Source organism: Streptomyces sp. NPDC104761 (genome assembly GCF_055583445.1).
Map to the genome: position 1 here is coordinate 84374 of NZ_JBVJNZ010000016.1, position 57258 is coordinate 141631.

Consider the following 57258-nt stretch of genomic DNA (forward strand, 5'->3'; position numbering starts at 1 on the left):
ACGTCCAGCAGCAGCCAGCGCGGCCGCACGCCGTGCGGCAGGCGGTTGCGGCGGGCCAGGTCGACGGTGAGCATGCGCATCTGGGCGGCGACCTCGGTCCCGGTGTACCCGGCACCGACCACGACGAAGGTGCACCGCGCGGCGGCGAGAGCGGCGTCCGGGGCGACGGCGGCCAGCTCGATCTGCCGGATCACGTGGTCCCGGAGATAGAGCGCCTCCGGCAGCCCCCTGAAGCCGTGCGCGTGCTCGGCCACGCCGGGGATGGGCAACAGCTTGTTGACGCTGCCCACGGTCAGCAGCAGCCGCTCGTAGCCGAGGCTGCCGACGGCGCCCTCGGGGTCGGTGTAGTGCACGGTCTGCCCGTCGAGGTCGATCCGGCCGGCCTCCCCCAGCACGGTCCGCACCCCGTGGAGGGCACCGGACAGCGGGACAGCGATCCGCCGGGGATCGAGGATCCCGGCAGCGACCTGGGGCAGCAGGGGCAGGTACAGGAAGTAGTCGGTGGGGTTCAGCAGGGTGATCTCGGCGCGCCCCCTGGCCGAGCGTGCGAGCGTGCGGGCCGCGCGATACCCGGCGAACCCGGCGCCGACGATCACGATCCGGGGTCGACGACTCACGGTGCGCCTCCGGGGATACGACGGGGTCCAGGGCCACCCACGTAACCGTAGGCAAGACTCTGAAACGCCGCCTGCTGAAAGCGCCCCGTCAGGGGCGCGGGGAACTGCGCGAGCAGCCCCCGCCGGGCCGCACCGGACCACTACCGAGACGCATGCGGCGCTCCTCGTCAGCCCCGGTGATGCGGCGACTCCGGATCCGCACCCGGCATGCCCGGGACATTCGGCGGCTCCGCCGGAATCGGCGGGTACGGCATCCCCATCCCACTGGGCGGTGCCCCGGGCGCCGTCCCTCCGATCACCCGGTGCGGTGCGTGCGGCCTCTTCGGCCGTCCCGCCTCGCGCAGCGCGTAGGCCACCCCGCCCAGGATCACCGCGGTGACCAGCGCCGCGGCCCACGCCGGCAGCAGGATCGCCCACGCCAGCCCCACGGCCAGCGCCACGGCGGCCCCGGCGTACAGGGCGACCGCGCCGGACGCGCCGTACAGCATGGCGGCCCGCCGCCGCTTGCGGCCCTGCTCGCGCAGTTCGTCCCGTACGGTCTCGCGCGCGACCTGTGCCAGCTCGTCGACGAGATCCTTGTCCAGATGTTCGAGATGATCCAGGTGTTCCATGGAGTGCGGGTACCCGGAGGGGAATTGCCGTAACAGGAGATCACCGGGGGTGACACCATCCCGGCCCGCGGCAACTAGGCTCGTGCCCATGGAGATTCTGGGCGCCTCTCTGCGCATCTGCGTCGACGACCTCGATACCGCGATCCCGTTCTACGAACGCCTCTCCGGCGGCAGAGCGCAGCGATTCGAACGCGGCGGCGTCCAGGTCGCCGCGGTGGGCTCGTTCCTCCTGATGAGCGGGCCGGAGGCGGAGCTGGAGGTGCTGCGCAAGGTGGCCGCGACGATCGCGGTGCAGGACGTCGACGCGGCCCACCGGCTGCTGGACGACCTCGGCGCCCGCATCCTCGCGGGCCCGGTGGCCACGCCCGCCGGCCGCAACCTGCTCGCGATGCACCCGGACGGCTCGCTGTTCGAGTACGTGGACCAGCACCGGGGCTGAACCGGGACCGCAGCGGGGCCGGTCACAGGCCCTGCGGCCGCATCCGGAAGTCGTACCGGGCGGGCAGCGGCTCGTCCCCGAGCCGCGCCCACAGCCGGCCGAGCGCGTCCGACCCCTCCCGCAGGTCGGCCACCTCGAACCCGGCGTCGAAGACGGCCCGGGCCGCGGCCGGCCGTCCCTCCGCGAGCAGCAGCTCCGCCTCCAGGAGCCGGAACCGGCCGCGCTCCCGGATCGCGGGCAGCAGCGCCTCCCACACGGCACGGGCGTCCGCGGTCCGCCGTACCCGCAGCAGCGCCTCGACGGCCTCGCGGCCGAGTGCCGCGCAGGCCGCCGTCCAGGTCTCGCCGTCGTCGCGGCGCTCCCGGCACAGGTCGTCGAAGGCGTCGGCGTAGCGTTCCGCGGCCCGCTCGTGCTGACCGTGCTCCTGGTCTGCGACGGCGAGGCAGCGCAGCAGCGGCCAGAGCGACGGGGCGAGCGGAAGGGCCCGCTCCCAGCTGCGGACGGCCTGGGCGCGGTCGCCGGCGTGCCACTGGGCGACGCCCAGGTGGTACTCGGTGTGCGGGGTGGCGGGGGCGGTCTCCAGCATGTCCCGCCAGTGCGGGGCGACCAGGGTCGGTCCTGGCGGCCGCACCCGGCGGGGCTCGGGCAGCGTGCCGGTGCGCAGCAGTTCCCGCCAGGGCGCCTGTTCCTCGGTGAGCGTGGGCTCGGGGAACGGCGTGCCGGGCAGCTTCCAGCCGGCGCGCAGCACTTCGAGGGCGCCCCAGCCGGAGCCGGTGGCGAGGGGTTCACCGGGTTCGGTGTCGGCGTACGGCCTCCATGCGGCGTGGGCGGCGTCCAGCTCGCCTCGCGGCAGGGCGAGTTCGAGCCGCTCCTCGACGTTCTCCGGCGATGCCGCCGACAGGGGGCCGTACGCCTCCAGCCAGGACACCTCGCTCTCCGCGTCGAGGCGGACGTGCTCCAGCTGGGTGCGGGTCAGTCCGGCCTGGATCTCGCGGTAGCCGCCGGTGCCGGGTCCGCAGAGCCACTCCTGCCAGCGCCGGCCTCCGGGCCCCGACCCCCACACGAACTGCTTCCGGCCGAGCAGTTCGTCGGTGGAGGTCTGCACCAGGCCGTGGCCGTCGGCGTCCAGCGCGGCGATCCAGCGGCGCCGGCCGTCCGGGATGTCGTAGAACCAGTCGGCCGGGTACGGGGGTTGGGCGCCGTGATCCGGAACGGGCACCCGGTGCAGTCGGCGCTCGGGCCCGAACTCCAAGGCGTGCTCGGCCGGGGCGACGATCCTGCGGTCCTCCGGTACGGCCGTGTTGGACCACCAGTAGCCGGGCACCGGGTGTTCGTGCGGGTTGCGGACGCGGACACCGGCGTACAGGAAGTCGGAGCCGTCCGGCAGCCACAGGTCGACCTGGAAAGGCAGGTCGCGCAGGCGTTCCCACTCCCACAGCCGGAGCATCTCGCCGCCGTCGGGGGCGGGGACGCGGGCCGCGTGGAGCGGGGCGCAGGAGAGGGTGGTGTGGCCGGTGGCGCCGATGTTCCACTCGATGCCACCGGCGTACCAGGCGCCGTTGAGGGCGAGGTTCGCGGGCTGGAACACCGGGTTGCGGTACAGGAGTTCGCGGCCGGCTGCCAGGTGGACGAGGGAGACGACGCGGCCGCCGAGGCCGGGCAGGACGGTGGCGCGGAGGCGGTCGTTCTCGATCACCAGGGCGTCGAACTCGCGAGGTGTGCGGGTTCTGCCGTAGCCGTCGCGGAGCCGTACCGGCAGGAGGCTGCGCAGCGGTTCATGACCGAGCCGGCGGGCCATGTCCCGCGGCAGGTCCTCCCGGTCACGCTCGTCGACGCGGTGGATCTCGTCCTGGAGGCGGAGCGGCGGCAGCGGGTTGTCCGGGCCCAACTCCGCCGCGGGCAGGGTCAGTACCTCACGTCGGATCCTCGTCACGATCACCATGGAACCGGGCGCCGGGTGAGCTGGCCAGGGGAGCTGCCGGTCAGGATTGCGCAAAGGTCAGCGCGCGGTCCGCATCTCCGCCGTGATCGCCCAGCGTTCGTGGTCCCGCCAGGCCCCGTCGATGTAGATCATGTTCGGCGAGAAGCCCTCCAGCCGGAACCCGGCACCGCGGGCGAGCGCGATGGACGCGGCGTTGCCGGGCTGCGCGTTGATCTCCAGCCGGTGCAGCCGCATCGGCCCGAAGGCGTAGTCCACGACCAGGCCCATCGCCTCCCTCATCAGGCCGCGCCCGGCCGCGTGCGCGAACACGCCGTAGCCGAGCGCACCGCACTGGAAGCCGCCCTCGACGATGTTGTTGATGTTGATGAACCCGGCGATGGCGCCGTCGGCGTCCTTCTCGCAGACCAGGAACCCTGCCTTGCTGCGGTCCTCGATCAGCCGCCCCGCGTAGCCGGCGTAGGCCGCGTCGGTGGTGGGCGGGAACAGCCAGGGCTGATGGAGGTCCTTGCTCTCCCGGGCCCGGGCGATGAACTCGGCGCCGTCCTCGTAGGTGAAGTGGCGGATGCCCACGCGGGGGCCCTCGGCGAGATAGCGGGAAGCGGTGTGCGGCATCCCGACACCCTACGCGGAGCCGCCGGGGGCGCGGGTGGGCTCTCAGCGCAGCGCCGGCTCCAGCAGGGTCAGCGTGCCCGCGTCGGCGTCCAGCTCGGCGGCGACTCCGAGCGGCATGGTCAGGGCCGACTCGCAGTGCCCGAACCCGAACTCCTCCAGCACCGGCACGCCCAGGCCGCCGAGCCGGTCGAGGAGCATCGGCCGTAGCCGCTCGTAGGGTCCGCACCGGTCCCAGGAGCCGAGCAGGATCCCGGCGACGCCGCCGAGCAGGCCGGACCGCAGCAGCTGTGTGATGCTGCGGTCGAGGCTGTACGGCGCCTCGCCGACGTCCTCCAGCAGGAGCAGGCCGCCGCGCAGACCGGTGTGGGTGTGCGGGGTGCCGACGCCCGTGGCGAGCAGCCGCAGGCAGCCGCCGACGGTGACGCCCGTGGCCCGGCCGCCCACCAGCGCGGCGCCCCGGGAGGGGATGGTGCGGACGGTCTCCGGCGCGAAGAGCGTGGCCCGCAGGTGTTCCTGTGCCTCGGTGCTCTTGACGAAGTCGGCGCCTGCGGCCACCGGCCCGTACAGGGTGGCGAGGCCGAGCCGGGTCGCGAACGCCTCGTGCAGCACGGTCGCGTCGCTGAAGCCGACGAAGACCTTCGGGCCGGCCGCGCGCATCGCCTCCCAGTCGAGCAGGTCGACGAGCCGCTGGGCGCCGAAGCCGCCGCGCGCGCAGAGGACGGCGGAGACGGACGGGTCGCACCAGGCCTGCTGGAGGTCGGCCGCGCGCTCGGCGTCGGAGCCCGCGAGGTATCCCAGCTGGCCGTCCGTGGCGAGCACGTGGGGTGCCGCCACCGGGTCGAGGTCCCAGCCGCGCAGGATGTCGAGACCGGCCTGGAGCCGGTCCTCCAGCACCGGCCCGCTCGGCGCCACGACGGCGACGCGGGCCCCGGCGGAGAGCCTGGCGGGCCTCCTCAACTCGGCCACTCCGGCCACTTCGGTCACTTCGGTCACTCTCCGGTCACTCCGGTCACTTCGCCAGCTCCAGCTCGGGGATGCCGGGCACGTCCAGCCCGAACACCTGAGCGTAGAGGGCGAGCTCCGCCTCCAGTGCACGGACCAGGGTCTCCGCCCGCCGGAAGCCGTGGCCCTCGCCCGCGAAGGTGAGGTACGCGTGCGGCACCGGGCGGCCGTCGAGCCGGGCGAGGAAGCGTTCGCACTGCGCGGGCGGGCAGATCACGTCGTCCAGCCCCTGGAGCAGCAGGAAGGGCGCGGTGAGCCGGTCGGCGTGCTCGCTGGGCGACCGTTCGACGTACCGCCCGGGCACCTCGGCGAGCGGGCCGATCAGGGATTCCAGGTACTGGGACTCGAAGTCGTGGGTCTCCCCCGCGCCCCAGCTGGTGAGGTCGAGGACGGGGTAGGAGATGGTGCCGCAGGCGTAGACGTCGGTGCCGGTCAGGGAGGCGGCGGCGGTCCAGCCGCCGGCGCTGCCGCCGCGGATCGCGAGCCGGGAGCGGTCGGCGCTGCCCTCCTCGGCGAGGGCGAGCGCGACGGCCGCGCAGTCCTCGACGTCGACGACGCCCCACTGCTCGCGCAGCCGCTCCCGGTAGGCCCTCCCGTACCCGGTGGACCCGCCGTAGTTGACCTCGGCGACCCCGATGCCCCGGGAGGTGAAGTAGGCGATCGCGAGGTCGAGGACGAGCGGTGTCCTGCTGGTGGGGCCGCCGTGCGCCCAGACGACGAAGGGCGGCAGCTCGCCCTCGGGGGCGGTGTGGCCGGGGTGGTGGGGCGGGTGGATGTGGGCGTGCACCTCGCGGCCGCCGGGGCCGGTGAAGGTGCGGACCTGCGGGTCGGGGTAGTAGGCGGGGTCGACGGCGTCCCGGTGCGGGGTGCCGACGACCCGGGCGCGCCCGGAGGCGGTGTCGAGTCCGACGACCTCGTGGGCGGTGCGCGGGCCGGCGCCGACCGCGAGCACGCGGGTGCCGTGCACGGCGAGGGTGGCGGAGAACTCGGTCCACGGCCCGGCCGCGTCGGCGATCTCACCGGTCTCCGGATCGAGTATCCCGAGGGTCATCGCCCCGCGGCCGTGCAGGACGGCGATCATCCCGTTGTCCAGCGGCGCGAACCAGTTCTGGCCGAGCCGCCACAGCGGCCCCGCGAACTCCTCCTCGCGCGGGCACAGCGGCTGGTCGTCACGGTACAGGTTCCACCAGCCGCTGCGGTCGCTCGTGTACAGCAGCCGGTCGTCCACGGACCACTCCACCTGGGCGACGGCCTCGGTGGGACCGCCGGCCGCGGTGCGGACCGAGTGCAGGGTTCCGTCGGCGCCGACCTCGCCGACCAGCAGTTCCGTGCCGTCCCACGGCATCCGCGGATGGTCCCAGGCGAGCCAGGCGGCCCGGCGTCGGTCGTGCGAGAGGCGCGGCCCGGTGACGAACCGGTGCCGTTCGTCGGTCAGTTCACGGACCGCGGCCCGGTCGCCGGCTGCCGAGCCGTCCAGCGGTACGGCGGCGAGCACCCGGCGCACGTCGGTGGGGGCGGCTCCGGTGAACTCCTCCAGAACGCACCAGACCTCGCCCCGGTCGAGCAGCAACTGCGGGTCGGCCCAGCGGGGTCCGGGCGGGGTCAGCGGCCGGGGTGTCCCGCCGGGCCGGTACAGGTACAGCCGCTGGTCGTCGAAGTGGACGAAGACCAGCAGCGGTTCACCGTCGTCCTCGGGTACGGCACCGGCCCAGGGCCGTCCGCCGTACTCGATGACCCGGCTGCGCACGTTCCACGGCGCGGGCAGCACGGACTCGCCGGTGGCGCCGCGGACCAGGGTCCGGCGGCCGCCCTCGGCCGGCCGGGGCTCGGTCCACCAGGGCTCGTCGCCGACGAAGCCCACCCACTCGGCGAAGCCGTCGTGCGCCGCCGCCAGGGCCGCATCGATGGGCGAGGGCCACGAGCCGTACGCCTTCGTCTCCACGTTCACTCCTCCTCGACTGAGCCGTGCTATGCCGTGCGCAGGAAGCGGTCCAGGACCCGGACGCCGAAGTGCAGGGCCTCGACGGGGACGCGTTCGTCGACGCCGTGGAACAGGGCCTGGTAGTCCAGGTCCTCGGGGAGCTCGAGCGGGGCGAAACCGTAGCCGGTGATGCCCAGCCGGGAGAACTGCTTCGCGTCGGTGCCGCCCGACATGCAGTACGGCACCACGTGCCCGTCGGGGGCGAACTCCTCCACGGCGGCCCGCATCCGGGCGTACGTCGGCGAGTCCAGCGGTGCCTGGAGGGCGACCTCGCGGTGGTGGAACTCCCAGTCGACGTCGGGGCCGGTGAGGCGGTCGAGGGTGGCGCGGAACTCGTCCTCGGTGCCGTACAGGTAACGTCCGTCGACGAAGGCGACGGCCTCGCCGGGGATGACGTTGACCTTGTAACCGGCGTTCAGCATGGTCGGGTTGGCGCTGTTGCGGACGGTGGATTCGACCAGCAGGGCGGCCGGGCCGAGCTTGTCGAGGAGCAGGTCGACCTGCGTGAGGTCGGGTTCGACGCCGTAGAGGACGGCGAGTTCGGTGAGGGCGGCGGAGACCGTCGGGGTGAGCCGCAGCGGCCAGCGGTGCTCGCCGATGCGGGTGACGGCGGCGGCGAGGCGGGTGACCGCGTTCTCCGTGTTGACCTTGGAGCCGTGTCCGGCCCGCCCGCGCGCGGTGAGCTTGAGCCAGGCCGTGCCGCGTTCCCCGGCGGCGATGGGGTAGAGCCGGCGGCCGGTGCCGTCGTGGAAGGTGAAGGCGCCCGACTCGCTGACACCCTCGGTGCAGCCCTCGAACAGTTCGGGGTGGTGGTCGGCGAGGAACCCGGAGCCGTCCTCGGCGCTGGCCTCCTCGTCGGCGGTGAACGCGACGACGATGTCCCGCCGCGGCCGCACCCCTTCCCGCGCCCAGGCCCGGACCACGGCCAGGATCATCGCGTCCATGTTCTTCATGTCGACGGCGCCCCGCCCCCACACGACCCCGTCGCGGATCTCCCCGGAGAAGGGGTCGACGCGCCAGTCGGCGGCCTGCGCGGGTACGACGTCGAGGTGGCCGTGGACAAGCAGCGCGTCGGCGGCCGGGTCGGTGCCCTCGATGCGGGTGACGACGTTGGTGCGCCCCGCGGTCCGCTCGAGGAGGATCGGCTCCAGGCCGGCTTCCGCGAGCCGCTCGGCCGCGTACTCGGCGGCGGGCCGCTCGCGGCAGTCGCCGCCGCCGAAGTTGCTGGTGTCGATCCGGATCAGTTCGGAGGTGAACCGGACGACCTCGTCGAGTGCCTGCTGGTCAGCCATACTGCTCCTCCACCGCGGCCGAGACGATCGTGGTGACCGCCTTGAAGGTGCGGATGCCGTCGTACATGGTTCCCTCGGTGTACGCCACCTTCCGCTCGCCGACCTGGTCCACGCCGGGGACGACGGTGGCGGCGAGGGCGAGGTGCTCGGCGTCGAACTCCAGGGCGATGGTGAAGGGTCCACCGGTCACGGGTTCGTGGCGCACCGCGAGCGCGGCCGCTTCCTTGGCGGCGGCCCGGATGTCGGCGGCGGTCCGGGCGGGCGTGCGGCACACGGCCGCGTACCTCGACACGTGGTCCTTGACGGCGACCTTGCGGGCCTCGGGCGCGTAGCCGAGGGCGTCCTCGCAGGCCAGGTCGTCGCCGGTGACCAGGATGACCGGGACGCCGTACTCGGCGACGACGTGCGCGTTGAGCAGGCCCTCGCTGGCGCGGACGTCGTTCAGCCAGACCCCGGTGACGGAGTTGGGCAGGTAGGTGTGGGCGAGGACGCCCTCCATGCCGGCGCCCGCGTGGTAGCCGATGAAGGCGATGCCGTCGACGTCACCGTGCTGGACGCCCTCGACCATGGACAGCGTCTTGTGGCGGCCGGTGATCATCTGGGCGCGTTCGTCGAGCTGCTCCAGGAGCAGGTTGCGCATGCTCCAGTGGGCCTCGTTGATGAGGACCTCGTCGGCGCCGCCGTCGAAGAACCCGAGGACGGCGGCGTTGACGTCGGAGGTGAACATCGGCCGGCACCGCTCCCACTGCGGCGCGCCGGGCAGCACGTCGCCGGGCCAGGTCACCCCGGTGGCGCCCTCCATGTCGGCGCTGATGAGGATCTTCATGGTGCCTCACGTTACGCGCCGGCGGGGGAACTTCCCACGAGGCTGGAAGAAGGAAACCCGCGGCACCGGTGTCCGGCGGTCTCGCCGAAAGGGCCGCCAGGCGCGCACGTGACCGGCGTCAGGGCCGGCGCACCTGTGACAAGGACCGATCAGCTCTGATGCGGGTCCGGTCGATCCATGGCCCGGGTTCTTCCGGCCGGAGAAGATCGGCTGACCGGGCGGGCGGCAGCGCGTCCTCGTCTTCGTCGAATGACGCTACCCGGTGTTATTACCGGCCTGCGGGCGGTGCGGAGAGAGGTGCCTGAAGTGATCACTGTCGTGGGACACCCCGACCTCACCACGCCCATGCTCGCCGTGGTGGAGGAGGAACTGCGGCGACGCCTGGCCGAGTTCGCGCGGGCGGGCAAGGCGGGGCTGGTGCGTGCCGGGCAGGGACTGCCGGTCGCCTTCGGCAGGGCGGCGCGCGCCGCGGGACTGGCGCTGGTGACGGTCCTGCCCTCCCGGAACGGCGTCCCCGACGTACTGGAGCCGGGTGATCGCACCGCGGCCGGCGAACTGCTCCTGCTCTCGCAACAGGTGCGGCTGCTGGAGTACGACCCGGCCGACCGCGGGGCCTGCGTGGGAGCGGACGAGACCCTGCTGCGCTCTTGTGCCCAGCTGCTGGCCGTCTGGGACGGCTCCCCGTCCAACTCCCGGGACGCTACGGCCCATCTCGTGGCCTACGCCCGCAGCAGCGGCATCGAAGTCGAGGTCGTGTGGCCCGAGGGAGCCGGCCATGTCGCGGCGGAGGGGCAGAGGGCATGACCACCCCGCCCGGTGGTGCGGGTCGGCGACCGCGGTCCGCCGACGGTCGCTACGACGGCGGCTTCGCCTCCGACCGGGCCGCCTGCAGGTCGGCGAGCAGCTCCGCCTGCCCGGCCAGCACGCCCGACAGGATCGAGCGCGCCACCCGCAGCAGTTCCGCCAGCTCCGGGCTGGCGAGCGAGTAGTACACGCTCGACCCCTCCTTGCGGGTCCGCACCAGGTTCGCCCGCCGCAGCACGGCCAGCTGCTGCGAAAGGTGTGCTGCCTCGATGCCCACCTCGGGCAGCATCTCCGCCACCGCGTGCTCGCGCTCGCTCAGCAGTTCCAGGACGCGGATGCGGGCCGGATGCCCGAGGGTTTTGAAGAACTCGGCCTTCAGCTGGTACAGCGGCGTGCTCACCTGACCCTCCTTTCCCCTGTGCAACGGCACAGCCCCACCGGGCGGATCCCGGCGCATCGCATCCACCCACTCGTCAAGAACATGTGGCCCATCCTCGCGCGCGGCACCGACCAGACCGAAACCGCGCCGAGAAGGCCACCGGGTCCCGTGCTCCGCCGAGAGACCCGCCGGCGCGAGTCACGGCCGGTTCCAGGCGGGGGCGACCGGGCAGCGGTACGCCCGCACATGCCGGAAGGGACGGACCACGGTCGGGCCCGGCTGCGCGTACGCCGACCGGCCCGGCATGCCGCCTACCAGCGGCCAGAGGGCCTCCGCACCGGAGGACTCGACCGTGCGAAGGGGGGCGGGGGTGCTCATGGCCGGGCTGCCTCACCGGAGTTCCGGGGCTTCTGGGCGGGAAGGGCCGACAGGACTCCGGCCGTCTCCAGGTGATCGCGGGCGGCCCGGATGGCCTCGGGGGTGGTGGCGTACTCACGGCCCTCGTGGCACAGCAGGTCCAGCGCGCCGACGGAGTCCAGGACCTGACGCTGGCCGGGGCGTATCCCCGAGGCGAGGACGGCGATGCCACGGCGCCGCAGCCTCTCCACCGCGTCCTTGAGGACGAGGGCGCCGGTCGCGTCCATGGTCGACACCCGGGACAGCCGAAGGATCACCATGCGTACGTCGGCGACCTCGGTGAGCTCCAGCAGGAAGCGGTGGGCAGCGGCGAAGAACAGCGGGCCGTCGATGCGGTACGCGACGATGTGCTCGGCCAGCAGAGCGTGTTCCTCCGCGCTGTGATCGCCCATGTCGAGCGGTACCTGGTCGAAACGGGCCTGCTTGGCGACGGCGCGCAGCGCGAGGGCGCCCGCGACGGCGAGCCCGATGATCACCGCGTACACGAGGTCGAGAGCCAGGGTCGCCGCCGCGGTCAGGACGAGGATGAGGGCGTCGGAGCGGGTGGCCCGCACCATGGCCTTCAGTGAACCGACCTCGACCATACGGATCGCGGTGGCCAGCAGGACGCCGGCGAGAGCGGCCAGCGGGATCTTCGAGACGAGGGGCGCCGCCGCGAAGACGATCGCGGCGAGCACGGCGGCGTGGGTGAGGGCGGCGAGGCGGGAGCCGGCCCCCGTACGGACATTGACGGCGGTGCGCGCGATCGCGCCGGTCGCCGGTACCCCGCCGAACAACGGGGCGGCGATGTTCGCGAGCCCTTGGCCGAACAGCTCCCGGTCCGGGTCGTGTCTCTGGCCCACGGTCATACCGTCGGCGACCGAGGCCGACAGCAGGGACTCCAGCGCGGCGAGCGCCGCGACCGCCACGGCAGGAGCGAGCAGGGTTCCCAGCGAGCCGAGGTCGACGAAGGACAGAGACGGCGCGGGCAGCCCGGCCGGCAGGGTGCCGATCGGCTTCGCCGCGTCCAGGTCGGCCAGCTGTGCCACGACCGTCGCCGCGATCACGGCGACGATCGAGAAGGGTACGGCCGGCCACCGCCTGGCGCCGATCATCATGCACCCGGCCACCACGGCCGCGAGGCCGAACGACGTCCAGTTCGGGCTGCCGGCGAACTCCTCGACCGCCCGCCAGGTCACCACCAGCACCCGGTCGCCTTCCGGCTTCGGGACACCGAGCGCGTTCGGGATCTGCTGCAGGCCGATCACGCAGGCGATGCCGAGAGTGAAGCCCTCGACGACCGGCGCGGGCACGTACTGCATGTACTTGCCGGCCCGCACTACCGCCAGGCCGACGAGCATGACGCCCGCCATCAGCCCGACGGTGAGCACCCCGCCGGGCCCGTACCGGCCCACGATCGGCACCAGGACGACCGTCATCGCACCGGTCGGACCGGAGACCTGGAGGTTGGACCCGCCGAACACCGCGGCGAGCGCGCCTGCGACGACGGCGGTCGCCAGGCCCGCCTTGGCACCGAGCCCGGAGGAGACGCCGAAGCCGAGCGCGAGCGGCAGCGCGACGATCGCCACGGTGAGGCCGGCCAGCAGGTCCCGGCGCGGGCTTCGCCTGACCTCGGCGAGGTCTGCTCGACCGGGCAGCAGCCGCGCGAACCGGGCGCGCACCTGACTGAAAAGGGTCACGACTCCTCGGCTTCTCCCACAGGGCCCGGCTCCGGGGCGGACGCGAAGGCCCGCTCCCACGAAGGCTTGCGAGCACAGCGAACATAGTGAACATAGCATCTGGTCAATTGCGAAAATTAGCAACTCCGCAACAGGATCATGCCGGATTCTCCGCTGTGGTGCCGCACCGGAAGGGGCCGGGCCACGGTGTGCCCGGCGGGTTGGCCGCCGACCGGTGGCCCGGCGCGGCGGCCGCGTCCCGTCCCTCAGTTCTCCCGCCCCGCCAGCACCCACTTCGACGGCAGCACGATCCGCTCGCCGTCCGGCGTGGTCTCGGTGGTGGTCAGTGGGAGTTCGCCGCTCGCGAGGACGGTGAGGCCGGCGTTGCGCAGGTACTCCGGGACCGCGGCGTCGGCGACCTCGCCGGGGGCGATGCCGTGCCGGAAGACCGGGGCGAGCTTGGGCGGCGGTCCCGACGGGCTCTGGGCGAGGCCGCGGAGGACGGGACCGGCGGCCTCGGCGAGCTCGACGAGGAAGGCCCGGCCGCGGCTGCCGACAAGGGTGGCGATGGTGTCGATCACCGGCTGCCGGTCGTCGGGTTCGCACTGGTGCAGGACGCCCCGCATGTACACGTTGGCGTCGCCGAGCTCCGCGTGCAGGGCCTGGGCCTCGCTCTTCTCGGCCGCGTCGAGCAGCCGGTAGCCGGCCTGTCCGCCCGGGTCGGCGTGCCGGGCGTGGTCCAGGGCGGCCTCGGAGATGTCGGCGCCGAGGACGCGCGGGAAGCGGTCGGCGAGGAAGCGGGTCTGGGTGCCGTTGCCGCAGCCCAGGTCGACCAGGGGCAGACCGGGGTCGGTGAGGTGCGGCTCGAAGAGGGCGACATGGACGGCGGCGGTCACGGCCGGTTCGGCGTCCCAGAACACCGCCCCCGGTTCTTCGGACGCCTCGCGCCAGAAACCCTGCCAGGCACTGCGGTACCGACTCGTCACGCTCATGGCCCAACTCCCCAGGATGAAGCCGCATATGACCCGTCGTAAGTGACGGGCCAGTACGGTCTACCCTGCGCGGGTTTCGGCCACAAGCACTTGGCGCGTTCCTTCACTCCTCGTTCGACGTACGTGCGCCCCCCCTGGTCCGCGGTGCTCGGGTCAGCGGCGTGGTGCGGTGAGTTCGAACCAGACGGTCTTCCCGGCGGCCGTACGGCTGGTGCCCCACTCCCGGGCCAGCGTGGAGACCACCCGCAGTCCGCGGCCGGTCTCGGCGGCGGTGTCGACGCCGAGGAGGGTCGGCAGGGTGTGATCGTCGTCGTCGACCTCGCACAGCAGGGTCTCGCCACGGATCAGCCGGAGCTGCACCGGGCGGCTGTGCGAGTGCCGTACGGCGTTGGTGACGAGTTCGCTGACCATGAGTTCGGCCGGATCGGCGAGCCGGGCGAGGCCCCAGTCGTGCAGTTGCTCGCGGACGACGGCACGGGCCCGGCGGACCTCGGCCGGGTCGAGGGCGAGCCGCCATTCGGCGACGTCCTCGGGCTCGATCCCGTTGAGCCGGGCCATCAGCAGGGCGACGTCGTCCTTGCGGCCGCCGCGGGTGTTGAGGGCGCGGATGATGGTGTCGCAGGCGTCGTCCATGGACGCGGCCGGGTGGGCGGCGGACTCGCAGAGGGTGGCGAGGCCGACGCCGATGTCCTCGCCGCGCATCTCGACCAGTCCGTCGGTGCACATGACCAGCCGGTCACCGGGCTCGACGCGCACCCGCAGCGACTCGAAGGCGACCCCGCCGACGCCGATGGGCGCCCCGGTGGGCAGGTCGAGCAGTTCGCTGCGCCCGTCGACCGCGCGGACCAGGACGGGAGGGATGTGACCCGCGTTGGCGAGGTGCAGTTCGCTCTCGATCGGGTCGTAGACGGCGTAGAGGCAGGTGGCGAGGTAGCCGTCGCCGAGCCGCTGGGCCAGGTCGTCGAGGTTGCGCAGGAGTTGGGCGGGCGGCAGGTCCAGGGCCGCCATGGTCTGCACGGCGGTCCGCAACTGGCCCATCATCGCGGCCGAGTTGAGGCCGTGGCCCATCACGTCGCCCACCACCAGGGCGGTGCGGGCGCCGGGGAGTTTCACGGAGTCGAACCAGTCGCCGCCGACCCGGCCGAGCAGGGTGCCCGGAAGGTACCGGGTGGCGATGTCGCAGCCCGACATGCGCGGCGGGATGTGCGGCAGCATGCTGTCCTGGAGGGTCTCGGCGACGCTCTCCTGGTAGGTGTACATGCGCGCGTTGTCGAGCACGAGCCCGGCGCGGGCGGCGAGTTCGGCCCCGGTGACGCGGTCCATGTCGTTGAACATCTCGCGCTCGGGGTGGCGCAGCAGGATCATGAAGCCGAGCACGACGTTGCGCGCCTTCAGCGGTACGACCAGCATCGAGCGGCCGGTGATCAGCGGCCGGATGTCGCGCTTCTCGAACTGGGAGGCGATGGCGTGGCCCATCTCCACGCTGATCCGCGGCACCAGGACCGGTTCGCCGGTGGTCATGCACTGGAAGAACGGGGTGTGCGCCGGAAAGGGCATGGCCTCGCCGACGGGGACGACGTCGTCCCAGCGGCCGGGTTCGTCGGTGTGCTCCAGGGCGACCCGGTGCCACATGGTGGTGGTGTCGGGCACGCCGTCCGGGAACCCCTCGCCGGCGACGACCTGTTCGCGCAGGTAGGTGCCGGCCACGTCGGTGAAGCGGGGGACGACGGCTCTGCTGACCTCGACGATGGTGCGGGACAGGTCGAGCGAGGTGCCGATCCTCCCGCTGACCTCGGTGAGGAACTCGAGGCGCTCGCGGACGGCCGCGTACTCCAGGTCCTCGCCCTCGTCGTCGGCGAGTTCGGCGGGCACCGGCAGGCCCTGCGCGGCGGCATGCGCCGCACGCTCGCGGCGGGCCATCCGCTCGGTGCGCCGGGCCACGCCCCAGTCGGGGGTGACGGGAACCCGGTCGTTCTGGCTGAACTCCAGGATCGGGTAGCCGAGTTCGAGGACCTGCGCGACGATCCGGGCGCTTTCGTCGACGCTCATGCTGGGCAGGATCTCGGGCAGCCTGCGGGCGAGTTCCTCCGCGCCGGGGAAGTCGGTGTGCAGGGCGAAGCCGGGCGCGATGCGCTCGAAGGCGATCCCCTCGTTGCCCTCGGCCCGGCCCAGCCGCTCGGCGTCGGCGGCGAGCACGAGCAGCCGCTCGTTGCCCGGGCCGACCAGCGGGTACGCCCACCAGAGCACGTCGGCACGGTCACGGTCGGAGACGGTGAGCCGGGCCCGGCCGGCCGCCGGGAAGTTGAGCCGTCCGTCGAGGGAGGACTCCAGGTCGGGGCCGAGTCCGTCGTACGCCGCGTAGCCGCCGTACGGGGTGATCTCGTCGTCCTCGGGGAGGGCACCGGAGACGGGCAGCAGGTCGAGGACGGAGCGGCCTATGGCCTCCTCCCTGGCGGCGCCGAAGAGCCGCCGGGCGCCGGTGCTCCAGTGCGAGACGTGGCCGTCGCGGTCGACGACGACCACGGCCAGGGGGATGCGGCCCGACACACCGTCCCCAGCACCGAGGCCGGGAGGCGTGTCCCGCTCGCTGCCTTGGTCCATGGCCCAGGCCCTCTCTCCCCACGGCTCCGCAAAAGATCTGTGCCGCCCGTCACTACCGTACGGTGGGCGCCGGTTGCGATGTGTGGCAATCCTGGAATTGGTTTCACCGGACCGCACCGGCGGGCAGGTCCGCGCCCCCGTACGGTGCGCGAACCGCGTCCACCTGCCCCGGCCGCTCCTCGCGCTCAGTCCTCGTGGCCGAGCTGGAGGTCGCGTTCGGTGCGGCCGCCGCCCGCGACCTGGAGGACGGTGGCGACCGGCGGGTAGCCGGCGGCGATGACGGTGTACTCGCCGGAGGACAGGTCCACGAACCGGAACGTTCCGTCGGCGCCGGTGGTGAGGGTGTCGACGACGTTCCCGGCGGCGTCGAGCAGCGTCACCCGGGCGTCCTCCACGGGCCGTCCGCCGCCGGCCCGGACGGTGCCCTTCAGCACGGCCCCGCCGGCGAGTTCGACGTTCTGCCGGGTCTCCCGGGAGGCCTGGACGGTGACCGGGAGGGCGGCCGGGCGGAAGGCCGGGGCGCTGCCGGCGAGGGTGTACTCGCCGGCCACCAGCTCGGTGATCACATAGCCGCCCTCGCGGCCGCTGCGGACGCTGGCGACGACCTCGCCGTGCACGTTGGTGAGGGTGACCGTGGCGTCCCGCACCGGGGTGCCGTCGGCGGTGAGCACGCTGCCCGCGAGCCGCCCGGCGCCGCCGAGGACGACGTCCAGCTCGACGGGCCGCTCGCCGACCGTCACGGTGACGGCCTGCGGCTGGTGGCCGCCGGCGGCGGCGATCAGGACGTACGACCCGGAGCCGGGCGTGGCCAGCGCGTACCGGCCGTCCTCGGCGCTGGCGCCGCGGCCGATCTGCCGGCCGACGGCGTCGATGAGGGTGAGCGCGGCGCGCGGCACCACGGTCCCGTCCGGGTGCTGCACCGTGCCGCAGACGGGGATCCCGGCGCCCGCGTGGGACGACCGGGCCTGCGGGATCGGGGCGGTGACGGAGGTCGGTTCCGTGTCGGCGGTGGGATGGGACACCAGTGGTCTCTCCTTGAGGAAGCAGGCGACGAGCAGGCCGAGGACGAGCACCGGGACCAGGTAGAGGAAGATCCTGGGCATCGCGTCGGCGTAGGCGCGGATGTAGGCGTCGCGCAGCGCCGGGGGCAGCGCGTGGACGAGCTGCGGGGTGAGGGACTCGGGGTCGGGCAGGCGGGCGCCGGCCCGGGCGGGGAGACGCCTGTGCAGGGCGTCGGTGAGCCGGTCGGCGAAGAGGGTGCCGAAGACGGCGGCACCGACGCTGCCGCCGATCTGCCGGAAGTAGTTGTTGGCGCTGGTGGCGGTGCCGAGGTCGGCGGGCCGTACGGAGTTCTGCACGGCGAGGACGAGCACCGGCATCACCATGCCGATCCCGGCGCCGAGGACGGCCATCCAGATGCTGTACTGCCAGCGCGGGGTGCCGACTTCGAGGCGGGACAGCAGCCACATGCCCGCGACGGAGACGGCGCCGCCGAGCACCGGGTAGATCCGGTAGCGGCCGGTGAGGCTGATGAGCTGTCCCGCGACGATCGAGGCGCCGACGATCCCGCCCATCATGGGCAGCATCAGCAGCCCGGACCCGGTCGCCGAGGCGCCGTCGACCATCTGCAGGAACGTCGGCAGATAGCTGGCGGCGCCGAACAGGGCGACTCCGACGACGAGTCCGACCAGGCCGGTGACGTTGAAGACGGAGTCCCGGAACAGCCGCAGCGGGATGAGGGGTTCGGCCGCGTGGTGCTCGGCGACGGCGAACAGCGCCCCGGCGACCAGCGCGCCCGCGCCCAGTCCGAGGATGACGCGCGAACCCCAGTCGTACTCCGTCCCGCCCCAACTGGTGAGCAGCACCAGGCAGATGGAGGCGGCGGCGAGCAGCAGGGTGCCCAGCACGTCGAACCGGCCCCGGACCTGCGGCTTCGGCAGCTTGAGCACGAGGGTGACGACGGCGAGCGTGACCAGCCCGAAGGGCACGTTGACGTAGAAGCACCAGCGCCAGGAGAGGTGGTCGGTGAAGTAGCCGCCGAGCAGCGGCCCGGCGACCGAGGCGAGGCCGAAGGCGGCGCCGATCAGGCCCATGAAACGGCCGCGCTGCCGGGGCGGCACGATGTCGGCGATGATCGCCTGCACGCCGATCATCAACCCGCCCGCGCCGACGCCCTGGAGGGCGCGGAAGGCGATCAGCTGGTCCATGTTCTGCGCCCGTCCGGCGAGCGCCGAGCCGACGGCGAAGACGAGGATCGCGAACTGGAAGACGCCCTTGCGGCCGATGAGGTCGCCGAGCTTGCCGTAGACGGGGAGGCCGACGGTGGAGGTGAGCAGGTAGGCGGTGATCGCCCAGGACATCCGGTCGAGGCCGTGCAGTTCTCCGACGATCTTCGGCAGCGCGGTGGCGACGATCATCTGGTCCAGCGCGGCGAGGAGCAGGGCGAGCATCAGCCCGCAGAAGACCAGCCGGGTACGGCGCGGCCCGAGTCCGGGGACCGGGGCGGGTTCCGGCACGGGGACGTCCGCGGGCACCACGGCCGGCTCCTCGTACTGCACCAGCGTCGTTCCGCCCACGTACCGCTCCCCTCGTCGCGCCTGCGCACAATTGCCGCCTTATTTCCCGTAGGGCGACAACTGCGAGCAAGCACGACGAGTTACGGCACGAGACCGGTCGATCCGGAGATCCACCCGAATCGGTGAGGGAGCCAACACCCGCTGCTCGTCGGGAGGTTGCTCACCTCCGGACGAACCGGCGGGTGCTGCGGTACTACTTCTCGACCTCGGTGGCGAGCCTGTCGAGCACCTGGTCGTAGATCCGGCCGAGCCCCTTGGGCGCGAAGGTCTTCTCGAAGAAACCGCCGATGCCGCCTGCACCCTGCCAGGTGGTGTGCACGACGACCCGGGACTTCCCCTCGCCTGCCGGGGTGACCCGCCAGGTGGTGACCATGGAGGAGTTGCGGTCCTTCTCGACCAGCTCGCCGTCGGTGGGCTCGCTGACCTCCAGGAGGCAGTCCCGGACCCGCTTGCTGGTGGCCTGCAGCTTCCAGTGGACGAGGGTGCCCTCGCCGTCGCCGCCCTCGCGCACCTCGTACTCGCTGAAGTGCTCGGGGAGCAGCTTCGCGCGCGTGCCGCTGTAGTCGGCGATCGCGTCGAACACCGTCTCCGCGTCCGCGCCGACGACCCGCTCCGTAGTGGCCTCGACCTGCGCCATCGCTTTCCTCCAGCACCTGAGTTCTCGGGGTTGCTCCAAGCCAACCACCCCGGCACCCGGCCGCCCAAATCGGGGTGCCCAAGCGATCGGAAACGTGATCGGAACCGGCGTCCGCGCGGTCTCCACAGATCGTTCGCACGATCATGGGAACAGATGTTCTATTCTGTGGGCAGTGCTACCGAGGAGGCGTCATGCGCTGGGAGAACCTCACCGAGGAGGCCGATCACGGCCGGGCCGGCACCGCGCTGTTCGGCGCGGACGCGGTCACGACGCGCACGTTCGACACCCCTGAGTTCAGGGGGATCACGTTCCACGAGGTGCGGGCGCGGTCGATCATCAACCGGGTGCCGGGCGCCTCGCGGATGCCGTTCGAGTGGACGGTGAACCCGTACCGGGGCTGCTCGCACGCGTGCGTGTACTGCTTCGCCCGCAAGACCCACAGCTACCTGGACCTGGACACCGGGATCGGCTTCGACACCCAGATCGTGGTCAAGGTCAACGCGCCGGAGCTGCTCCGCCGCCAGCTCGGCTCGCGCCGCTGGCTCGGCGACCACATCGCGATGGGCACCAACGTCGACTGCTACCAGCGCGCCGAGGGCCGCTACCGGCTGATGCCGGGGATCATCTCCGCCCTCACCGAGCACGCCAACCCGTTCTCGATCCTGACCAAGGGCACCCTGATCCTGCGCGACCTGGACCTGCTGCGGCGGGCGGCGGACGTCACGGACGTCGGCATCTCGGTCTCGGTCGGCTTCGTCGACCCCGAGCTGTGGCGGACCGTGGAGCCGGGCACGCCGGCCCCCGAGCGCCGGCTGGACGTCGTACGCGCCCTCGCCGAGGCCGGCATCGGCTGCGGGGTCCTGATGGCGCCGGTCATCCCGTTCCTCGGCGACCACCCGGCCCAGCTCCGGGCCACCGTACGGGCGATCGCGGCGGCCGGGGCCACCTCGGTGACACCCCTCGTGCTGCATCTGCGCCCGGGCGCCCGCGAGTGGTTCATGAGCTGGCTCGCGGCCCACCACCCGCACCTGGTACGGCGCTACGAGCGGCTGTACGCGGAGGGCGCCTACGCACCCAAGTGGTACCAGCGCCGGATCACCCGTCAGGTGCACGAGCTGGCCGAGGAGTACGGCATCGGACCGAACCGCGCGGGCGCCGCCCGCCGGATACCGGCACCTCCGGCGGAGGAGGAGCCCGCGCTGCCGGAGCCGACCCAGCTCACCTTGCTCTGACCGAGCCGCGGGCCCGGGGGCGTTCGGGCGCAACCCTCGGACCAATTGGGTCATTCATCATCAGAATGCGTTCTTCCGGGCCCTTTTTCCGGGACGATGCGGCGAGGACCGTGGCACGTGCGGTCCGCTCCCCTCCGTCCTGGGAGGACCCATGCGAACACGCGCAGCCGTGCTGTGCGCCGTCGCCGCCGTCGTGGCCGGTCCGTTCACCGTCCCGCCCGCGACCGCCGCCACCCGAGCCCCCGTCCAGGCATCCCCGGTGACCTGGAAGAAGTGCGGCACCACCGACTACCCGACGCTGCAGTGCGGCTCGGTCAGGGTGCCCCTCGACCACCGCAACCCGCGCGGGCGGCAGATCACGCTCGCCCTCTCCCGCGTCCCGCACACCGCGCCGGCCTCTCAGGGTCCGCTGCTGGTCAACCCCGGCGGCCCCGGCGGCAGCGGGCTGACCCTCGCCGGTTTCGTGGCGTCCACGCTGCCGAAGAAGGTGGCCGCCCAGTACGACGTCATCGGCTTCGACCCGCGCGGCGTCGGGAAGAGCACCCCGGCGATCGACTGCTCCCCCGGCTACTTCGAACCGGTGCGCCCCGACTCGGTCCCGGCCACCCCCGCCCTCGAACAGGCGAACCTCGAGCGGGTGCAGTCCTTCGCGGCGGCCTGCGGCAAGAAGTACGCAAAGCTGCTGCCCCACCTCGACACGTTCGACGCCGCGCAGGACCTCGACTCGATCCGCCAGGCCCTCGGCGCCCGGCAGGTCAGCTACTTCGGCTACTCGTACGGCACCTACCTGGGCGCGGTCTACGCCAAGCTGCACCCGGACCGGATCCACCGCCTGGTCCTGGACTCGATCGTCGACCCCACGGGTGTCTGGTACGACGACAACCTGAGCCAGGACTACGCGTTCAACGACCGCCAGCGCGCCCTGATGGCGTGGATCGCGAAGTACGACTCGACGTACAAGCTCGGCACCGACCCGGAGAAGGTCGAGGCCAAGTGGTACGCCATGCGGGCCGCACTGGCGAAGAAGCCGGCCGGCGGCAAGGTGGGCGCCTCGGAGCTGGAGGACACCTTCATCCCCGGCGGCTACTACAACGGCTACTGGCCCTACCTGGCCGACGCGTTCTCCGCCTACGTCAACGGCAGGAAGACGGCCGCCCTGGTCGAGGCGTACCAGAACTTCGCCGCCGTCGACGCGTCCGGCGACAACGGTTACAGCGTGTACGCGGCCGTCCAGTGCCGGGACTCCTCCTGGCCGCGGGACTGGAACCAGTGGCGCAAGGACAACTGGGCGGCGTACGCGAAGGCGCCGTTCATGGTGTGGAACAACGCCTGGTACAACGCGTCCTGCGCGTACTGGCCGACGACGGCGCTGCGGCCGACGGACATCACCAGTACCAAGCTCCCGCCGGCCCTCCTCTTCCAGGCGACGGACGACGCGGCCACGCCCTACCAGGGCGGCGTCGCCGTCCACCGTCTCTTGGCCGGCTCCCGCCTGGTGGTGGAGCAGGGCGGCGGCAACCACGGCATCACGCTCAGCGGCAACACCTGCCTGGACGGCCACCTCGCCGCCTACCTGGCCGACGGCACGGTCCCGCACGGCGCCGGTTCCGTCGACGCGGTCTGCCGGAAGACCCCCGACCCGAAGCCCCTCACCACCAAGGCGGCCTCGACGTCGTCCCGCGGCTCGACCCTGCACGGTCTGCTGGGCTTCCGCGGCTGAGCCGGTCCTGACGTCCCGTCGGGGGCGTTGTCAGACCCGTGGTCCACCATGGACGCATGAGTGATCTGACCCGTATTTCCGCCCCCGACGGTGTCGCCCCCGCCGCCCAGTACACGCACGTGGTGGCGGCGACCGGCCGGCTCGTCGCCGTCTCCGGCCAGCTGCCGCTGGACGAGGACGGCAAGCTGGTGGGCGAGGGCGATCCGGCGGCCCAGGCCCGCCAGGTCTTCGAGAACCTGCGCCGCTGCCTGGCGGCGGCCGGAGCGAGCTTCGACGACGTCGTCAAACTCACCTACTTCGTCACGGACATGGCCCACCTGCCGGCCGTCCGCGCGGCCCGTGCCGCCCACATACCCGACGACCGGCTCCCGGCCGCCTCCGCCGTCCAGGTGGCCGCGCTCGTCGGCCCGCAGTTCCTGATGGAGATCGAGGCGCTGGCGGTGGTGGCCGGCTGACGCCGAATCCCGGGCGGGCGGGACCGTCCGCTCCCCGAGGCGCGGCGATTCCCTAGGGTGCCGGCATGAACGAGGACTCGCCCCACGGCCCCGCCGTCCCTGCCCCGTCCTCCGCATCCGCCCGATGGCCCTCGCCGACTGCGACCGGGTCTCCGCGATACGCGTCCGGGGCTGGCAGTACGCCTACCGGGGCCTCATGCCGCAGCCGTTCCTGGACGGGCTCAGCGTCGAGCGGGACGCCGAGCGGCGCAGGGCCCGTTTCCTGGACGGCGGGGACGGGGTGACGGAACTGGTCGCCGAGCGGGGCGGCACCCTCGTGGGATGGGCGGCGCACGGGCCGTACCGGGACGGTGACCTGCGCACCGGTGACGCCGAGTTGTACGCCCTCTACGTGGACGCCGCGCACCTCGGCACCGGCGTCGGACGGGCGCTGCTCGCGACGGTCCTGGAGCAGTGCGCCGGGCACCCGCACGTGTACCTGTGGGTGCTGAAGGAGAACGCGCGCGCCCGGCGGTTCTACGAGATCGCGGGCTTCGCGGCCGACGGGGCCGAGGAGCCGTACGAGGTCGACGGGGTGCCGGTGCCCGAGGTGCGGTACGTCAGGGAGCCGGGCGTCATCTCTGCCTAGGGATGCGGGCGAGGGCCTGGACCGCCGCCTCGGCGAGGGTGGGGTGGGCCAGGGCCTCGGTCAGGACGCGGCGGGCACGGGTGTCGCCGAGAGAGCCGAGGCCGTCCACGCAGGCCAGGGCGACCCTGCGGTAGGGGTCGTGCGGGCGCAGCCGGCGTTCCAGGGTGGTGATCAGGGCGGGGACGGACTCCGGGGCGCGGAGTTCGACCAGGAGCCGGACGGGCTGCAGGGCGTAGGCGACGCGGAGTTCGTTGGTGGCGAGGGCGGCGGCCGCGCGGGCGGTGCGTGGGTCCCGGAGGCGGGCGAGGGCGTGGGCGGCCGAGACGCAGCGGGGTGGGTCGCGGTGGTTGAGGAGGAGGACCAGGGTCTCGAAGGCCCGCGGATCGCCGGCCGTCCCCAGCCGGAACGCGGCCAGCTCCCTGGCCCACAGGGGCTGTCCGGCCGCGGTGAGCACCTCCGCCAGTTCGTCGTGGTCCTCGGTGGCCAGGAGCCGGCCGAAGGCGGCCGTCCCCTGCGACTCCTGACGCAAACGCTCCGTGAGTGATCGCAACTCTTCGTCCACGAAGCCCAGCGTAGAGGGGTTGCGGCAGGCGAGGGACGTACATCACAAACTCGGGGGGCTGGCGCGCTCGTTACCCGCCGGTTAAGCTCAATCGAGCGAGTCACCCACTCGCATTCACGCTCACGCCGGTTTGGTGACGCAGCCGCCGTGAGCACGCAGGTCGGTTCGGTACCTCGTACCGCAGGACGACCCGGCTCCGGGACAGGGCCGGTCGGAATCCGCCGCTCCCGGGCGTGTGCGCGCCCGTGGCGGCAGCACCGGGCGTGTGCGCTCGCAGCCCGGCACCACCCGCATTCACGCAGCTCTCTCCGCACCCGGTGCGCCCCTCGGCGCACCCGGGCGCGTTTCCAGTCGTCACCCTCATTCCTGGAGTCCCGCGATGGCCACTCCCCAGTCCGACCCCTCCCTGTCCCCGCTCAAGACGATCGCCGTCGTCGGCCTCGGCACCATGGGCACCGGTATCACCGAGGTCCTCGCGAAGGCCAGCCGCGAGGTGATCGGCATCGACATCAGCGAGGCGCAGGCCGCCCGGTCCCTCGCCGCCCTGGAGGCCGCCACCGCGCGTGCCGTGGTGCGCGGCAGGCTGACCGAGCAGGAGCGCTCCGACACCCTCGCCCGGGTCCGCACCGGCACCGACCTGACGGCCGCCGCCGACGCCGACCTCGTCATCGAGGTGGTCCCGGAGTCGTACGACATCAAGCACCAGGTCCTGCGGGAGCTGGACGGCATCGTCCGGCCCGAGACGATCCTCGCCACCGGCACGAACGCACTGTCCGTGACCCGGCTGGCCGCCGACTCGGCCCGCCCCGAGCGCGTCCTCGGCCTGCACTTCTTCAACCCGGCCCCGGCGATGAAGCTGGTCGAGGTGGTCTCCTCGGTGCTCACCGCGCCGGGCGCCGTCGCCGCCGTCACCGACCTGGCGATCGAGCTGGGCAAGGAACCGGTCGCGGTCGGCGACCGTCCCGGGTTCGTCGCGGACGGGCTGCTGTTCGGCTACCTCAACCAGGCCGCCGCGATGTACGAGGCGAAGTACGCCTCCCGCGAGGACATCGACGCGGCCATGCGGCTCGGCTGCGGCCTGCCGATGGGCCCCCTCGCCCTGCTGGACCTGATCGGCATCGACACGGCCCGTACGGTCCTGGAGGCCATGTACGCCGAGTCCCGCGACCGCCTGCACGCCCCGGCGCCCATCCTCAAGCAGCTCAGCGAGGCGGGCCTGACCGGCCGCAAGTCGGGCCGCGGCTTCTACACCTACGAGGCCCCGGGCAGCGCCACCGTCGTCCGGGACGCGCTCACCCCGCTGGACGGCGCCGCCGTCACCCCGGGCCGTACGGTCCGCTCGGTCGGCGTCGCCGGCTCCGGCACCATGGCCTCCGGGATCGCCGAGGTCTTCGCCAAGGCCGGGTACGAGGTCGTCCTCGCCGCCCGCAGCGAGGAGAAGGCGCAGGCCGCCAAGGCCCGCATCGGCAAGTCCCTCGACCGCTCCGTCGGCAAGGGCCGGATGACCGCCGAGGCGGCCGCGCAGACCCTGGACCTGATCACCCCGGCCGGTTCGTACGACGCCTTCGCGGACGTCGACCTGGCCGTCGAGGCGGTCGCCGAGGACCTGGAGGTCAAGCGGCAGCTGTTCGCGGCCTTCGACAAGGTCTGCAAGCCGGGCGCGGTGCTCGCCACCACCACCTCCTCGCTGCCGGTCGTCGCCTGCGCCCGCGCCACCTCGCGGCCGCAGGACGTGATCGGCATGCACTTCTTCAACCCGGCGCCGGCCATGAAGCTGGTCGAGGTCGTCCGCACCGTGCTCACCGCCGAGGACGTCCACGCCACGGTCCGCGAGGTCTGCGGCCGCATCCGCAAGCACGCCGTCGACTGCGGCGACCGGGCCGGGTTCATCGTCAACGCCCTGCTGTTCCCGTACCTGAACAACGCGATCAAGATGGTCGAGGAGCACTACGCCTCCCTCGACGACATCGACGCGGCGATGAAGCTCGGCGGCGGTTACCCGATGGGGCCCTTCGAGCTCCTGGACGTGGTCGGCCTGGACGTCTCGCTCGCCATCGAGAAGGTGCTGCACCGGGAGTTCCGCGACCCGGGCCTCGCGCCCGCGCCGCTCCTGGAGCACCTGGTGGCCGCGGGCTGCCTCGGCCGCAAGACCGGCCGTGGCTTCCGCGAATATGCCCGCCGCTGACGGCGTCGGCGACTGGTTCCGGGACGAGAAGGACTGGGGCGGGCTGCTCGACCCCGCGGACGGTCCCCCGCCCTTCGCGGGCGGGGGAAACCCCGGACCTGCGCATCAAGCTGCGCACATGCAGTACGTTCGGGTCATGTCCCAGCCCGCCAAGTCCTCACGTACCCCCGCCACGCCCGACGCGCCGGAGAGCGCCGCGGGCAGCCGCGCGGCGGCCCAGCGGCTCAAGATGCGCCGGGAGCTGGCGGCCGCCGCGATGGAGCTCTTCGCGACGAAGGGGTACGAGGCGACCACCGTCGACGAGATCGCGGCCGCGGCCGGGGTGGCCCGCCGCACCTTCTTCCGCCACTTCCGCTCCAAGGAAGAGGCGATCTTCCCGGACCACGACGACACCCTGATCCGCGCCGAGGCCGTGCTGAACGCGGCCCCGGCCCACGAGCACCCGCTCGACACGGTGTGCCGGGGCATCAAGGAAGTCATGAGGATGTACGCGGCCCGGCCGGACATCTCGGTCGCCCGCTACAAGCTCACCCGCGAGGTGCCCACCCTCCGCGAGGCCGAGATCGCGTCGGTGGCCCGCTACGAGCGTCTCTTCACCCGCTACCTCCTCGGCCACTTCGACGAGCACGCCCACGCGGACGACGCGAACGACGACCCGCTGCTGGCCGAGGTCGCGGCGTCGGCGGTGGTCACCGCCCACAACCACGTGCTGCGGCGCTGGCTGCGGGCGGGCGGGCAGGGGGACGTCGAACTGCAGCTGGACCACGCCTTCGCGATCGTCCGGAAGACGTTCGGGAACGGGATCGGGGCGGGCAGGGAGGCTGCGCCCCGCCCGGCCGCGCCGGCCTCGGTCTCCTCGCAGGGGGAGGTGCTGGTGACGGTTGCCAGGACCGACGCACCGCTCGACGAGGTCATGCGCACGATCGAGCAGGCGCTGAAGGAGCGGTCGTAAAGCGACGGTAGTGGTGGGTCGCGGTCACAGAACCGCGGCTCCGCCGCTCGTCCTCAATCGCCGGACGGGCTGAGTCGGTGACCGCGGCCCGGACCGAAAAGCGCCGCCAGAACGCCATCGGCCTCACCCGTTCCCAGCGACCAGCCGCCCCGCCGCCGACACCCGACATCGGTATCGGCGTGCACTGACGCGTGCGCCACACCGCTGGTGTGATCGACGCCTCGCGGCCCGTCCCCGCCGTACGGACGTCTCCCGCAAGACGGGCCATTTTCCCCTACTCGCCAGTAGGTTTGATCGATCATCGCTCATTTGTTACGTAAAGATTTCATCTGAGAGCGATTCCTGGCACTCAGTGCCTTGCCACCTGACACGCGGTGTCATACCTTCGAGGTGTCCGGCCTGTCCCGGTGAGCCCATCGGCCCACCCGTCGGACGCCTGCGTCACAGGCAACCTCCCGCGCCACAAAGCGCTGCCGAAGCACCACCCCCGCCGAACCGACGGCACCTTTCTCAAAACCCTCAGCAGCACCGCCGTAACCCTCAGCGCCCCTTCCCTCGGGGGCGCACACCGCCGGAGGCAACACGTGACCACTCAGGCCATTCTGGACGCGATCCAGTCGCCGGAATCGACGCCGGCCGACTTCGCCGCCCTGCCGCTTCCCGAGTCGTACCGCGCGATCACCGTGCACAAGGACGAGACGGACATGTTCGCGGGCCTGGAGACCCGCGACAAGGACCCGCGCAAGTCGATCCACCTCGACGAGGTCCCCCTGCCCGAGCTGGGCCCGGGCGAGGCCCTGGTCGCCGTCATGGCGTCGAGTGTCAACTACAACTCGGTGTGGACCTCGATCTTCGAGCCGCTGTCGACCTTCGGCTTCCTGGAGCGCTACGGCCGCCTCAGCGAGCTCACCAAGCGGCACGACCTGCCGTACCACATCATCGGCTCCGACCTCGCGGGCGTCGTCCTGCGCACCGGCCCCGGCGTCAACGCCTGGAAGCCCGGTGACGAGGTCGTCGCGCACTGCCTGAGCGTGGAGCTGGAGTCCAGCGACGGCCACAACGACACCATGCTCGACCCCGAGCAGCGCATCTGGGGCTTCGAGACCAACTTCGGCGGTCTCGCCGAGATCGCGCTGGTCAAGTCCAACCAGCTGATGCCGAAGCCGAACCACCTCAGCTGGGAGGAGGCCGCGGCCCCGGGCCTGGTCAACTCCACCGCCTACCGCCAGCTGGTCTCCCGCAACGGCGCCGGCATGAAGCAGGGCGACAACGTGCTCATCTGGGGCGCGAGCGGCGGACTCGGCTCGTACGCCACGCAGTTCGCGCTGGCCGGCGGCGCCAACCCCATCTGTGTCGTGTCCTCGCCGCAGAAGGCCGACATCTGCCGGGCCATGGGCGCCGAGGCGATCATCGACCGCAACGCCGAGGACTACAAGTTCTGGAAGAACGAGCAGGAGCAGGACCCGCGCGAGTGGAAGCGCTTCGGCAAGCGCATCCGCGAACTCACCGGCGGCGAGGACATCGACATCGTCTTCGAGCACCCCGGCCGCGAGACCTTCGGCGCCTCCGTCTTCGTCACCCGCAAGGGCGGCACCATCACCACCTGCGCCTCCACCTCGGGCTACATGCACGAGTACGACAACCGCTACCTGTGGATGTCCCTGAAGCGGATCATCGGCTCGCACTTCGCCAACTACCGCGAGGCCTGGGAGGCCAACCGGCTGATCGCGAAGGGCAAGATCCACCCCACCCTGTCGAAGACGTACTCCCTCGAGGAGACCGGCCAGGCCGCCTACGACGTGCACCGCAACCTGCACCAGGGCAAGGTCGGCGTCCTCTGCCTCGCCCCCGAGGAGGGCCTCGGCGTGCGCGACAAGGAGATGCGCGCCAAGCACCTCGACGCCATCAACCGCTTCCGCAACATCTGAGACACCCGAGGTCATAGATGACTGAGCGTCAGATCGCCGACGGGCGACGGGAGAAGGACCGGCCGTGGCTCATGCGCACGTACGCCGGGCACTCCACGGCCGAGGCGTCCAACGAGCTGTACCGGCGCAACCTCGCCAAGGGCCAGACGGGTCTGTCGGTGGCGTTCGACCTGCCGACACAGACCGGCTACGACCCCGACCACATCCTCGCCCGCGGCGAGGTCGGCCGGGTGGGCGTGCCCGTCTCGCACCTCGGTGACATGCGCCGGCTGTTCCAGGACATCCCCCTGGAGCAGATGAACACCTCGATGACGATCAACGCCACCGCCATGTGGCTGCTGGCGCTCTACCAGGTCGTCGCGGAGGAGCAGGGCGCGGACATCACCAGGCTCCAGGGCACGACCCAGAACGACATCGTCAAGGAGTACCTGTCCCGCGGGACGCACGTCTTCCCGCCGGGGCCGAGTCTCCGCCTGACGACGGACATGATCGCGTACACGGTCTCCCACCTCCCGAAGTGGAACCCGATCAACATCTGCAGCTACCACCTGCAGGAGGCGGGCGCCACGCCGGTCCAGGAGATCGCGTACGCGATGTCCACCGCGATCGCCGTCCTCGACGCGGTGCGCGACAGCGGCCAGGTGCCGCAGGAGCGCATGGGTGACGTCGTCGCCCGCATCTCCTTCTTCGTGAACGCCGGCGTCCGGTTCGTCGAGGAGATGTGCAAGATGCGGGCGTTCGGCCGCATCTGGGACCAGGTCACCCGCGAGCGGTACGGCATCCAGGACCCCAAGCAGCGCCGCTTCCGGTACGGCGTCCAGGTCAACTCCCTCGGGCTGACCGAGGCGCAGCCGGAGAACAACGTCCAGCGGATCGTCCTGGAGATGCTCGCCGTGACGCTCTCGAAGGACGCACGCGCGCGTGCCGTGCAGCTCCCCGCCTGGAACGAGGCCCTGGGCCTCCCCCGGCCCTGGGACCAGCAGTGGTCGCTGCGCATCCAGCAGGTGCTCGCCCACGAGAGCGACCTGCTGGAGTACGACGACATCTTCGAGGGCTCGCACGTCATCGAGGCGAAGGTCGCCCAGCTGGTCGAGGACTCGCTCGCGGAGATGGAGCGGATCCAGGAGATGGGCGGCGCGATGGCGGCCGTCGAGTCGGGCTACCTGAAGTCGCAGCTGGTGGCGTCGCACGCCGAGCGGCGGGGCCGGATCGAGTCCGGCCAGGAGAAGATCGTCGGCGTCAACATCTTCGAGACCACCGAGCCGAACCCGCTCACGGCCGACCTGGACACCGCGATCCAGACGGTCGACCCGGCGGTCGAGGCCCGGGTCGTGGAGGCGATCGGGCGCTGGCGCGACACCCGCTACCAGCCGCCGTTCAACCACCCGCGGCCCTGCAAGGCCCTGGAGCGGCTGAAGGAGGCCGCCAAGGGCACCGACAACCTCATGGAGGCCACCCTGGAGTGCGCCCGCGCGGGCGTGACAACCGGTGAGTGGGCCGGGGCCCTGCGCGAGGTGTTCGGCGAGTTCCGGGCACCCACCGGGGTCTCCTCCGCGCCCGTCGCCGTCCCCGTGGAGGCCGGCTCGGCGCTCGCCGAGGTGCGGGCCAAGGTGGACGCCACCGCCCGCGACCTGGGCAGCGGCAAGCTCCGTTTCCTGGTCGGCAAGCCTGGTCTCGACGGCCACTCCAACGGCGCCGAGCAGATCGCGGTGCGCGCCCGGGACGCCGGCTTCGAGGTGGTCTACCAGGGCATCCGGCTCACCCCCGAGCAGATCGTGGACGCGGCCCTGGCCGAGGACGTGCACGCGGTGGGCCTGTCGATCCTCTCCGGGTCGCACGCCCAGCTGGTCCCGGACGTCCTGGAACGACTCCGTGTGGCCGGTGCCACAGATATACCCGTGATCGCCGGTGGCATCATCCCGAACGGAGATGCCGAGCAGCTCAGGGAAGCCGGAGTGGCCGCGGTCTTCACCCCGAAGGACTTCGACATCACCGGAATCATCGGCCGCATCGTCGACGAGATCCGGAAAGCGAACAAGCTCGACCCCCTGGAGGTCCCCGCATGACCACGCCCGTCAACCGGCTCCGCCCGCGGCGCTCCTGCCTGGCCGTGCCCGGCTCGAACCCCCGCTTCCTGGAGAAGGCCCAGGGTCTCCCGGCGGACCAGGTCTTCCTCGACCTGGAGGACGCGTGCGCCCCGCTCGCCAAGCCCGAGGCGCGGCACACCATCGTCAAGTTCCTCAACGAGGGCGACTGGACCGGCAAGACGCGCGTGGTGCGGGTCAACGACTGGACCACCGAGTGGACGTACCGTGACGTCGTGACCGTGGTCGAGGGCGCCGGGCAGAACCTCGACTGCATCATGCTTCCGAAGGTGCAGACGGCCCAGCAGGTCGTCGCGCTGGACCTGCTGCTGACCCAGATCGAGAAGACCATGGGCTTCGAGGTCGGCAAGATCGGCATCGAGGCGCAGATCGAGAACGCGCAGGGCCTCAACAACGTCAACGAGATCGCCACCGCGTCCCAGCGCGTCGAGACGATCATCTTCGGCCCGGCCGACTTCATGGCGTCCATCAACATGAAGTCGCTGGTCGTGGGCGAGCAGCCGCCCGGCTACCCGGCGGACGCCTACCACTACATCCTGATGAAGATCCTGATGGCGGCCCGCGCCAACAACCTCCAGGCGATCGACGGCCCCTACCTGCAGATCCGCAACATCGACGGCTACCGCGAGGTCGCCCAGCGGGCCGCCGCGCTCGGCTTCGACGGCAAGTGGGTGCTGCACCCGGGCCAGGTCGAGGCGTCCAACGAGATCTTCTCGCCGTCGCAGGAGGACTACGACCACGCCGAGCTGATCCTGGACGCGTACGACTACTACACGTCCGAGGCGGGCGGCAAGAAGGGCTCCGCGATGCTCGGCGACGAGATGATCGACGAGGCCAGCCGCAAGATGGCCCTGGTCATCTCCGGCAAGGGCCGGGCCGCCGGCATGCAGCGCACCTCGAAGTTCGAGATCCCGGAGGCCTGAGCGCGATGCAGTTCGGACGAACGTACGAGGAGTTCGAGGTCGGGGCGACGTACAAGCACTGGCCCGGAAAGACGGTCACGGAGTACGACGACCACCTGTTCTGTCTCCTCACCATGAACCACCACCCGCTCCACATGGACACCAACTACGCCGAGAAGACGACGGACTTCGGCAAGAACGTGGTGGTGGGGAACTACATCTACTCGCTGCTGCTCGGCATGTCCGTTCCCGACATCTCGGGCAAGGCGATCGCCAACCTGGAGATCGAGTCGCTCAAGCACGTGGCGCCTACCTTCCACGGCGACACGATCTACGGCCAGACGACCGTGCTCGACAAGTGGCCCTCCAAGTCGAAGGACGACCGCGGGATCGTCTACGTCGAGACCAAGGGCTACAAGCAGGACGGCACGCTGGTGTGCATCTTCCGCCGCAAGGTGATGGTGCCGACCGAGACGTACATCAAGGAGCGCGGCGGCGAGCAGCCGGGCCGCCCCGAGCTGAAGGAACAGGGGAAGTAAGCGATGGCCCGTCTCGCCCAGACCGCCGGTCTGACCGACGTCCAGCAGGAGATCCTCTCCACCGTCCGCGACTTCGTGGACAAGGAGATCATCCCGGTCGCCACCGAGCTGGAGCACCGCGACGAGTACCCGCAGCAGATCGTCGACGGTCTCAAGGAGCTCGGCCTGTTCGGCCTGATGATCCCCGAGGAGTACGGCGGCCTGGGCGAGTCCCTCCTGACGTACGCGCTGTGCGTCGAGGAGATCGCCCGCGGGTGGATGTCCGTCTCCGGGATCATCAACACGCACTTCATCGTGGCGTACATGCTCAAGCAGCACGGCACGCAGGAGCAGAAGGAGCACTTCCTGCCGCGGATGGCGGCCGGCGACGTCCGGGGCGCGTTCTCGATGTCGGAGCCGGGGCTCGGCTCGGACGTGTCGGCGATCACCTCGAAGGCGGTGAAGGACGGCGACGACTACGTCCTGAACGGCCAGAAGATGTGGCTGACCAACGGCGGTACGTCCTCCCTCGTGGCCGTCCTGGTCCGCAGTGACGAAGGCCACCCCGAGGGCACCGCGCCCCACAAGTCGATGACGACCTTCCTGGTGGAGAAGGAGCCCGGCTTCGGCGAGGTCCGCCCCGGGCTCACCATCCCGGGCAAGATCGACAAGATGGGCTACAAGGGCGTCGACACCACCGAGCTGATCATGGACGGGCTGCGGATCCCCGCCGATCGGGTGCTCGGCGGGGTCACCGGCCGAGGTTTTTACCAAATGATGGACGGCGTCGAGGTCGGCCGCGTCAACGTGGCGGCGCGTGGCTGCGGTGTCGCGCAGCGTGCGTTCGAGCTGGGTGTCCGGTACGCCCAGCAGCGTCACACTTTCGGCAAGGCGATCGCCCAGCACCAGGCCATCCAGTTCAAGCTGGCGGAGATGGCCACCAAGGTCGAGGCCGCGCATGCCATGATGGTCAACGCGGCACGCAAAAAGGACTCCGGGGAACGGAACGACCTTGAGGCCGGGATGGCGAAGTACCTCGCCTCCGAGTACTGCAAGGAGGTCGTGGAGGATGCCTTCCGGATCCACGGCGGCTACGGCTTCTCCAAGGAGTACGAGATCGAACGTCTCTACCGTGAGGCGCCGATGTTGCTGATCGGCGAAGGTACCGCCGAGATCCAGAAAATGATCATCGGGCGAAGGTTGCTCGAAGAGTATCGATTCCAGGGCTGATTGTCCCGGTACGGGGTGTTTTCTTCGAGAAGAAGATCACACCCCGTCAACGGTCTTCGGCCGCCGACTCGGCTTCCTGGCTTGCCCAGTTGCGGCCCCCGACCGGTACGATCCCGGAAAGCCGCCGTCCCCAATCCCTGCGCGGCATCATCCGCTACGAAGGTCATCCATGCCCCACAGCCAAACCTCTGCACATCGAGACAGCCTGGCCGGCGTACGCCTCGCGCGCGGAGCATCGCCGTGGCTTCTCCCGACCGTCGCCACCGCAGCCGTCAGCCTCCTGCGCGCCCGTCGCTCCGGCGCCGCCAAGGCCGTCGCCGTACCCGCCACCGCGCTCGCGGCGGGCATGCTGTGGTTCTTCCGCGACCCCGAGCGTGAGATCGCCCAGGGCCGCGTCATCTCCCCCGCCGACGGTGTGGTGCAGAGCATCATGCCGTGGAAGGACGGACGCACCCGGGTCGCGATCTTCATGAGCCCGCTCAACGTCCACGTCAACCGCGCGCCCCTCGCGGGCGAGGTGACGTCGGTGGAGCACATCCCCGGTGGCTTCGTTCCCGCCTTCAACAAGGAGAGCGAGAACAACGAGCGCGTAGTCTGGCATTTCGACACCGAACTCGGCGACATCGAGATGATCCAGATCGCCGGCGCGGTGGCCCGCCGTATCGTCCCCTACGTCCCGCAGGGCACGAAGGTCGAGCAGGGCGACCGCATCGGTCTGATCCGCTTCGGCTCGCGTGTGGACATCTACCTCCCGGAGGGCGTGGACGTCGCGGTCGAGGTCGGCCAGAAGACCGTGGCTGGGGTGACTCGCATTGACCGTGATTGATCCTGAGACCCAGGCGGGCTGGGTGCCCGAGGCAGACGAGCTCGGCGACGACGAGGAGGAGATGCCGCTCTCTCTCCGCCTCTCGATAGCGGACACCCTCACGCTCGGCAACGCCACGTGCGGCTTCATGGCGGTGTACTTCACCACCACCGGCATCCTGATCCCGCACCTCACCGGGGACGACCAGTCGGCCGGCATGGCGCGCCACAGCGCCGCCACCGCGGTCATCCTCATGCTCTGCGCGGCGGTCTTCGACCTGTTCGACGGCCTGGTGGCGCGCAAGCTGCGCTCCTCCCCCATGGGCGCGGAGCTGGACAACCTCTCCGACCTGATCAGCTTCGGCCTCGCGCCGGCGTACTTCGTGCTCGTCTACGGGATGGTGGCCGACGACGCGTACCAGAAGGTGGCCGCGGTCGGAGCGGTGGTGGTGCTGCTGGCGGTGGTGCTGCGGCTGGCGCGCTTCAGCTGCGTGACGCCGCCGAACGGCATGTTCCAGGGGATGCCGAGCCCGTTCGGTGCGCTGACGGTCGTCTCCATCGTCCTTCTGGAGCTCCCCTTCGTGGCGACGCTCCTCGCCATCCTGGGCACGGCCTGGCTGATGGTGAGCCGGGTGGAGTACCCGAAGCCCCGCGGCCGCCTCGCGGTCGCGATGCTGGGCTGGATCGTCCTCTCGATGGGGCTCCTGGTCTCCTGGGCGTTCGACGCACCCAGCGGCCAGCTCCTCCTCCAGACCGGCTGCGCGCTGCAGCTGGTGATGGGCGCGGTGATCCCGCTGTTCGCCACGGCCCGCCGGGTGAACAACTTCCGCGACAACCGGCGCGAGGCGCGGGCGGCGCAGCTGCCCTGACGTTCCACACACCGCCGACGGGTGTGGGGGGGGGGGGGGGGGGGGGGGGGGGGGGAGTGGGGGGGGGGGGGGGGGGGGGGGGGGGGGGGGGGGGGGGGGGGGGGGGGCGGACAAGCACCCCACCCCCCCCCCCCCCCGCGGGGGGCTCCCCCCCCCCCCCCCCCCCCCCCCCCCACACCCGTTTCGCGTTCAAGGGCGTACGGCGTTGCCCTTTGACAGGTCAACCAGCCCTGCCGGGCGCCGAGTTGCAGAGGGAGAGACGGAGTAGGACGGTGGGAATTGGGGTGCATTTTACGGGGATTTGTTCCAGTTCGGGGATGGGGATTACTCGCCTCTTACCGATCGGAGGTCAGCCATGGCTGCACTCACTCACAAGGACTACTCGGTCCCGCACGTCTCGAAGCTTCCGGCGAACGAGGGCGACACCGTGCACCTCTTCGTCCGGGAGTACGACGGCACCCAGGGCAACCAACCGCACGAGGTGGTGCTGATGCTCCACGGCCGGAGCGTGCCAGTTCTCGCCGGGTACGACCTCACCGTTCCCGGGTCCACCATCGACTACAACTGGGCGCAGGACCTGGCCAAGCACCACTACGACGTCTTCCTGATGGATCTGCAGGGCAACGGACGGTCGCCCCGCCCGAAGATGGACGAACCCCGCAACGCCAGCCCCGCACAGCGCAGCGTCCTGTCGCCCAACCCGCTGAACCCCCCGTACACCGGCCCGCCCCTGTACCCGCACCAGCTGGGCAACACCGAGAGCGAATGTGCGGAGCTGGCCACCGTGGTCCACTTCATCAGGTCGCTGCCTGGCAGGGACAAGCCAATGGACTTCATCGGCTGGTCCGCCGCGGCACAGTCCATGGGTCCGTACACCATGCAGCACCCCGAGGACGTCAAGAGCCTCTTCCTGCTCGCCCCCGTCTTCCCGCCCGCGGGGCGGTGGTCGGGCGATCCCGCGGATCCCTTCGCCCTTCCGGGGGGCACCTCGCTGCCGGTCTCCGACCCGCCCACCCTGTACGGCTTCCCGATGTTCGTCAGCGACAAGAACGGCTTCGTGAACTCGTGGAACAACGAGCAGGGCACCCCGCCGCAGCGCGCGCCCGGCATGGAGGACACGGCGTGGGCCGCCATGATGGCGAACGACCCCCTCGGCAGCACCTGGGGCAAGGAGCTGTCACCCGGCGTGTACGAGGGCATCCACCGGTTCCGGAACTCCTACTTCTGGGGCTGGACCAACGAGACGGTGCCCTACCAGGACGCGCTGGGCAACTACATCCTCGGTGACCGGGTCCCCGTCGCCATCGTCTACGGCGAGCTGGACAAGACGGCCAACACGGCGCCGAACGTCCCCGTCCCCCCGCCGCTGCGCTTCTCCGTGCCGGCCCTCTACAAGGCCATCGGCGGGCCCGAAAAGCTGATGTTCGAGCTGGAGGGCGCGGGACACTCCGTGGTCTGGGAGCGCCCCGCGGAGATCGTGCACGACATCGCCTTCCAGTGGCTCCACAACAAGCACAAGGTGTGGGGCCTCACGAGTGGCAGCTACTACCGTGACTCGACGGGTGTCCTGACGCCGGTCTAGGCCGCCCTCAGCTCAGAAAGTCCCGCGCGATCTGCTCGGCGACCCGCTCCAGGATCGGCCCGGCCTCCGCGATGCACTTCACCACGTCCGGTTCGATCTCGGTGAGCGGGTAGGCACGGCGGATCCCCGCCCGGCCGAGCGCCTCCGGCGGGAGGGCGAGGCGGCCGCACACCGCGACGACCTCCTTGCCGGCGGCGCGCGCCGCGGCCGCGACCCCGGCCGGTGCCTTCCCGTGCAGGGTCTGCTCGTCCAGCGAGCCCTCCCCCGTGATCACCAGCGCCGCCCGCTCCAGCGCGGGCGCGAAGCCCAGGACGTCGAGCATGACCTCGATACCGGGCCGGAAACGGGCGCCGAGCAGCAGGGCGCCGTACCCGATGCCCCCGGCGGCGCCCGCACCCGGCGCCACCGCGTACTCGGCGGCGCGCGGACCGACCTCGGCCTCCAGGACCTTCGCCAGGTTGGCCAGCGCGGCGTCCAGGAGGTCCACGTCGTCCGGCGAGGCCCCCTTCTGCGGGCCGTAGACGGCCGGCGCGCCCTTCGGCCCGGTGAGCGGGTTGTCGACGTCGCTGGCGAGGACCAGGTCGACGGCGGACAGCCGCGGGTCGAGGCCCGACAGGTCCGCGCGGGCCAGATCGGCGAGGCCGCTGCCGCCCGGCGAGACCGGTTCGCCGTCCGCGTCGAGGAAGCGGGCGCCGAGCGCCGAGAGCATGCCGGCCCCGCCGTCGGTCGTGGCACTGCCGCCGACGCCGAAGACGATCGTGCGCGCACCCGCGTCCAGCGCGGCCCGCAGCAGCTCCCCGGAGCCGTACGTGGAGGCCGTCAGGGGTGCGAAGACACCACGGGGCAGCCGCTGCAGACCGCTCGCCTCGGCCATCTCCACGACCGCGGTGCCGCCGCGCAGCGCGAACGCGGCGGTGACCTCCTGCCCCAGTGGCCCGGCGACCTTCCGCTCGTGGCGTTCGAACCCGGCCGCGACCGCCGCCGCCACCGTGCCGTCCCCGCCGTCCGCGACGGGCAGCGCCTCGACGTCGAGGCCGGGCACGATCCGCCTGAGCCCCGCCGTGACCCGCTCGGCGACCTCCACGGCCGTCAGCGAGCCCTTGAACTTGTCCGCGGCGATGAGCACGCGCTGTGTCACCTGTATCCCCTTGCTCTCCGGGCCTCGCGCACGTCAAGGCCAGTCGCGCCGCTGTGACCTTAACCGGAGGACACCCTCCCCGTCATGCCCCGCCCGAAGCCTGGGAAGGGGCTGAGAACGGCCTGCGAAAACGGGTAGACCACAGCCATGACCAGTCTGGAGCCCGACTTCGCCGACCGCGTGCTGGGCGGCTGGCTCGGCCGGATCGCGGGCAACATGCTCGGCAAACCGGTGGAGCGGGGCGACCTGTGGACCCGGGAGCGCATCGACGGCTACCTGCGGCGGGCCGGCGCCCTCCCGCTCACCGACTACCTGCCCGAGCCCACCGACGAGAGCGACGCGCTCGCCCTGCGCCCCGAGTGGCGGAGTTGCGTGCGCGGCCGGATCCACGGCAGCTGCCGCGACGACGACGTCGACTACGCGATCCTCGGCCTGCACCTCCTGGAGACCCACGGCTTCGGCTTCGGCACCGAGCAGGTCGGCGAGCTGTGGCTGCAACGCCTGCCGTACCTGCAGACCTTCACGGCGGAGCGGGCCGCCTACCGCAACCTCGTCAACGGGCTCAAACCGCCCCTCACCGCCACCTACGACAACCCCTGCCAGGAGTGGATCGGCGCCCTGATCCGCGCCGACGTGTTCGGCTGGACCTGCCCGGACGCCCCGCACCGGGCCGCCGCCCTGGCCCGCCGGGACGCGGTCCTCTCGCACTCCGGGAACGGGGTGTACGGCGCGATGTGGGCCGCCGCGCTGATCTCCGCGGCGTTCACCGCGCCGACCGTACGGCAGGCGATCGGCACCGCGCTCACCGTCGTACCGGCGAGCTGCCGCCTCGCCCGGACCGTGCGCCGGGTGGTCTCCCTGTACGAGACCCGGATGAGCTGGGAGGACACCCTCACCACCGTCGCCGCCGAGACCGCCGGCCTCGGCTGGATCCACACCGTCCCCAACGCGGCCGTGCTCACCGCGGGCCTGTTGTACGGCGAAGGAGACTTCACCCGGACCATCGCGCTCACCGTCCGCGGCGGCCTGGACACCGACTCCAACGGGGCGACGGCGGGCTCGGTGGCGGGGGTGCTGACCGGCGCGGCGGCCGTACCTGCCCAGTGGCGGGACCCCCTGCAGGACACGGTCCGCAGCGCGGTCCTCGGCTTCGACGGGGCCCGCATCAGCGACCTGGCGGCACGCACCGTACGCCTCGCCGGGACCGGCGCCGAGTCCGCACTGGCTACGCTTTCCGGGTGACCACGACCGACGCCTACGCCGCGTACATCGCGAGCCTCCCCCGCGTTCTCGCCGGGGCCGCCGCGCTCATCCGGGACGCCGAGGGACGGGTGCTGCTCGTCGAGCCCAACTACCGGGAGGGCTGGGCACTGCCGGGCGGGACCGTCGAGTCCGACGACGGGGAGACCCCGCGCCAGGGCGCCCGCCGGGAGACCCTGGAGGAGATCGGCCTGGACCGCGAGATGGGCCGGCTGCTGGCGGTGGACTGGGTGCACGGCACCGGCCGCCCGCCGATCGTCGCCTACGTGTACGACGGCGGGGTCGTCACGGACGCCGACCTCGGGGCGATCCGCCTGCAGGAGGCGGAGCTGCTGTCCTGGCGGCTGGTCCCGCGGGAGGAACTGGCCGACCGTCTGCCGGGCTCGCTGGGCCGCCGCGTCCTGACCGCACTGGACGTCCTGACCGAGGGCGCGGGCACCGCCGAGCTGGAGAACGGCCACCGGGCGGGCTGACGGGCCCGCCGATATCCGCTCGCCGCCCGCCCTGGACCCGCCCTACCCTCGAACACATGACCAAGCCCCGCGTCGCCGTCCTCAGCGGCGCCGGCATCTCGACCGCGTAGAGCATCGACGGACGTAACCTCTCGGCGTGACCGATGACTTAGGACAGCGGGCGCATTGTTGAGCGTTGCTTACATGGATCAAGCTGTCGGCTTCCTGCGGGACGCCGCCCCACGCTCGCTGGGCCCGTACCAGGGAAACGGCGCTCCTCGAGAAGACCCAGTCAGCTTGATCCCACCTCTCGGTACGTCTGCGTGACCCCATTGCAGCGGTCACGGGGGGCTTGATCCACGTCAAGCCGTGTTCACAATCTTCCCCTCCGGCGGTGCTCAGGCCGTTCGTGGCCCGGCGGTTCCGTGCCGCGTCAGCTGCGCCGCTGCCACCAGCGCCGCTTCTGCTCGCCTTCCCGCGTACCGGTTCCGGCTCCGTCAGGGTCTGACGCGCTGTACGGCGGGAAGTCCTTCAAGGCGGCACGGATGCGGTCGAAGCGGGCGATGCTGTGGTGGTCGGCGGCGGGAAGCGCCACTCCGACGCACACCAGCTTGAAACGGTCCTCACCGAGGGGTGCGCCGATGAACACCGGTGCGCCCAAACACCCTTGTGGCACGTCTCCGATCCACCGGATGCCGCCGTCGTCAGAGCGGAGGAGCCGGCCGATCACGACAGCCTGCTCTCGGGAACCGTCCCCGTCATCGACGTGACCCAGCAGATAGGCCGCGACGGGCGACTCACCGAGTCCGGCGATGTCCTGTTCCGTGGCTGCGATGCCGTCGGTGATCTCGTCGGTTGTCCAGTGCCAGCCCTTGCGGGCGGCGTGCGCGTGCAGCCCGGTGGAGGGCATGACCGCCACCCCCAGGTCGCCGACATGGGTCCACTCCTCCGCGAAGTCGAGCATCATCAGCTTCTCAGCACTCATCACGGGTGCGCACAGCGCGGGGCGCAGGGTGAACTCAGCCAGCTCGACTCGCGTCGGCTCACTGGCGGTCACGAGGAACTGCCGGATGACCTCACCTTCGGAGGTCGTCTCCACCAGTTCGTTGAACCAGAAGGCCGTCGCGTGTTGTTCGTCCCAGTGAGCTCGCTGGAAGGGAAGCGTCGAACGGCCGACATGATCGACTATCGCATCGATGATCGCGCTGGAGTGGTCGGGCAGGTCAGACATGGAGGGAGAGGCTAACGCACGATCGGAGACAGCTACCAGGCCGTATGACAGGGCCCGTCCCCGCGCCCTCCGGTCCGCGCTCTTCGACATCGGTGATGGACAAGGGATGGACAAGAGCCTGTCAGCGCGGCTTGATGACCCATGTCAGACCTCGCTCACAGCCCTTTCCTCGGTCAGACATGACCACGGGATCCCCCCGGCGGTTGAGCAGGCCCGACCTGGACCGCGTCCGCCCTCGCCTCCCGCTGGCAGATCTCCCGGACCTGGAATGGCACCGCTGGGCTTCGAGTGATCCTCACCGCTCCCCGTGAACTGCCGCTTCCTGCCGCAGCCTTCGCCCCTGAGAGACGCACTGCCTATCGACGTTGTTGGTGCACGACACAATCGTCGTTGCGGCTCGGCGTACTCCGACGCCACAGCGTGTTCCGTTCGGAAGGTGCCGGACGGTCTTGCGGGGGCTCCCCCTGCCCGGTGATGCTGACCCGTGCGCGATCGGAGTGAGCTGTCGGCTGGACAACCGGGGGTGCGGGTGAGCACATCATCGGATCACGATTCCGAAGGGCCACTGGCCGAATTCGTGGCCCTGAGGCAGGAGATCCTTCAACGGCAGACCACTCAGCACAACATCCTCGCGTTGCAACTGACCATCTCCGGTGCGGTGTTCAGCTTCGGCCTAACCGGTACGTCCAGGAGCGGATTCCTGCTGATCCTCCCGATCACGACGTACATGCTGTGCTCGCGTTTCGTCGAGGACCATATCGGTATCGGACAGCTGGGCCGTTACATCCGCGAACGTCTGAGTCCACGCGTACAGGGAGGCCTCGGCTGGGAATCCTGGGTCGCCCGGAACCCTGCCAGGTTCGACATTCCGTGGTTGCTGTGGATCTATGCGTATTTCGTTACCTATCCAGGGGTAGCGCTGCTGGCTCTCGGGGCGGCAGCTCCCACAGCGTTCACGACGGACCATGGTCACCGGTCACTCGGTGCGACGGTCGGCCTGGTGCTCGTATGGCTGCTCGGTCTGACAGTGACGGTCCTGTGTTGTCTATTGCTGTGGCGAACGGCCAAGTCCACCCGGCCCCCCGATCCGGGCCAGCGCATCCGCCCACCGGAACCGCGCAGCGAGCCGGTGGACTGACGTCCGAGTACCTGCCTGCCGTCGATCGACGCAGGAAGCCGGGACGATGCCCATCGGTACGAGACGCCAGGATGGGCACAGGCCAGAGGTCACCCAGGCCGCTGTAGTCTGTGAACGCGGCTTGAAGACCCACGTCAAGCCGTGTTCACAGAGCCCGTGGCGCTGTATGTGGCCGCGATCCTCGCCCACCCCGCGACGGCGACCGTCGGACCCGGCCGTCGGGCTGGCTCGGAAAAAGACTGTCCGGTGAGGGCGGCCCTGCTGGACTGGCTTGGGATCACTCGCCCACGACCCCGACGACGAGTGCCTTGCCAACGCCGAGCGCCAATTCGATGGTGACGACCTCGACGAATCTCCACAAATGCGCGTCTTCCTGGACCACCGCCCCACGTTCTATCGTGCCGTTTCAGCTTTCCTGGGCCACGAGGACACTGCTGTTCGTGAAGCCGCGGTCGTTGCCGCCATCCCCTTGATCGAGCATCCCGCCCTTATGTGTCGCAGAGACGAACTCGGACGCCGCGTCCATAGCCTCCTCGCTACCAGTACCGACCGCTACAACCGCAACCGCTGTCTGGACGCACTCAAGAACTGGGGCCACGACATCGCTGCCCTGGAGAGTCCCACTGACAGTGCCGCACGCGTTCGACATGTCCGTGACGTCTGGACCGGCGGCTGCACGGAGGAACCTCCGTTCTGACTCCGGACGCTACTTAGCCCGCACGGGCGACGGCCTGCCGCTTGCGGCCGGCGTGCTCCGTCGCGTTGCGCAACAGTCGAAAACCGGTGGTCACCTGAGTCGGCCGAGCCCACGCTATACGCCATGGAAGAACCGCACCGCAGGATCCGCGCGCTCCACACGGCATCCACCATCACCGTCTACCAGGCGTACTCCCCTGAGATCGGACTGCCCGCCATTCGCGACGGCCGCTTCCCCGTCGCGTGGAAGCCTGGCCGCATGACGTGGATCAAACCCAGTTTCATGTGGATGATGTATCGCTCTGGCTGGGGCACGAAGGAGGGGCAGGAAACCGTCCTCGCCGTCGAGATCACTCGCGACGGCTTCGAGTGGGCGCTGCGCCATGCCTGCCTGGCGAGTTACGTCCGCGGGCTGCATCCCGATCGCGGCACCTGGCAGCGTGACCTCAGGCGCGCACCGGCCCGTGTCCAGTGGGATCCCGAACGCGATCTGCACCTGCGTCCCCTGCCGTACCGGTCGCTGCAACTGGGGCTCTCGGGTGAGGCATCGTCGCGCTACGCGGACGAGTGGATCGTGTCCATCAGCGACGTGACTCCGCTCGCCAACGACATCCACGCACTCGTCAGGGACGGCGAGCTGGACTCAGCAACCCGATTGCTTCCCCAGGAGCAGGGGTACCCCGCGGGTGAAGAACTACTGGCCCACCTGCGTCCTTGACCGGCAGCCCGGGCACAACGGTCGGCATCACCCATGGGGCACATGGCGGCACAAGGCTGTGAACGCTGCTTGATGACCCGTGCCAAGCCTTGTTCACAGACCTTTGACGGGTACCGACATGAGGGCCGGGGGCTACGCATCAAGCGGGACACGGACCGGCTCTGTTGCTGACCTTCAGTGGGTGCGGTTCGTTTCGAGCGAAGGTCACGGTCGAGTGCTGAGGGTGCAAGTCCGCTGCATGGGAGCGGGATAGAGGCCTTCGTGCTCGTGGGCGAGATGGAACCGTCGGTAGGCGTCGAAGTCGCCGTTGCAGACGAGAGTGCGCAGTCGCAGAATGGCTTCGGTTCCGGGCCGATCCCAGCGGGCTCCGGTGATGTCGAGGCGGTCGCTGATCAGGTAGCGCCGGGCGCCCTCGATCGCGCCGGTGGCGATTGGCTACCCGTTGTCGAGGGCGGTGTCGTAGCGGGGTGGATCGAGGATCTGCCGCGACCACAGCTCAGACAGAGGTTCGGATGCCGGTGGCAGGGACTAATGTCCGTGCTCGCCGTCGACAGGAGAGCCGTGAACACGCACATGCACTGGTCGGGAGTTCGGGAACGCGTCATCGCAGTGGAGGAGGCCGAGCGTCGAGCCCGTGGCGAAGGGCCGTCTCCATACCCGACGTTCGAACCCGTCCTGACTCCCGCCGAGATTGCCGAGGTCGAAGCACAGTTCGGTGTCGCGCTCCCTGACGAGTACCGCACGTTCCTGGCCGAGGTCGGAGCCGGCGGCCCCGGACCGGCGTTCGATCTCACGTCGTTGCGTCCCATCGACGGGAAGTGGGGATGGGTCTGGGAGAACGACGAGGACCATCCCTGGGTGCTGGACCCCAGTGGGCCGTTCGTCGAGACGGACGACTGGGCCGACCAACAGATGGCGACCCTGCGCGCCGCCGGGTACGAACCCACGACCCGTGACGAGGACGACGGCTATCTGGACGACTACCGCAAGGTCTTCGGCGACGCCGGCGACGATGTCTGGTTCCTGGAACGCGGGCGGGGCGCGATCCCCATCAGCGACAACGGATGCGGGATGACCAGCTGGCTCGTCGTCGTCGGCCCGCACCGCGGGGAACTCCGCGACCGGGACTGCGCAGTCAATCCGCCCTTCGAGCCGTATGTCGATGCAGACGGAAACCGTCACACCTTCCGTAGTCGGTACCTCGAGTGGCTTGAGCAACGCGAGAGGGCAGCTCGATGATCAAGGGCTGATGACCTTGGCCGATTCGGTGACGACGGAGTCCGCTTGGTCGTGGCGTTCGACTGACTGCACAGAGCCTCCCAGCAACCCAGCGAGTGTTCCCGTCCGCGTCACCGCTGCCGCGGAAGGGTCTATGAAGGCGGCTTGATGACCCATGTCAAGCAGTGCTCGCAGACCTTTCCGGCCGGGTTCCATGGGTGTCGACCACGTGGCATGGGCCGACCGCCTGACGGCGCGACATGTGGCGTGGAGGGCTGCCGACCCGGCTCGACTCCGGTCGCGGACCGCCCGGTGACCGCGGCGACCGGACGAGAACAGGCCATGGTGCGTCCGGTGATCGTCGTGGCCTTGCGGCCGACTTGTCGGCCCCGCCAGGATCGGCTGCATGATCAAGGGTGTGATGTTCGACTTCTCCGGGACCCTCTTCCGGATCGAATCAGCCGCGCAGTGGCTGCGCGCGGTGGCAACGAAGGCCGGTCTGGACGTGCCCGAGGGTGAACTCGACGCCTGCGTCAGCCGCCTGGAAGAGTTCGGGGCTCAGCCCGGAGGGGTGCCTTCGCGCACAGTGCCGCCCCATCTGGAGGCACTGTGGCGGGAGCGCGATCTGACCGCCGAACGACACCGGGCTGCCTTCACGGCCCTTGCCCGGGAAGCGAAGCTGCCTGCGGCCGGCCTGGCCGAGGCTCTTTATGAACGTTCCCAGGTGTCCGGGGCATGGCTGCCTTATCCCGACACCGAGGAAACCCTCCGCGCGCTGCGTGAGCGAGGCATCCCGGTCGCTGTCGTCAGCAACATCGGCTGGGACATGCGCCCTGTCTTCCGCGACCACGGCGTCGATGCCCTCGTGGACGCCTACTTCCTTTCCTTCGAGCGCGGGGTGAAGAAACCCGATCCCCGGATCTTCCAGATGGCGTGCAACGAGCTCGGAGTGGCGCCCGGCGATGCACTCATGGTGGGAGACGAACCTGCTGCGGACGTCGGCGCTGCCACGCTGGGGTGCCGGGTCCACCTGGTCGATCCCTTGCCCGTTGACCGGCGTCCCGGCGCACTGGCCGAGGTGCTCCAGCTCCTCTGACGTGGCCCGATGCGATGCGCAGGCCCTCCTGACCCTGGCCTGAACTGTCTTGTCATACCGGTGGCGCCAGATCAGCCTGCTACGTCAGTGGAGCCCCGAAACACTGGTGCGCTGTGGTGCCCGAAGAAGTGCTCACACACTTCTTCGGCCGGGTGGCGCCGGCCTGTGCGCAGGAGTGTGTTGCGTTGCCGGCCGGCTCTGGGCTGCTCACTCGGTCAGTACCAGCGGACCTGGCCGGCCGCGCCCTGGTCCGTGCTGATGGCGTGGTGAAGAACGCGTGGGGGACCGTCGAGCAACTCGTCGGCGTCGTGGTCGGGATCGTCGCCCAAGCCGGTCATCCACGCGTGGATTCGCCCGACCACGTCGCGCCTCCTAGCCCCGGTCAGGGCAAGGGTTTCCTCAGCCGCAGGTAGCTGGGTGCGCACTTGCTCGGCGTCGAGAAGGAAGTCGCCGAACCAGCCCGGTAGCCGCATTACTGCGTCCGGACCGAGAGCGCAGGCCAAAGCCGAAAAGGGGCTGGCCTTGCGGGCCACAGCCGCGAACAGACCCTGCTCGGCATCGGGCGGAAACTGGTTCATGACGGCGTCGCGCAGAGACTCCGCGTGCTCGGAGTCGTCGTAGCAGGAGTCGATGAAGGCGCTCAGCCGAAGGGCGTCATCGTCAGCGCTCCAGTTGACGGGCGAGGTCGTCGACGCACTGAACAGGGATTCCTGCGCCTTGCCACGCCACCAGGTCAGCCCCGCGGGCATGTCAGCGCACCGTCACTGGTGTCGACGACGATTCCTGAACCGCAGCGCTCAGCAAGTCCCGAACCCTCTCGTCGGGCACCGCGCCGACGACCCACACGCCCGGGACACTCAACCCTGCCTCCCACCGCTACTCCAGCTCCGCCAACCTGGACATTGTCCAGCTGGACCAGGCTCGGACGCGCCTGCTGCAAATGCGGCCCGCGGCAGGTTCGACCTGCGGCGAGCAGGTTTTCAGCCGTATGCCTTGAGGTCTGTGAACGCGGCTTGAAGACCCATGTCATCCTGTCGCGCTTCCACACGGCGGGAAAGCGGCCCTCGAGAACGGCGGACAGGCCGATTTCCGGGAAGTGCGCCTGGTAGACGGTAATCGTGGAATCCGTATAGGCCGTACGGATCCCGCGTTACGGTTGTTCCATGCCGTACAGCGTGGGGTCGGCCGGTTCAGGCGGCCACCGATTTTCGACTGCCGTTCACCGCGACGGAGAACGTCGGCAGCGCCACCGTGCGGATTGCCGGTGCCACGGCTCTTGAGTAGCCGCCGCCTGCTGGTCCGTTGCCTCCGGTGCCGGAGCGATACCCGTCGGGCGGGACGCCCCCCAGTCCGCCCCGAAGGGGTCACTTACTGATCGTTTCTACCCCACCACCCGGCGCCCAAGTGATCCATGGGCTGGTCGGTCTTAATCGAGTGCGAGAGTCACGGTCCGGGTGATACAAGGTCCGCGTGACTGGTCATCTGGACTTCCCCACCCTGCTGCGGAGGATTGACGAGCGTTCCGCCGCGTTCCGCGCCGCCGTCGACGCGGCCCCCAGCCTCGACGCCGACGTCCCGTCCTGCCCGGGCTGGACGCTGTACGACCTGGCGAACCACCTCAGTGAGGGGGACCGCTTCTGGGCCTACATCGTGCGGAACACCGCGCCGGGCGACGAGCGGCCGAGCAAGGACGGGCTGGCGGCGCCCAGGGAGCGCGAGGCCCTCATAACCTGGCTGGCCGACTCGACGGAGCAACTGCTCACTGCTCTGCGCGAGGCCGGCCCGGACCGGGGCTGCTGGGCCTGGTGGGAGCCGCTGGCCTCGCCGCACACGGTGGCCGCCGTTGCCCGCCGCCGCGTCCCGGAATCGCTGATCCACACCTACGACGCCCAGCTGGCCTCCGGTACCCCGCAGGAGCTGCCGATGACCGAGGCGGTCGATGCCATCGAGGAGTTCCTCGCCACCGTCTGCACCGTCACGGTCCCGTGGCCGGGCGAGCCCGCCACCATGGACTACCACGCAGCCGAGGCCGGCTCCTGGCGCCAGACAGTGGACGCCGCCGGTTCCCGCTTCACCCGCCTCACCGCGGCGGAGGCCGCCGAGAGCAAGCCCACCGCCGCCATCTACGGCACGGCAAGCGAGATGGCCCTGCTCATGTACATGCGCATCCCGGCCGGCTCACTGCGGATCGAGGGCGACGCCGGCCTGCTCCAGCAGCTGCAGGACTGGGACTGAGGCCGACCGGCAGATGGATCACTTGAGGCGCCGGATGGTGGGGCGGCCACCCCCAGCGGCAGCGGCTCGTCGAGCGTCGGACGAGCATGCGGAGCCTGACGAAAGTCGCGTCGAGGCAGAAGTGAAAGTCCACGACGTAGAACCGGAGCCGTGGACCAGCGCGAGGACTCCCCGTTTTTGCTGCTCCAAAGATACTGCTGGTGGTACAGCGCAGCGGGGCAGAAGTCGCTACGTTCATCGCCCGGCGGGCAGGAGCCGCCTCTCCAGTGCGACTCGCAGGCCAGGCGAATCCTGCCGGTCAGGCCGCCTCGGGAGCGTCCGAGCGCCGGGTTGCGGAGCCCCCCTTTTCGAGCGCGGGGGCATGCTGGTGGGCGCGGAGGAGCCGCTCGCTCGTGCCGTCTGCCGCCCGCCGGAGAAAACGGGTGTGCGGTGTGGGCGTGGACCACGGCCCGTACCGCTCGGGCACGTCCCGCCAGGCCGGGCCCGTACGGAACGGCCACACGATCCCGTTGAGGACCCCGCGGTCGTCCAGCCGCTTGCGCCCACGCGACGACACGGGCAGCAACGGCCGGACGAACTGCCGTTCGGCAGGGAACAGTTCACGGCGACGTGTCACCCGGCTCTGATCCACCGCTCGAGATCATTTGACGTCAGACCCTAGTCGGGTGAAGGGGCTGCAGAGCCGGAGCCTTGTGGGCCGCACCATACGGTCAATGCCTTGCGGGCCGCGTCGATGCGATGTTCAGGTGACTCGTCCGAGGTGGCCCATGCGATATAAGCGTCTGGTCTGACCAGAACACTTTTTTTGGTAGCGCCCTTCGGGGAGACGATCTCCACCTCGCCGGCCCACTCCGTGATCAGTGAGGGGAAGCGGTCCGTGTCTGACGGTGTGACAAGGACGAACCGTCGCTTACGGAGGGCTTCGTAGAGTCTGCGGCCGTCGCTGAGGGGGACGTCAGGTGCCCGCTTGCCGACGAGGGGGTGTGCGCCGGCCGGGGCGGCGTAGGAAATGTCGATTCCTGAGATTGCCTTGGCCAGTCGCTGGGCCACTGGTGGGGTTTGCAGCACCGTGCGCGCTGAGAGATCACGGAGGCCGCACAGTGCCCGTGGTGTGGTGAGGACGCCGCGGAGCAGTGCCCCGCTCATCCGCAGGACCCGGTGTCCCACCGGGTGCCGTTCGTTCTGATAACTGTCGAGCAGGGTGTCCGGTGCGCGGCCACGCTGAACGGCTGCGAGTTTCCAGCTCAGGTTTGCGGAGTCCTGGATGCTGGTGTTGAGGCCCATGCCGCCGGCCGGGGAATGGACGTGGGCGGCGTCGCCGACGAGGAATACTCGGCCTACTCGGTAGCGGGGTGACTGGCGTTCGTCGCTGTGGAATCTGGAGAGCCAGCGAGGGTCGTGCATGCCGAAGTCGCTGCCGAGCGCCTGGCGGGCGACGTCTTTGATTTCGTCCAGATCAACCGATGCGTCGTCGGGCATGGGGTGGTGACGATTCCAGGCCATGATCCTGAACCAGCCGTCGCCGAACGGGACGACAATGGCGAAGGCGTCTCCGGTCGCTGCCACGGTGGGCGGCTTCTTCGGCGGATCAGCCATCCGGACGTCTGCGAGCATCATGGAGCGAACGGCGGAGCGGCCCGGGAACGGGAGGCCGAGGGACTGGCGCACGCAGCTGTTTCGTCCGTCTGCGCCGACGACGAAGTCCGCGCGCAGGCTGTGTTCAGTGCCGGCCGGTGTCTTCACAGTGACGTCGACACCGCTCGGGTCTTGCTGAATGCCGGTCACTTCGTGGGCCCGCATGATGTTCACGCCCTGTGTCAGGGCGCGGGACAGGAGGAGTCGCTCGGTGTTGTACTGGGGCGTCACGAGCACGTGGGGGTAACGGGTCGGCAGGTGCGACAGATCGATCCGCAGAAATTGCAGGATCGGGTTGCGGAGGCCGGTCAGAAGCAGGTCATCGGCCAGGCCGCGGGCGTCCAGTTGCTCCATCGTTCGGGCGTGAACGGCGAATGCGCGGGTCAGCTGGGATTCCCCTTCTCGCCGTTCCACCACGGTGCAGCGCACTCCGGCCTCGGCCAGGTCACCTGCGAGCAGCAACCCCGCTGGACCAGCACCGACGACCAGCACGTCAACGTCGGATCCCATGTCCTGCCCTCCACGTGTCACAGAACGAGCAGTAACGACCCGTGACCACCTGGCTGCCACCCGCCAGCGGTGGTGATGTCCAGGGCGGGTGGGTGACTGTGCCCGGAGTTCACTCGGGTGGCGTAACCGGCGAAATCTCCTGACCGCAAGGACCACCGTACGAGAGAGACCACTTCCTCGCCTGTCAGGCAGAGACCGTCCCACCCGTACCGAAGCGGTGGTTCCGGACGCGCTGAATCACTGCCCCGCACTTAACGTTGACCTCATGCGGCGCCGCTTTCGCGTCATCCCCGTAGGGCGTGACGTCAGGGGCCCGCGAGCGGACATCGAGAGGAGCGCATCCATGCCCTTCGCCACCGCCGAGGACGGCACGCAGATCTTCTACAAGGACTGGGGCTCGGGCCAGCCCGTGGTCTTCTCCCACGGCTGGCCGCTCACCGCCGACGCCTGGGACCCCCAGATGAAGCTCATGGTGGACAACGGATTCCGCGCCATCGCTCACGACCGGCGCGGTGGCGGCCGCTCCGGTCAGCCCTGGGACGGCAACAACCTCGACACGTACGCCGACGACCTGGCCGCGGTCATCGAAGCCGAAGACCTGCACGACGTCATTCTGGTCGGGCACTCCACCGGCGGCGGCGAAGTCACCCGCTACATCGGCCGGCACGGCACGGCACGGGTCGCCAAGCTGGTCCTGCTCGGCGCGATCCCGCCGCTGATGCTGAAGACGGAAGCCAACCCCGAGGGCCTGCCGATCGAGGTGTTCGACGAGATCCGCCAGGGTGTGCTCACGGACCGCTCGCAGTACTACAAGGACCTCAGTGCCCCGTTCTACGGTGCCAACCGTGAGGGCTCGACCGTCTCCCAGGGAACGCGTGACGAGTTCTGGCTCTGGAGCATGACAGTCGGCATCAAGGGCGCCTACGACTGCATCAAGGCGTTCTCCGAGACGGACACGACCGAGGATTTGAAGAAGGTCGACGTGCCGACACTGATCGTGCATGGCGACGACGACCAGATCGTGCCCATCGTCTCCGCGGGCGCCAAATCATCCAAGATCGTCAAGGGCGCGCAGTACAAGGTCTACGAGGGCGCGCCTCATGGCCTTGCGATGGTGCCCAAGTACGCCGAGATCTTCAACAGGGACCTGCTTGAGTTCGCGCGGAGTTAGCGACGGCGCGGAGTTGGCGACGGCTCGCACGCCGGTGAACGGCAGCACTGCCGCTGGAACTGCGGGGAGCCGGCGCTGCGAATCGGCCGCACGAGAGGGCCGGCTCATCGCCTGCGTCCGGAGCGGCTGAATCTGGCTCGGCGGCCAGGTTGACCGGTTCGCCGTGTCAGCCGACCGGGCTCGCGCCCTGCTGGAAGACGTTGATGAGATTTCCGTCGTTGTCACGGATCGCGGTCGAGATACTGCCGTCGCCGAGGTCCATCTGCTCCCAGACGGTCGTCACCCCGAGATCACGGAAGGTGCGGGTCACGCTGTCGAGGTCCTCGACACGGAAGACCAGGGCCTTGTTGCCGATCGGGCGGATGTGGGCGGGGGGCTCTGCCGTCAGTTCAGGGATCCGCACACCGTCTGCGGGCTGAAGGAGCTCCAGCCGAAAACCGGGACCCTCCAGGAAGGCAACGTCCGCTCCGATGGCGTCGAAGCGGGACTTCGCCAGCAGGGTGAGGCCGAACACCCGGTTCCACCACTGGATCGACGCGTCGAGGTCACTGACGGAGATCGTCACATTGTGGAGGCTGTAGGTGAAGGGCGGCTGGGGAGGGGTGGCCATGGTGATCACTTTTCGTTGGCGTGTGCAGTCGTTTGCGGAGCGGCACGCGAGACCTCGCGCAGTCCCGCCCGGCGGTTTCCCTGCCATGCAGCGGAACAGTCTGTACCTGTCTACCGCCGACCCGAAGTCCCCTTGCAGGAGCGAATCCACGAGTCGCACTTCGAAGGTAGAACTTATGGACCATTCAGTCAAGAACGAAGGCTTCCTTCACATGCGGTGCGAAGTCAGTGGATCAGTGCACTGCGTGAGCGCTCACCGCGCCGTCGGCATGCGAAAGGGAGCCGCTCACAAGGTGCCGAAGAGGCCCCGCTCAAGGGCATGACGAAAGAGGTGGGCCGCAAACTGTGCCGGGGCGGGGCGGCCGGGCCACTCGCGGGAACGTTCGAAGGGCAGGTCCGCTGGACGCTCGCGCGCCGGTCCCAGGCGGGCCGGCCCTGATCGTTGCCTGTCGGCGGGTCACCTGTGGACGATGCCGACCCGCAGGATGTTCAGTGGCGGGAGAGCTGCTTGAGGGCGGCCTGGCCTATCTGCAGCAGAGCCGAGCCGTCCATGTCGGTCTTGGCGAGAAACTCGATGCCCTGCATGACGGCGAGGAGCAGGCGCCCGAGCTCCTGGGCGTCCGCGCCCGGCTCAACCGTGCCGTCGTCCTGGGCTTCCTTCACGCAGGCGATCAGAAGATCTTCGACCGCCTGATAGGTGGTCCGGGCCCGGGAGACCACATCCGGATCGTTGCTGTGCAGCTCGGACGTGCTGTTGACCAGGAGACAGCCGCGGCGCCGCGGGTCCTCCGTGAACCCTTTGGCCACCCCCTCAATGAGCAGGGTCAGGCGTTCGAAGGGCGTCCCGGGCCCGGTGAGGACCGCCCGGACGCCGTTCAGCTGTTCCTCGCGGTAGCCGTCCAGGACGTGCAGGAACAGCTGCCGCTTGTCGCCGAAGGCGCCGTACAGACTTCCCTTGCCCAGGCCGGTGGCGTCCGTCAGGTTCTGCAGTGACGTAGCCGCGTACCCCTGATTCCAGAACTGCTCGCGCGCAGACTCCAGCACCTGGTTGTCATCGAAATTCCGCGGTCGCCCCATGCCTGGATCCTACCTTCTTCTTGACCTATCGGTCCAGATTGTCGGGCACGCAGCACAGACAGGCCCGCGCCGGCCGCCCTGTCGCGCCTCGACAGCGTGCACACGGTCACGTTTTTGTCCGCGCGGTCCACAACCAGGTTCTTTACCGTATAGTCCATAACTGGGCTCGGGACCGTCCGGTTCGGGCCGTAAGACCGCATTGACACTTGGTGTACGACTTCTGGCGTTCGCGCCGGACAGGGGTAAAAGATCATGGGACAGCTTGACGGGAAGACGGCAGTCATCACCGGAGGCAACAGCGGAATCGGACTGGCCACCGCCAAGCGATTCGCACGTGAAGGCGCCCACGTGTTCATCACCGGCCGCCGGCAGGAGGCCCTCGACGCCGCGCTGGCCGAGATCGGCGGCGAAGCCACCGCTGTCAGGGGCGACGTCGCGGTTCTCGCGGACATCGACCGCCTCTACGCGGCTGTCGCCGAGCGAGGCCGCCCCATCGACGTACTGTTCGCCAACGCGGGCGGCGGTGAGTTCGCTGCTCTTGAGCAGGTCACCGAGGAGCACTTCGACGCCACCTTCGACATCAACGTACGGGGAATGCTCTTCACTGTGCAGAAGGCCATTCCGCTGCTCAACGACGGCGCCTCGGTGATCCTGACCGGATCGACTGCTGCCACCTCAGGCGGCGCCGCATTCGGCGTGTACGCCGCGTCCAAGGCTGCGGTCCGTTCCTTCTCGCGCACCTGGGCCAACGAACTGAGCGGCCGCTCGATCCGGGTGAACACCCTGGTCCCCGGCCCGATCGTCACCCCGGGCATCACCGGCTTGGCCGCCGACGCCGACCAGGCCGCACAGATGAGGGACGCCTTCGTCAGCCAGATTCCGCTGGGTCGCATGGGGCAGCCGGACGAGGCCGCTGCCGCCGCACTGTTCCTCGCCAGCAAGGAGAGCAGCTTCGTCACCGGATCCGAGCTTTTCGTGGATGGCGGGCTCAACCAGATCTGATCGCCGCAAGAGGATGCGCTGCGCCTGTCGCGGCGAGGGCGACAGTCGCTCTGTCCGCGTCGCGATCACGCCGGTTTGCCACACCGAACCCAACGGGCGGGGGCAGCCCCGCCCGTGTGTGGAAAACGACGCCGCGACCCGACGGCTGTGTAAGTGATGTCACCGCACCACCTGGTGTTCAGCGTGTCCGCGGTGAAGTCGCGCATGCCCGGGTCCGGCGCGGGCCGGCGCGGTCCTGTCCTCGATCCTCGTCCGCTTCTTCTTGCATAGGTGCCGGCCGACGATGTGGTTGATCCGCATCGTCGGCCGGTGACGCGCTTGCGGCCGATCTTCCGTTCCCTCGCACGCAGTTCAGCATGGGCGCGCGGGAGCCCCGTACGCCCACGGTGTTCGGCGTGGATGGCGCGGATCTCGCTCACGGCCCGCTTCTCATCGGCCCGCCGCTCGGCGTGGGCCTGCCCGGTGGAAGGCCGTGGGCGCCTACTACAACGCAAGACCGGTGAGGACCAGCACACGCTCATAGGTGTAGTCCGCCATGGCGAACTTCACTCCTTCGCGGCCGACACCAGACTGCTTGACCCCGCCGTAGGGCATCTGGTCGGCGCGGTAGGAAGGCACGTCGCCGATCACGACTCCGCCGACTTCCAGAGCCCGGTGTGCCCGGAAGGCGGCCTGCAGGCTGCGTGTGAACACCCCTGTCTGCAGACCGTACTTGGAGTCGTTCACGGCCGCGAAAGCCTCGGCCTCGCTGGACACCTTGAGGACCGTCAGAACCGGGCCGAAGACCTCCTCGCAGGCCAGGGTCGTGTCTGCTGGAACATCCGCGAGGACCGTAGGCGCGTACGAGGCGCCCTCCCGCTTGCCGCCCGTATACAGCGTGGCCCCGGAACCGACGGCTTCGTCGACCCATGACTCGACGCGGCACGCCGCGTCCTCACTGACAAGCGGACCCACATCAGTTCTGTCATCCGAAGGGTCCCCGGTGACCTGGGATTCGACGGCCGCGACGATACGCGGCAACAGCCGGTCGTACACCGCGGCGTCAGCTATCACACGCTGCACAGAGATGCAGGACTGTCCGCCCTGGTAGTTGGAGAACGTAGCGATGCGCGCGGCGGCCCGGTCAAGATCCTCGTCGCTCGTGAAGTCGGCCAGCACCACGGCAGCACCGTTCCCGCCGAGCTCCAACGTGCAGTGCTTTCTGGGAACGGAGTCCATGATGGCGTACCCGACCCTCTCGGAACCTGTGAACGAGATGACGGGCAGGCGCTCGTCCTCCACCAGCCCCGGCATCCGGTCATTGGCGACCGGCAGGATGCTCCATGAACCGGCCGGCAGTTCGGTCTCGGCAAGGAGGTCACCGATGATCAGACCCGAGAGCGGAGTATTGGGCGCCGGCTTCAGAATGATCGGGGCGCCGGCTGCGACAGCCGGGGCGACTTTGTGGGCACACTGGTTCAGCGGGAAGTTGAACGGCGTGATCCCCAGCACAACGCCCTTCGGGAAGCGGCGGGTGAGCGCCAGCCGGCCCTGGCCGCCGGCGTCAGTGTCGAGCCGCTGGGCCTCACCGCTGTTGAAGCGGCGGGCTTCCTCCGCGGCGAACCGGAACACCGACACCGCACGGCCCACCTCTACGCGAGCCCACTTGATCGGCTTTCCGTTCTCCGCGGAGATGAGTTGCGCGATTTCCTCGCTTCGGTCCATAAGACGCTTGCTCACGTGGTCGAGTGCGGCGGCACGAACATATGCGGGAGTAGCCGCGAACTCATCGCGAACGGCATACGCCGCCGCCACCGCCTCCTCCACCTGCTCATCGGTGGGCACACTGACCTCTCCGATGAGCTGACCGGTCCAGGGGGAGGTAACAGCCAAGGTCGTCTCACTGCTGGCCGGACGGCCGGCAAGCCAGAAAGCGCGGGTGGAAATCATGTCCGGTCACGGCCCTTTACGTCTGAAGGTGCGCTGACGTTCATCCGCCAACCGTTACACCGTAGGACCGCCGAGGCGACGGACGACTTGTACGTGGTGTAGTGATCGCATGCACGCGCATGCCCGAAGGTAGCCTTGAGTTCGATCGCTTATCCCCCGACCGAGAACTCGGGTCTGCCTCACGATCGGGTGACAACCTGTCACCAGAAGCTTCATCAAAAACCACTGGCGGATCCAGAGGTTGCAGGACGGCGAGGTGTGCGGCATCAGCCAGGTGTGGCCGTCGTCCGCTTTCAGCGGGAACAGCCGGCCGTCGCCAACGAGGCGGCGAAGCAGGGACAGGACGTCATCGACACATGGCTCGGCGAGGATCGTGCGCCGGCGGCGATCCGGCCGACGAGGGGGACGTCGACGCTCTCCGGGGTGGCGGGCAGCGGGCACTCGCATCCGCTCGGGAAGGGGGGTGCGCACACACCGAGAGGGGAGGCCGACGCCATGCGGCGTCAGGTCCGTCATCAGCTTCGGTCACTGGCCTTTGCCAAGGCCACTGCCCGGTGATCTCTAGCTCGAAAGGAAAGGGCCGCTGACTGTTTTATCGGCGGCGCTCCCTCAGTGCATCAGGTCCACCAGTTCGTCCGTCGACAGCAGAGCATGGGCGAAGAAGCGGTAGTTGATCATGGCCGCCTGATAACCGTCGCCCCAGACCGGGTGTCGTGGTCCAGCTGTTGCGTCCCTGACCACGGCGACTTCAAATCCCTCCTCGATGAGGTGACGCATATGAGACTCAACGCACATGTTCGCCAACATCCCGCCCAGAATAATTCCTTGAATTCTTCGCTTGCGCAGTTGCAGTACCAGGTCGTTGGTTTCCGGCCCGAATACCTTGTGCGGGCTTGCGACCACCGTCCTGCCGTCCTCAATATAGGGTTTGAAGCGCTCCAGCCAGTCTGCCCCGGAGTTCCGGAATCCCGCCAGATCGAGTTGCCCCGCCCGTGCGAAGGTGTGTGTCTCCAGTTCGTTTGTCTCCAGCGGGCCGTTCATTCGCCAACCGCTGTCGGTCGGGTAGAAGTAGTGCGGCGAGATGA

The 57258-nt window shown here is 70.3% G+C and carries 50 protein-coding genes and 4 pseudogenes (2 of these 54 only partly in view); 26 read left to right on the forward strand and 28 right to left on the reverse strand.

Going from position 1 to position 57258, the window contains the following annotated elements; genetic code table 11:
- A protein-coding gene (locus ACZ63F_RS34740; RefSeq protein WP_469717297.1) for an NAD(P)/FAD-dependent oxidoreductase crosses the window boundary here: on the reverse strand, positions 1–617 show its beginning. The gene continues 727 nt to the left of window position 1, outside the view; only the first 617 of its 1344 coding nucleotides appear in the window; it begins with the start codon at positions 615–617; the stop codon falls past the left edge of the window.
- A gap of 167 nt (positions 618–784) precedes the next feature.
- Positions 785–1228: a phage holin family protein gene (locus ACZ63F_RS34745; RefSeq protein ID WP_469717299.1), complete on the reverse strand. Its 444-nt coding sequence runs from the start codon at positions 1226–1228 to the stop codon at positions 785–787.
- Positions 1229–1316: 88 nt separating this feature from the next.
- Here ACZ63F_RS34745 and ACZ63F_RS34750 point away from each other — a divergent pair, with 88 nt between their 5' ends.
- The gene (locus ACZ63F_RS34750) at positions 1317–1667 is read left to right on the forward strand and encodes a VOC family protein (protein ID WP_352362602.1); all 351 of its coding nucleotides are present in this window, start codon (positions 1317–1319) and stop codon (positions 1665–1667) included.
- Positions 1668–1689: 22 nt separating this feature from the next.
- Here the strand turns inward: ACZ63F_RS34750 and ACZ63F_RS34755 are convergent, their stop codons facing one another.
- From ACZ63F_RS34755 to ACZ63F_RS34780, 6 genes are read right to left on the reverse strand one after another with little or no spacing between them, the layout of a single operon-like run.
- Positions 1690–3609 carry a DUF5107 domain-containing protein gene (locus ACZ63F_RS34755; protein WP_469717301.1) on the reverse strand — a complete coding sequence of 640 codons (1920 nt, stop codon included), beginning with the start codon at positions 3607–3609 and terminating at the stop codon, positions 1690–1692.
- Positions 3610–3666: 57 nt separating this feature from the next.
- A complete protein-coding gene (locus ACZ63F_RS34760) occupies positions 3667–4221 on the reverse strand; it encodes a GNAT family N-acetyltransferase (protein WP_352362606.1) in 555 nt (184 codons plus the stop codon).
- A gap of 42 nt (positions 4222–4263) precedes the next feature.
- The gene (locus ACZ63F_RS34765; RefSeq protein WP_469717447.1) at positions 4264–5187 is read right to left on the reverse strand and encodes a S66 peptidase family protein; all 924 of its coding nucleotides are present in this window, start codon (positions 5185–5187) and stop codon (positions 4264–4266) included.
- A 43-nt stretch (positions 5188–5230) separates the two neighbouring features.
- Positions 5231–7165: a S9 family peptidase gene (locus tag ACZ63F_RS34770; RefSeq protein ID WP_469717303.1), complete on the reverse strand. Its 1935-nt coding sequence runs from the start codon at positions 7163–7165 to the stop codon at positions 5231–5233.
- Positions 7166–7191: 26 nt separating this feature from the next.
- Positions 7192–8496 carry a M20/M25/M40 family metallo-hydrolase gene (locus ACZ63F_RS34775; protein WP_469717305.1) on the reverse strand — a complete coding sequence of 435 codons (1305 nt, stop codon included), beginning with the start codon at positions 8494–8496 and terminating at the stop codon, positions 7192–7194.
- On the reverse strand, positions 8489–9322 hold the full coding sequence (locus tag ACZ63F_RS34780) for a M55 family metallopeptidase (RefSeq protein WP_469717307.1): 834 nt from the start codon (positions 9320–9322) through the stop codon (positions 8489–8491). The genes ACZ63F_RS34775 and ACZ63F_RS34780 overlap by 8 nt, the downstream gene beginning before the upstream one ends.
- Before the next feature lie 306 nt (positions 9323–9628).
- Here ACZ63F_RS34780 and ACZ63F_RS34785 point away from each other — a divergent pair, with 306 nt between their 5' ends.
- Entirely contained in the window at positions 9629–10126 is a 498-nt protein-coding gene (locus tag ACZ63F_RS34785) for a hypothetical protein (RefSeq protein WP_469717309.1), read from the forward strand.
- A 49-nt stretch (positions 10127–10175) separates the two neighbouring features.
- On the opposite strand, the gene ACZ63F_RS34790 is transcribed toward ACZ63F_RS34785, so the two are convergent.
- The 7 genes from ACZ63F_RS34790 to ACZ63F_RS34820 all read right to left on the reverse strand — a co-directional run bounded on the left by ACZ63F_RS34790 (position 10176) and on the right by ACZ63F_RS34820 (position 19386).
- Positions 10176–10526, reverse strand: coding sequence for an ArsR/SmtB family transcription factor (locus ACZ63F_RS34790; RefSeq protein WP_390034433.1), 351 nt, complete (start codon positions 10524–10526; stop codon positions 10176–10178).
- A gap of 177 nt (positions 10527–10703) precedes the next feature.
- A complete protein-coding gene (locus ACZ63F_RS34795) occupies positions 10704–10883 on the reverse strand; it encodes a hypothetical protein (RefSeq protein ID WP_469717312.1) in 180 nt (59 codons plus the stop codon).
- Positions 10880–12601 (reverse strand): SulP family inorganic anion transporter, encoded by a 1722-nt coding sequence (locus tag ACZ63F_RS34800; protein ID WP_469717314.1) that lies wholly within the window; start codon positions 12599–12601, stop codon positions 10880–10882. Before ACZ63F_RS34800 ends, ACZ63F_RS34795 begins: the two co-directional genes overlap by 4 nt.
- A gap of 245 nt (positions 12602–12846) precedes the next feature.
- Positions 12847–13572, reverse strand: coding sequence for a class I SAM-dependent methyltransferase (locus tag ACZ63F_RS34805; RefSeq protein ID WP_469717316.1), 726 nt, complete (start codon positions 13570–13572; stop codon positions 12847–12849).
- 153 nt (positions 13573–13725) lie between these two features.
- Positions 13726–16173, reverse strand: a complete 2448-nt coding sequence (locus ACZ63F_RS34810; protein ID WP_469717318.1) for an ATP-binding SpoIIE family protein phosphatase — start codon at positions 16171–16173, stop codon at positions 13726–13728.
- Positions 16174–16358: 185 nt separating this feature from the next.
- The gene (locus tag ACZ63F_RS34815) at positions 16359–18749 is read right to left on the reverse strand and encodes an MFS transporter (RefSeq protein ID WP_469717320.1); all 2391 of its coding nucleotides are present in this window, start codon (positions 18747–18749) and stop codon (positions 16359–16361) included.
- Between the two features lie 193 nt (positions 18750–18942).
- Positions 18943–19386 carry an SRPBCC family protein gene (locus ACZ63F_RS34820; RefSeq protein WP_469717322.1) on the reverse strand — a complete coding sequence of 148 codons (444 nt, stop codon included), beginning with the start codon at positions 19384–19386 and terminating at the stop codon, positions 18943–18945.
- Between the two features lie 191 nt (positions 19387–19577).
- Between ACZ63F_RS34820 and ACZ63F_RS34825 the strand changes: the two genes are divergently transcribed.
- The 4 genes from ACZ63F_RS34825 to ACZ63F_RS34840 all read left to right on the forward strand — a co-directional run bounded on the left by ACZ63F_RS34825 (position 19578) and on the right by ACZ63F_RS34840 (position 23421).
- A complete protein-coding gene (locus ACZ63F_RS34825; protein ID WP_352362622.1) occupies positions 19578–20618 on the forward strand; it encodes an Rv2578c family radical SAM protein in 1041 nt (346 codons plus the stop codon).
- A 151-nt stretch (positions 20619–20769) separates the two neighbouring features.
- Entirely contained in the window at positions 20770–22338 is a 1569-nt protein-coding gene (locus tag ACZ63F_RS34830; protein ID WP_469717324.1) for an alpha/beta hydrolase, read from the forward strand.
- Between the two features lie 56 nt (positions 22339–22394).
- Positions 22395–22793 carry a RidA family protein gene (locus tag ACZ63F_RS34835; protein WP_469717326.1) on the forward strand — a complete coding sequence of 133 codons (399 nt, stop codon included), beginning with the start codon at positions 22395–22397 and terminating at the stop codon, positions 22791–22793.
- Between the two features lie 124 nt (positions 22794–22917).
- A complete protein-coding gene (locus ACZ63F_RS34840; protein WP_469717327.1) occupies positions 22918–23421 on the forward strand; it encodes a GNAT family N-acetyltransferase in 504 nt (167 codons plus the stop codon).
- Here ACZ63F_RS34840 and ACZ63F_RS34845 read toward each other — a convergent pair.
- The gene (locus ACZ63F_RS34845; protein WP_352362630.1) at positions 23408–23983 is read right to left on the reverse strand and encodes an adenylosuccinate lyase; all 576 of its coding nucleotides are present in this window, start codon (positions 23981–23983) and stop codon (positions 23408–23410) included. The two genes, ACZ63F_RS34840 and ACZ63F_RS34845, sit on opposite strands and share 14 nt — an antisense overlap.
- Positions 23984–24362: 379 nt before the next feature.
- Between ACZ63F_RS34845 and ACZ63F_RS34850 the strand changes: the two genes are divergently transcribed.
- From ACZ63F_RS34850 to ACZ63F_RS34895, 10 genes are all read left to right on the forward strand, one after another.
- Positions 24363–26168 carry a 3-hydroxyacyl-CoA dehydrogenase family protein gene (locus tag ACZ63F_RS34850; RefSeq protein WP_469717329.1) on the forward strand — a complete coding sequence of 602 codons (1806 nt, stop codon included), beginning with the start codon at positions 24363–24365 and terminating at the stop codon, positions 26166–26168.
- A gap of 136 nt (positions 26169–26304) precedes the next feature.
- Positions 26305–27120, forward strand: a complete 816-nt coding sequence (locus tag ACZ63F_RS34855) for a TetR family transcriptional regulator (protein ID WP_469717330.1) — start codon at positions 26305–26307, stop codon at positions 27118–27120.
- Positions 27121–27704: 584 nt separating this feature from the next.
- Entirely contained in the window at positions 27705–29048 is a 1344-nt protein-coding gene (gene ccrA / locus ACZ63F_RS34860; protein ID WP_469717331.1) for a crotonyl-CoA carboxylase/reductase, read from the forward strand.
- Between the two features lie 17 nt (positions 29049–29065).
- A complete protein-coding gene (locus ACZ63F_RS34865) occupies positions 29066–31114 on the forward strand; it encodes a protein meaA (RefSeq protein ID WP_469717332.1) in 2049 nt (682 codons plus the stop codon).
- On the forward strand, positions 31111–32076 hold the full coding sequence (locus tag ACZ63F_RS34870; protein WP_099932428.1) for an HpcH/HpaI aldolase/citrate lyase family protein: 966 nt from the start codon (positions 31111–31113) through the stop codon (positions 32074–32076). The genes ACZ63F_RS34865 and ACZ63F_RS34870 overlap by 4 nt, the downstream gene beginning before the upstream one ends.
- Before the next feature lie 5 nt (positions 32077–32081).
- Positions 32082–32594: a MaoC family dehydratase gene (locus tag ACZ63F_RS34875; protein WP_351959935.1), complete on the forward strand. Its 513-nt coding sequence runs from the start codon at positions 32082–32084 to the stop codon at positions 32592–32594.
- Positions 32595–32597: 3 nt separating this feature from the next.
- The gene (locus ACZ63F_RS34880) at positions 32598–33803 is read left to right on the forward strand and encodes an acyl-CoA dehydrogenase family protein (protein ID WP_469717333.1); all 1206 of its coding nucleotides are present in this window, start codon (positions 32598–32600) and stop codon (positions 33801–33803) included.
- A gap of 169 nt (positions 33804–33972) precedes the next feature.
- Complete coding sequence (locus tag ACZ63F_RS34885) at positions 33973–34629, forward strand: phosphatidylserine decarboxylase (protein ID WP_352362639.1); 657 nt, start codon at positions 33973–33975, stop codon at positions 34627–34629.
- 22 nt (positions 34630–34651) lie between these two features.
- Positions 34652–35476: a CDP-diacylglycerol--serine O-phosphatidyltransferase gene (pssA, locus tag ACZ63F_RS34890; protein WP_469717449.1), complete on the forward strand. Its 825-nt coding sequence runs from the start codon at positions 34652–34654 to the stop codon at positions 35474–35476.
- A 355-nt stretch (positions 35477–35831) separates the two neighbouring features.
- Positions 35832–37058, forward strand: a complete 1227-nt coding sequence (locus ACZ63F_RS34895; RefSeq protein ID WP_469717336.1) for an alpha/beta fold hydrolase — start codon at positions 35832–35834, stop codon at positions 37056–37058.
- A gap of 7 nt (positions 37059–37065) precedes the next feature.
- Here the strand turns inward: ACZ63F_RS34895 and ACZ63F_RS34900 are convergent, their stop codons facing one another.
- Entirely contained in the window at positions 37066–38184 is a 1119-nt protein-coding gene (locus ACZ63F_RS34900) for a glycerate kinase (RefSeq protein WP_469717451.1), read from the reverse strand.
- A 159-nt stretch (positions 38185–38343) separates the two neighbouring features.
- Here ACZ63F_RS34900 and ACZ63F_RS34905 point away from each other — a divergent pair, with 159 nt between their 5' ends.
- Positions 38344–39438: an ADP-ribosylglycohydrolase family protein gene (locus ACZ63F_RS34905; protein ID WP_469717339.1), complete on the forward strand. Its 1095-nt coding sequence runs from the start codon at positions 38344–38346 to the stop codon at positions 39436–39438.
- The gene (locus ACZ63F_RS34910) at positions 39435–39929 is read left to right on the forward strand and encodes an NUDIX domain-containing protein (RefSeq protein ID WP_469717341.1); all 495 of its coding nucleotides are present in this window, start codon (positions 39435–39437) and stop codon (positions 39927–39929) included. Before ACZ63F_RS34905 ends, ACZ63F_RS34910 begins: the two co-directional genes overlap by 4 nt.
- Before the next feature lie 412 nt (positions 39930–40341).
- Here the strand turns inward: ACZ63F_RS34910 and ACZ63F_RS34915 are convergent, their stop codons facing one another.
- Positions 40342–41139, reverse strand: a complete 798-nt coding sequence (locus tag ACZ63F_RS34915; RefSeq protein ID WP_469717343.1) for a hypothetical protein — start codon at positions 41137–41139, stop codon at positions 40342–40344.
- Between the two features lie 529 nt (positions 41140–41668).
- Between ACZ63F_RS34915 and ACZ63F_RS34920 the strand changes: the two genes are divergently transcribed.
- The 3 genes from ACZ63F_RS34920 to ACZ63F_RS34930 all read left to right on the forward strand — a co-directional run bounded on the left by ACZ63F_RS34920 (position 41669) and on the right by ACZ63F_RS34930 (position 43691).
- Positions 41669–42277, forward strand: a complete 609-nt coding sequence (locus tag ACZ63F_RS34920; protein WP_469717345.1) for a hypothetical protein — start codon at positions 41669–41671, stop codon at positions 42275–42277.
- Positions 42278–42548: 271 nt separating this feature from the next.
- Entirely contained in the window at positions 42549–42974 is a 426-nt protein-coding gene (locus ACZ63F_RS34925; RefSeq protein ID WP_469717347.1) for a hypothetical protein, read from the forward strand.
- Positions 42975–43097: 123 nt separating this feature from the next.
- Positions 43098–43691: a DUF4291 domain-containing protein gene (locus ACZ63F_RS34930; protein WP_469717348.1), complete on the forward strand. Its 594-nt coding sequence runs from the start codon at positions 43098–43100 to the stop codon at positions 43689–43691.
- A 204-nt stretch (positions 43692–43895) separates the two neighbouring features.
- Here the strand turns inward: ACZ63F_RS34930 and ACZ63F_RS34935 are convergent.
- Positions 43896–44126: pseudogene (locus ACZ63F_RS34935) on the reverse strand (ISKra4 family transposase); the annotation flags it as partial.
- A 138-nt stretch (positions 44127–44264) separates the two neighbouring features.
- Between ACZ63F_RS34935 and ACZ63F_RS34940 the strand changes: the two are divergent.
- Both ACZ63F_RS34940 and ACZ63F_RS34945 read left to right on the forward strand, forming a co-directional pair.
- Positions 44265–44930, forward strand: a complete 666-nt coding sequence (locus ACZ63F_RS34940; RefSeq protein ID WP_469717453.1) for an SMI1/KNR4 family protein — start codon at positions 44265–44267, stop codon at positions 44928–44930.
- A gap of 385 nt (positions 44931–45315) precedes the next feature.
- Positions 45316–46005 carry an HAD family hydrolase gene (locus ACZ63F_RS34945; protein WP_469717350.1) on the forward strand — a complete coding sequence of 230 codons (690 nt, stop codon included), beginning with the start codon at positions 45316–45318 and terminating at the stop codon, positions 46003–46005.
- A 215-nt stretch (positions 46006–46220) separates the two neighbouring features.
- On the opposite strand, the gene ACZ63F_RS34950 is transcribed toward ACZ63F_RS34945, so the two are convergent.
- Together ACZ63F_RS34950 and ACZ63F_RS34955 are read right to left on the reverse strand one after the other, a co-directional pair.
- A complete protein-coding gene (locus tag ACZ63F_RS34950; RefSeq protein ID WP_469717352.1) occupies positions 46221–46754 on the reverse strand; it encodes a hypothetical protein in 534 nt (177 codons plus the stop codon).
- A gap of 269 nt (positions 46755–47023) precedes the next feature.
- Positions 47024–47149: pseudogene (locus ACZ63F_RS34955) on the reverse strand (DUF4291 family protein); the annotation flags it as partial.
- Positions 47150–47475: 326 nt separating this feature from the next.
- Here ACZ63F_RS34955 and ACZ63F_RS34960 point away from each other — a divergent pair.
- A complete protein-coding gene (locus tag ACZ63F_RS34960; protein ID WP_469717354.1) occupies positions 47476–48240 on the forward strand; it encodes a maleylpyruvate isomerase family mycothiol-dependent enzyme in 765 nt (254 codons plus the stop codon).
- Between the two features lie 272 nt (positions 48241–48512).
- Here the strand turns inward: ACZ63F_RS34960 and ACZ63F_RS34965 are convergent.
- Both ACZ63F_RS34965 and ACZ63F_RS34970 read right to left on the reverse strand, forming a co-directional pair.
- Positions 48513–48856 (reverse strand): annotated as a pseudogene (locus tag ACZ63F_RS34965) (transposase); the annotation flags it as partial.
- Between the two features lie 41 nt (positions 48857–48897).
- Positions 48898–50385 carry an FAD-dependent monooxygenase gene (locus ACZ63F_RS34970; RefSeq protein WP_469717355.1) on the reverse strand — a complete coding sequence of 496 codons (1488 nt, stop codon included), beginning with the start codon at positions 50383–50385 and terminating at the stop codon, positions 48898–48900.
- A gap of 343 nt (positions 50386–50728) precedes the next feature.
- Here ACZ63F_RS34970 and ACZ63F_RS34975 point away from each other — a divergent pair, with 343 nt between their 5' ends.
- A complete protein-coding gene (locus tag ACZ63F_RS34975; RefSeq protein WP_031026516.1) occupies positions 50729–51556 on the forward strand; it encodes an alpha/beta fold hydrolase in 828 nt (275 codons plus the stop codon).
- Positions 51557–51722: 166 nt separating this feature from the next.
- Here the strand turns inward: ACZ63F_RS34975 and ACZ63F_RS34980 are convergent, their stop codons facing one another.
- Complete coding sequence (locus ACZ63F_RS34980) at positions 51723–52166, reverse strand: VOC family protein (RefSeq protein ID WP_469717357.1); 444 nt, start codon at positions 52164–52166, stop codon at positions 51723–51725.
- 488 nt (positions 52167–52654) lie between these two features.
- Positions 52655–53242, reverse strand: coding sequence for a TetR/AcrR family transcriptional regulator (locus ACZ63F_RS34985; RefSeq protein ID WP_469717359.1), 588 nt, complete (start codon positions 53240–53242; stop codon positions 52655–52657).
- Between the two features lie 252 nt (positions 53243–53494).
- Between ACZ63F_RS34985 and ACZ63F_RS34990 the strand changes: the two genes are divergently transcribed.
- Entirely contained in the window at positions 53495–54244 is a 750-nt protein-coding gene (locus ACZ63F_RS34990) for a glucose 1-dehydrogenase (protein ID WP_469717361.1), read from the forward strand.
- A gap of 134 nt (positions 54245–54378) precedes the next feature.
- Here ACZ63F_RS34990 and ACZ63F_RS34995 read toward each other — a convergent pair.
- The 3 genes and pseudogenes from ACZ63F_RS34995 to ACZ63F_RS35005 form a co-directional block, all read right to left on the reverse strand.
- Positions 54379–54708 (reverse strand): annotated as a pseudogene (locus ACZ63F_RS34995) (IS3 family transposase); the annotation flags it as partial.
- 19 nt (positions 54709–54727) lie between these two features.
- Complete coding sequence (locus ACZ63F_RS35000) at positions 54728–56173, reverse strand: aldehyde dehydrogenase family protein (protein WP_469717363.1); 1446 nt, start codon at positions 56171–56173, stop codon at positions 54728–54730.
- Positions 56174–56782: 609 nt separating this feature from the next.
- Positions 56783–57258, reverse strand: partial view of an isochorismatase family protein gene (locus tag ACZ63F_RS35005; RefSeq protein WP_469717365.1) — the 3' portion only. Its footprint extends 172 nt past the window's final position; the window shows 476 of its 648 coding nt (coding positions 173–648); the start codon falls outside the window, past its right edge — the gene reads right to left on this strand; it ends in the stop codon at positions 56783–56785.

Coding starts and splice junctions, on each gene's coding strand:
- ACZ63F_RS34745 (WP_469717299.1), bottom strand. CDS start 1,228: ATGGAACACCTGGATCATCTCGAACATCTGGACAAGGATCTCGTCGAC.
- ACZ63F_RS34750 (WP_352362602.1), top strand. CDS start 1,317: ATGGAGATTCTGGGCGCCTCTCTGCGCATCTGCGTCGACGACCTCGAT.
- ACZ63F_RS34755 (WP_469717301.1), bottom strand. CDS start 3,609: ATGGTGATCGTGACGAGGATCCGACGTGAGGTACTGACCCTGCCCGCG.
- ACZ63F_RS34760 (WP_352362606.1), bottom strand. CDS start 4,221: ATGCCGCACACCGCTTCCCGCTATCTCGCCGAGGGCCCCCGCGTGGGC.
- ACZ63F_RS34775 (WP_469717305.1), bottom strand. CDS start 8,496: ATGGCTGACCAGCAGGCACTCGACGAGGTCGTCCGGTTCACCTCCGAA.
- ACZ63F_RS34780 (WP_469717307.1), bottom strand. CDS start 9,322: ATGAAGATCCTCATCAGCGCCGACATGGAGGGCGCCACCGGGGTGACC.
- ACZ63F_RS34795 (WP_469717312.1), bottom strand. CDS start 10,883: ATGAGCACCCCCGCCCCCCTTCGCACGGTCGAGTCCTCCGGTGCGGAG.
- ACZ63F_RS34805 (WP_469717316.1), bottom strand. CDS start 13,572: ATGAGCGTGACGAGTCGGTACCGCAGTGCCTGGCAGGGTTTCTGGCGC.
- ACZ63F_RS34810 (WP_469717318.1), bottom strand. CDS start 16,173: ATGGACCAAGGCAGCGAGCGGGACACGCCTCCCGGCCTCGGTGCTGGG.
- ACZ63F_RS34820 (WP_469717322.1), bottom strand. CDS start 19,386: ATGGCGCAGGTCGAGGCCACTACGGAGCGGGTCGTCGGCGCGGACGCG.
- ACZ63F_RS34825 (WP_352362622.1), top strand. CDS start 19,578: ATGCGCTGGGAGAACCTCACCGAGGAGGCCGATCACGGCCGGGCCGGC.
- ACZ63F_RS34830 (WP_469717324.1), top strand. CDS start 20,770: ATGCGAACACGCGCAGCCGTGCTGTGCGCCGTCGCCGCCGTCGTGGCC.
- ACZ63F_RS34835 (WP_469717326.1), top strand. CDS start 22,395: ATGAGTGATCTGACCCGTATTTCCGCCCCCGACGGTGTCGCCCCCGCC.
- ACZ63F_RS34840 (WP_469717327.1), top strand. CDS start 22,918: ATGGCCCTCGCCGACTGCGACCGGGTCTCCGCGATACGCGTCCGGGGC.
- ACZ63F_RS34850 (WP_469717329.1), top strand. CDS start 24,363: ATGGCCACTCCCCAGTCCGACCCCTCCCTGTCCCCGCTCAAGACGATC.
- ACZ63F_RS34855 (WP_469717330.1), top strand. CDS start 26,305: ATGTCCCAGCCCGCCAAGTCCTCACGTACCCCCGCCACGCCCGACGCG.
- ACZ63F_RS34865 (WP_469717332.1), top strand. CDS start 29,066: ATGACTGAGCGTCAGATCGCCGACGGGCGACGGGAGAAGGACCGGCCG.
- ACZ63F_RS34870 (WP_099932428.1), top strand. CDS start 31,111: ATGACCACGCCCGTCAACCGGCTCCGCCCGCGGCGCTCCTGCCTGGCC.
- ACZ63F_RS34875 (WP_351959935.1), top strand. CDS start 32,082: ATGCAGTTCGGACGAACGTACGAGGAGTTCGAGGTCGGGGCGACGTAC.
- ACZ63F_RS34880 (WP_469717333.1), top strand. CDS start 32,598: ATGGCCCGTCTCGCCCAGACCGCCGGTCTGACCGACGTCCAGCAGGAG.
- ACZ63F_RS34885 (WP_352362639.1), top strand. CDS start 33,973: ATGCCCCACAGCCAAACCTCTGCACATCGAGACAGCCTGGCCGGCGTA.
- ACZ63F_RS34895 (WP_469717336.1), top strand. CDS start 35,832: ATGGCTGCACTCACTCACAAGGACTACTCGGTCCCGCACGTCTCGAAG.
- ACZ63F_RS34905 (WP_469717339.1), top strand. CDS start 38,344: ATGACCAGTCTGGAGCCCGACTTCGCCGACCGCGTGCTGGGCGGCTGG.
- ACZ63F_RS34915 (WP_469717343.1), bottom strand. CDS start 41,139: ATGTCTGACCTGCCCGACCACTCCAGCGCGATCATCGATGCGATAGTC.
- ACZ63F_RS34930 (WP_469717348.1), top strand. CDS start 43,098: ATGGAAGAACCGCACCGCAGGATCCGCGCGCTCCACACGGCATCCACC.
- ACZ63F_RS34940 (WP_469717453.1), top strand. CDS start 44,265: ATGCACTGGTCGGGAGTTCGGGAACGCGTCATCGCAGTGGAGGAGGCC.
- ACZ63F_RS34945 (WP_469717350.1), top strand. CDS start 45,316: ATGATCAAGGGTGTGATGTTCGACTTCTCCGGGACCCTCTTCCGGATC.
- ACZ63F_RS34950 (WP_469717352.1), bottom strand. CDS start 46,754: ATGCCCGCGGGGCTGACCTGGTGGCGTGGCAAGGCGCAGGAATCCCTG.
- ACZ63F_RS34970 (WP_469717355.1), bottom strand. CDS start 50,385: ATGGGATCCGACGTTGACGTGCTGGTCGTCGGTGCTGGTCCAGCGGGG.
- ACZ63F_RS34975 (WP_031026516.1), top strand. CDS start 50,729: ATGCCCTTCGCCACCGCCGAGGACGGCACGCAGATCTTCTACAAGGAC.
- ACZ63F_RS34980 (WP_469717357.1), bottom strand. CDS start 52,166: ATGGCCACCCCTCCCCAGCCGCCCTTCACCTACAGCCTCCACAATGTG.
- ACZ63F_RS34985 (WP_469717359.1), bottom strand. CDS start 53,242: ATGGGGCGACCGCGGAATTTCGATGACAACCAGGTGCTGGAGTCTGCG.
- ACZ63F_RS34990 (WP_469717361.1), top strand. CDS start 53,495: ATGGGACAGCTTGACGGGAAGACGGCAGTCATCACCGGAGGCAACAGC.
- ACZ63F_RS35000 (WP_469717363.1), bottom strand. CDS start 56,173: ATGATTTCCACCCGCGCTTTCTGGCTTGCCGGCCGTCCGGCCAGCAGT.